Origin of the sequence: Amycolatopsis minnesotensis, from assembly GCF_039529815.1 — a bacterium.
Classification (GTDB): Bacteria; Actinomycetota; Actinomycetes; order Mycobacteriales; family Pseudonocardiaceae; genus Amycolatopsis; species Amycolatopsis minnesotensis.
In genome coordinates this window covers 53,995-110,373 of the sequence record NZ_BAAANN010000031.1, presented here as the reverse complement: position 1 = coordinate 110,373, position 56,379 = coordinate 53,995, and the positions used below count along the sequence as shown (strand labels likewise).

53 protein-coding genes, 4 tRNA genes and 3 pseudogenes (1 of these 60 only partly in view) are annotated in these 56,379 nt (G+C 69.9%); 38 read left to right on the top strand and 22 right to left on the bottom strand.

Annotated elements, in window-relative coordinates; translation table 11 throughout:
* Nucleotides 1-183 precede the first annotated feature (183 nt).
* Nucleotides 184-600, bottom strand: coding sequence for a hypothetical protein (locus ABD256_RS32225; protein ID WP_344427657.1), 417 nt, complete (start codon nt 598-600; stop codon nt 184-186).
* A 489-nt stretch (nt 601-1,089) separates the two neighbouring features.
* Complete coding sequence (locus ABD256_RS32220) at nt 1,090-2,274, bottom strand: alcohol dehydrogenase catalytic domain-containing protein (RefSeq protein ID WP_344427654.1); 1,185 nt, start codon at nt 2,272-2,274, stop codon at nt 1,090-1,092.
* A gap of 286 nt (nt 2,275-2,560) precedes the next feature.
* On the opposite strand from ABD256_RS32220, the gene ABD256_RS32215 reads away from it, so the two are divergent.
* Nucleotides 2,561-2,890, top strand: coding sequence for a DUF2795 domain-containing protein (locus ABD256_RS32215; RefSeq protein WP_344427651.1), 330 nt, complete (start codon nt 2,561-2,563; stop codon nt 2,888-2,890).
* 146 nt (nt 2,891-3,036) lie between these two features.
* A pseudogene (locus tag ABD256_RS32210) lies at nt 3,037-3,362 on the top strand (uracil-DNA glycosylase family protein).
* Nucleotides 3,363-3,385: 23 nt separating this feature from the next.
* Here ABD256_RS32210 and ABD256_RS32205 read toward each other — a convergent pair.
* Nucleotides 3,386-3,699: pseudogene (locus ABD256_RS32205) on the bottom strand (thiamine pyrophosphate-requiring protein); the annotation flags it as partial.
* Nucleotides 3,700-3,702: 3 nt separating this feature from the next.
* Here ABD256_RS32205 and ABD256_RS32200 point away from each other — a divergent pair.
* The gene (locus ABD256_RS32200; protein WP_344427688.1) at nt 3,703-3,855 is read left to right on the top strand and encodes a hypothetical protein; all 153 of its coding nucleotides are present in this window, start codon (nt 3,703-3,705) and stop codon (nt 3,853-3,855) included.
* On the opposite strand, the pseudogene ABD256_RS44525 reads toward ABD256_RS32200, so the two are convergent.
* From ABD256_RS44525 to ABD256_RS32190, 3 genes and pseudogenes are all read right to left on the bottom strand, one after another.
* Nucleotides 3,833-3,931, bottom strand: a pseudogene (locus tag ABD256_RS44525) (thiamine pyrophosphate-binding protein); the annotation flags it as partial. The gene ABD256_RS32200 and the pseudogene ABD256_RS44525 sit on opposite strands and share 23 nt — an antisense overlap.
* Nucleotides 3,932-4,116: 185 nt before the next feature.
* Nucleotides 4,117-5,406: an MFS transporter gene (locus ABD256_RS32195; RefSeq protein WP_344427648.1), complete on the bottom strand. Its 1,290-nt coding sequence runs from the start codon at nt 5,404-5,406 to the stop codon at nt 4,117-4,119.
* Nucleotides 5,403-5,954 (bottom strand): ArsR/SmtB family transcription factor, encoded by a 552-nt coding sequence (locus ABD256_RS32190; RefSeq protein WP_344427646.1) that lies wholly within the window; start codon nt 5,952-5,954, stop codon nt 5,403-5,405. The genes ABD256_RS32195 and ABD256_RS32190 overlap by 4 nt, the downstream gene beginning before the upstream one ends.
* A gap of 605 nt (nt 5,955-6,559) precedes the next feature.
* Here ABD256_RS32190 and ABD256_RS32185 point away from each other — a divergent pair.
* Complete coding sequence (locus ABD256_RS32185) at nt 6,560-6,778, top strand: hypothetical protein (RefSeq protein ID WP_344427644.1); 219 nt, start codon at nt 6,560-6,562, stop codon at nt 6,776-6,778.
* Between the two features lie 190 nt (nt 6,779-6,968).
* On the opposite strand, the gene ABD256_RS32180 is transcribed toward ABD256_RS32185, so the two are convergent.
* Together ABD256_RS32180 and ABD256_RS32175 are read right to left on the bottom strand one after the other, a co-directional pair.
* On the bottom strand, nt 6,969-7,652 hold the full coding sequence (locus ABD256_RS32180; RefSeq protein ID WP_344427642.1) for a hypothetical protein: 684 nt from the start codon (nt 7,650-7,652) through the stop codon (nt 6,969-6,971).
* A 325-nt stretch (nt 7,653-7,977) separates the two neighbouring features.
* Nucleotides 7,978-8,295, bottom strand: coding sequence for a DUF6640 family protein (locus tag ABD256_RS32175; protein ID WP_344427639.1), 318 nt, complete (start codon nt 8,293-8,295; stop codon nt 7,978-7,980).
* Nucleotides 8,296-8,473: 178 nt separating this feature from the next.
* Here ABD256_RS32175 and ABD256_RS32170 point away from each other — a divergent pair, with 178 nt between their 5' ends.
* Nucleotides 8,474-9,100: a hypothetical protein gene (locus ABD256_RS32170; protein WP_344427636.1), complete on the top strand. Its 627-nt coding sequence runs from the start codon at nt 8,474-8,476 to the stop codon at nt 9,098-9,100.
* 460 nt (nt 9,101-9,560) lie between these two features.
* Here ABD256_RS32170 and ABD256_RS32165 read toward each other — a convergent pair.
* The 4 genes from ABD256_RS32165 to ABD256_RS32150 form a co-directional block, all read right to left on the bottom strand.
* A tRNA-Val gene (locus ABD256_RS32165) sits at nt 9,561-9,632 on the bottom strand.
* Nucleotide 9,633: 1 nt separating this feature from the next.
* Nucleotides 9,634-9,704: transfer RNA gene (locus ABD256_RS32160), tRNA-Cys, on the bottom strand.
* 25 nt (nt 9,705-9,729) lie between these two features.
* Nucleotides 9,730-9,802 (bottom strand) — tRNA-Gly (locus tag ABD256_RS32155).
* A gap of 124 nt (nt 9,803-9,926) precedes the next feature.
* Nucleotides 9,927-10,352, bottom strand: coding sequence for an SsgA family sporulation/cell division regulator (locus ABD256_RS32150; RefSeq protein ID WP_020672550.1), 426 nt, complete (start codon nt 10,350-10,352; stop codon nt 9,927-9,929).
* A gap of 414 nt (nt 10,353-10,766) precedes the next feature.
* Between ABD256_RS32150 and ABD256_RS32145 the strand changes: the two genes are divergently transcribed.
* A tRNA-Val gene (locus tag ABD256_RS32145) sits at nt 10,767-10,838 on the top strand.
* Between the two features lie 826 nt (nt 10,839-11,664).
* Nucleotides 11,665-13,182, top strand: coding sequence for an exopolysaccharide biosynthesis polyprenyl glycosylphosphotransferase (locus ABD256_RS32140; protein WP_344427622.1), 1,518 nt, complete (start codon nt 11,665-11,667; stop codon nt 13,180-13,182).
* Nucleotides 13,183-13,299: 117 nt separating this feature from the next.
* On the opposite strand, the gene ABD256_RS32135 is transcribed toward ABD256_RS32140, so the two are convergent.
* Both ABD256_RS32135 and ABD256_RS32130 read right to left on the bottom strand, forming a co-directional pair.
* Entirely contained in the window at nt 13,300-14,448 is a 1,149-nt protein-coding gene (locus ABD256_RS32135; protein WP_344427619.1) for a glycosyltransferase family 4 protein, read from the bottom strand.
* Nucleotides 14,445-15,689 (bottom strand): O-antigen ligase family protein, encoded by a 1,245-nt coding sequence (locus ABD256_RS32130; RefSeq protein WP_344427616.1) that lies wholly within the window; start codon nt 15,687-15,689, stop codon nt 14,445-14,447. The genes ABD256_RS32135 and ABD256_RS32130 overlap by 4 nt, the downstream gene beginning before the upstream one ends.
* Before the next feature lie 222 nt (nt 15,690-15,911).
* Here ABD256_RS32130 and ABD256_RS32125 point away from each other — a divergent pair, with 222 nt between their 5' ends.
* Together ABD256_RS32125 and ABD256_RS32120 are read left to right on the top strand one after the other, a co-directional pair.
* Nucleotides 15,912-17,030: a DUF1972 domain-containing protein gene (locus ABD256_RS32125; RefSeq protein ID WP_344427614.1), complete on the top strand. Its 1,119-nt coding sequence runs from the start codon at nt 15,912-15,914 to the stop codon at nt 17,028-17,030.
* A gap of 78 nt (nt 17,031-17,108) precedes the next feature.
* A complete protein-coding gene (locus tag ABD256_RS32120) occupies nt 17,109-18,785 on the top strand; it encodes a delta-60 repeat domain-containing protein (RefSeq protein ID WP_344427611.1) in 1,677 nt (558 codons plus the stop codon).
* A gap of 44 nt (nt 18,786-18,829) precedes the next feature.
* Here ABD256_RS32120 and ABD256_RS32115 read toward each other — a convergent pair whose 3' ends face one another.
* The 3 genes from ABD256_RS32115 to ABD256_RS32105 are packed head-to-tail and all read right to left on the bottom strand — an operon-like array spanning nt 18,830 to nt 21,755.
* A complete protein-coding gene (locus ABD256_RS32115; protein WP_344427609.1) occupies nt 18,830-20,653 on the bottom strand; it encodes a right-handed parallel beta-helix repeat-containing protein in 1,824 nt (607 codons plus the stop codon).
* Nucleotides 20,654-20,679: 26 nt separating this feature from the next.
* Entirely contained in the window at nt 20,680-21,096 is a 417-nt protein-coding gene (locus ABD256_RS32110; protein WP_344427607.1) for an FAD synthase family protein, read from the bottom strand.
* Nucleotides 21,093-21,755 (bottom strand): CDP-alcohol phosphatidyltransferase family protein, encoded by a 663-nt coding sequence (locus tag ABD256_RS32105; RefSeq protein WP_344427604.1) that lies wholly within the window; start codon nt 21,753-21,755, stop codon nt 21,093-21,095. The genes ABD256_RS32110 and ABD256_RS32105 overlap by 4 nt, the downstream gene beginning before the upstream one ends.
* Before the next feature lie 384 nt (nt 21,756-22,139).
* Here ABD256_RS32105 and ABD256_RS32100 point away from each other — a divergent pair, with 384 nt between their 5' ends.
* The 5 genes from ABD256_RS32100 (at nt 22,140) to ABD256_RS32080 (ending at nt 29,062) form a co-directional block, all read left to right on the top strand.
* On the top strand, nt 22,140-23,792 hold the full coding sequence (locus ABD256_RS32100) for a cell shape-determining protein (protein ID WP_344427601.1): 1,653 nt from the start codon (nt 22,140-22,142) through the stop codon (nt 23,790-23,792).
* Nucleotides 23,793-23,794: 2 nt separating this feature from the next.
* Nucleotides 23,795-25,084, top strand: coding sequence for an MATE family efflux transporter (locus ABD256_RS32095; protein WP_344427599.1), 1,290 nt, complete (start codon nt 23,795-23,797; stop codon nt 25,082-25,084).
* A gap of 95 nt (nt 25,085-25,179) precedes the next feature.
* A complete protein-coding gene (locus tag ABD256_RS32090; protein WP_344427597.1) occupies nt 25,180-25,797 on the top strand; it encodes a malonic semialdehyde reductase in 618 nt (205 codons plus the stop codon).
* A gap of 684 nt (nt 25,798-26,481) precedes the next feature.
* Nucleotides 26,482-28,521: a threonine--tRNA ligase gene (gene thrS, locus ABD256_RS32085; protein ID WP_344427595.1), complete on the top strand. Its 2,040-nt coding sequence runs from the start codon at nt 26,482-26,484 to the stop codon at nt 28,519-28,521.
* On the top strand, nt 28,514-29,062 hold the full coding sequence (locus ABD256_RS32080; RefSeq protein WP_344427594.1) for an HIT family protein: 549 nt from the start codon (nt 28,514-28,516) through the stop codon (nt 29,060-29,062). Before thrS ends, ABD256_RS32080 begins: the two co-directional genes overlap by 8 nt.
* Before the next feature lies 1 nt (nt 29,063).
* Here the strand turns inward: ABD256_RS32080 and ABD256_RS32075 are convergent, their stop codons facing one another.
* Nucleotides 29,064-29,609, bottom strand: coding sequence for a YceI family protein (locus tag ABD256_RS32075; protein ID WP_344427592.1), 546 nt, complete (start codon nt 29,607-29,609; stop codon nt 29,064-29,066).
* A 112-nt stretch (nt 29,610-29,721) separates the two neighbouring features.
* Here ABD256_RS32075 and ABD256_RS32070 point away from each other — a divergent pair, with 112 nt between their 5' ends.
* Genes ABD256_RS32070 through ABD256_RS32045 form a run of 6 tightly spaced genes read left to right on the top strand, consistent with a single transcriptional unit; the run spans nt 29,722 to nt 34,027 of the window.
* Nucleotides 29,722-30,309 (top strand): MarR family winged helix-turn-helix transcriptional regulator, encoded by a 588-nt coding sequence (locus ABD256_RS32070; RefSeq protein ID WP_344427590.1) that lies wholly within the window; start codon nt 29,722-29,724, stop codon nt 30,307-30,309.
* 38 nt (nt 30,310-30,347) lie between these two features.
* On the top strand, nt 30,348-30,983 hold the full coding sequence (pgsA, locus tag ABD256_RS32065) for a phosphatidylinositol phosphate synthase (RefSeq protein WP_344427588.1): 636 nt from the start codon (nt 30,348-30,350) through the stop codon (nt 30,981-30,983).
* Nucleotides 30,980-31,891: a phosphatidylinositol mannoside acyltransferase gene (locus ABD256_RS32060; protein ID WP_344427585.1), complete on the top strand. Its 912-nt coding sequence runs from the start codon at nt 30,980-30,982 to the stop codon at nt 31,889-31,891. Before pgsA ends, ABD256_RS32060 begins: the two co-directional genes overlap by 4 nt.
* On the top strand, nt 31,888-33,036 hold the full coding sequence (locus ABD256_RS32055; protein WP_344427583.1) for a glycosyltransferase family 4 protein: 1,149 nt from the start codon (nt 31,888-31,890) through the stop codon (nt 33,034-33,036). The genes ABD256_RS32060 and ABD256_RS32055 overlap by 4 nt, the downstream gene beginning before the upstream one ends.
* Nucleotides 33,033-33,527, top strand: a complete 495-nt coding sequence (locus ABD256_RS32050; RefSeq protein ID WP_344427580.1) for a LemA family protein — start codon at nt 33,033-33,035, stop codon at nt 33,525-33,527. Before ABD256_RS32055 ends, ABD256_RS32050 begins: the two co-directional genes overlap by 4 nt.
* A gap of 20 nt (nt 33,528-33,547) precedes the next feature.
* Nucleotides 33,548-34,027, top strand: a complete 480-nt coding sequence (locus ABD256_RS32045) for an XdhC family protein (protein WP_344427577.1) — start codon at nt 33,548-33,550, stop codon at nt 34,025-34,027.
* 174 nt (nt 34,028-34,201) lie between these two features.
* Here ABD256_RS32045 and ABD256_RS32040 read toward each other — a convergent pair whose 3' ends face one another.
* Entirely contained in the window at nt 34,202-36,316 is a 2,115-nt protein-coding gene (locus ABD256_RS32040) for an elongation factor G-like protein EF-G2 (RefSeq protein ID WP_344427575.1), read from the bottom strand.
* A gap of 270 nt (nt 36,317-36,586) precedes the next feature.
* Here ABD256_RS32040 and pdxS point away from each other — a divergent pair, with 270 nt between their 5' ends.
* Entirely contained in the window at nt 36,587-37,498 is a 912-nt protein-coding gene (gene pdxS, locus ABD256_RS32035) for a pyridoxal 5'-phosphate synthase lyase subunit PdxS (RefSeq protein WP_344427573.1), read from the top strand.
* 866 nt (nt 37,499-38,364) lie between these two features.
* Here the strand turns inward: pdxS and ABD256_RS32030 are convergent.
* Nucleotides 38,365-38,952 carry a helix-turn-helix domain-containing protein gene (locus tag ABD256_RS32030; protein WP_344427571.1) on the bottom strand — a complete coding sequence of 196 codons (588 nt, stop codon included), beginning with the start codon at nt 38,950-38,952 and terminating at the stop codon, nt 38,365-38,367.
* Nucleotides 38,953-39,034: 82 nt separating this feature from the next.
* Between ABD256_RS32030 and ABD256_RS32025 the strand changes: the two genes are divergently transcribed.
* Both ABD256_RS32025 and ABD256_RS32020 read left to right on the top strand, forming a co-directional pair.
* A complete protein-coding gene (locus ABD256_RS32025) occupies nt 39,035-39,733 on the top strand; it encodes an AzlC family ABC transporter permease (protein WP_344427569.1) in 699 nt (232 codons plus the stop codon).
* Nucleotides 39,733-40,053 carry an AzlD domain-containing protein gene (locus ABD256_RS32020; RefSeq protein ID WP_344427685.1) on the top strand — a complete coding sequence of 107 codons (321 nt, stop codon included), beginning with the start codon at nt 39,733-39,735 and terminating at the stop codon, nt 40,051-40,053. Before ABD256_RS32025 ends, ABD256_RS32020 begins: the two co-directional genes overlap by 1 nt.
* An 11-nt stretch (nt 40,054-40,064) precedes the next feature.
* On the opposite strand, the gene ABD256_RS32015 is transcribed toward ABD256_RS32020, so the two are convergent.
* On the bottom strand, nt 40,065-40,535 hold the full coding sequence (locus ABD256_RS32015; RefSeq protein WP_344427566.1) for an Lrp/AsnC family transcriptional regulator: 471 nt from the start codon (nt 40,533-40,535) through the stop codon (nt 40,065-40,067).
* Nucleotides 40,536-40,631: 96 nt separating this feature from the next.
* On the opposite strand from ABD256_RS32015, the gene ABD256_RS32010 reads away from it, so the two are divergent.
* The 14 genes from ABD256_RS32010 to ABD256_RS31945 all read left to right on the top strand — a co-directional run bounded on the left by ABD256_RS32010 (nt 40,632) and on the right by ABD256_RS31945 (nt 54,641).
* Nucleotides 40,632-41,810, top strand: coding sequence for a trans-sulfuration enzyme family protein (locus tag ABD256_RS32010; protein WP_344427564.1), 1,179 nt, complete (start codon nt 40,632-40,634; stop codon nt 41,808-41,810).
* Between the two features lie 50 nt (nt 41,811-41,860).
* The gene (gene pdxT / locus ABD256_RS32005) at nt 41,861-42,499 is read left to right on the top strand and encodes a pyridoxal 5'-phosphate synthase glutaminase subunit PdxT (RefSeq protein ID WP_344427561.1); all 639 of its coding nucleotides are present in this window, start codon (nt 41,861-41,863) and stop codon (nt 42,497-42,499) included.
* Nucleotides 42,500-42,516: 17 nt separating this feature from the next.
* Entirely contained in the window at nt 42,517-43,266 is a 750-nt protein-coding gene (locus ABD256_RS32000) for a YebC/PmpR family DNA-binding transcriptional regulator (protein WP_344427558.1), read from the top strand.
* A 79-nt stretch (nt 43,267-43,345) separates the two neighbouring features.
* A complete protein-coding gene (locus ABD256_RS31995; RefSeq protein ID WP_344427556.1) occupies nt 43,346-43,867 on the top strand; it encodes a DUF4262 domain-containing protein in 522 nt (173 codons plus the stop codon).
* Between the two features lie 84 nt (nt 43,868-43,951).
* Nucleotides 43,952-44,557: a crossover junction endodeoxyribonuclease RuvC gene (gene ruvC / locus ABD256_RS31990; protein WP_344427553.1), complete on the top strand. Its 606-nt coding sequence runs from the start codon at nt 43,952-43,954 to the stop codon at nt 44,555-44,557.
* Nucleotides 44,554-45,159 carry a Holliday junction branch migration protein RuvA gene (gene ruvA / locus ABD256_RS31985; protein ID WP_344427550.1) on the top strand — a complete coding sequence of 202 codons (606 nt, stop codon included), beginning with the start codon at nt 44,554-44,556 and terminating at the stop codon, nt 45,157-45,159. The genes ruvC and ruvA overlap by 4 nt, the downstream gene beginning before the upstream one ends.
* Nucleotides 45,160-45,183: 24 nt before the next feature.
* A complete protein-coding gene (gene ruvB / locus ABD256_RS31980; protein ID WP_344427547.1) occupies nt 45,184-46,257 on the top strand; it encodes a Holliday junction branch migration DNA helicase RuvB in 1,074 nt (357 codons plus the stop codon).
* Between the two features lie 131 nt (nt 46,258-46,388).
* Nucleotides 46,389-46,844 carry a preprotein translocase subunit YajC gene (gene yajC, locus ABD256_RS31975; protein ID WP_344427544.1) on the top strand — a complete coding sequence of 152 codons (456 nt, stop codon included), beginning with the start codon at nt 46,389-46,391 and terminating at the stop codon, nt 46,842-46,844.
* Nucleotides 46,845-47,067: 223 nt separating this feature from the next.
* The gene (gene secD / locus ABD256_RS31970) at nt 47,068-48,873 is read left to right on the top strand and encodes a protein translocase subunit SecD (RefSeq protein WP_344427542.1); all 1,806 of its coding nucleotides are present in this window, start codon (nt 47,068-47,070) and stop codon (nt 48,871-48,873) included.
* 1 nt (nt 48,874) lies between these two features.
* Entirely contained in the window at nt 48,875-50,131 is a 1,257-nt protein-coding gene (secF, locus tag ABD256_RS31965; protein WP_344427539.1) for a protein translocase subunit SecF, read from the top strand.
* A gap of 3 nt (nt 50,132-50,134) precedes the next feature.
* Nucleotides 50,135-50,662: an adenine phosphoribosyltransferase gene (locus ABD256_RS31960; protein WP_344427537.1), complete on the top strand. Its 528-nt coding sequence runs from the start codon at nt 50,135-50,137 to the stop codon at nt 50,660-50,662.
* 239 nt (nt 50,663-50,901) lie between these two features.
* The gene (locus tag ABD256_RS31955) at nt 50,902-51,369 is read left to right on the top strand and encodes a hypothetical protein (protein WP_344427534.1); all 468 of its coding nucleotides are present in this window, start codon (nt 50,902-50,904) and stop codon (nt 51,367-51,369) included.
* A gap of 138 nt (nt 51,370-51,507) precedes the next feature.
* Nucleotides 51,508-53,832 carry a RelA/SpoT family protein gene (locus tag ABD256_RS31950; RefSeq protein WP_344427531.1) on the top strand — a complete coding sequence of 775 codons (2,325 nt, stop codon included), beginning with the start codon at nt 51,508-51,510 and terminating at the stop codon, nt 53,830-53,832.
* Between the two features lie 29 nt (nt 53,833-53,861).
* Nucleotides 53,862-54,641 carry an enoyl-CoA hydratase/isomerase family protein gene (locus ABD256_RS31945; RefSeq protein ID WP_344427528.1) on the top strand — a complete coding sequence of 260 codons (780 nt, stop codon included), beginning with the start codon at nt 53,862-53,864 and terminating at the stop codon, nt 54,639-54,641.
* Nucleotides 54,642-54,754: 113 nt separating this feature from the next.
* Here the strand turns inward: ABD256_RS31945 and ABD256_RS31940 are convergent, their stop codons facing one another.
* Entirely contained in the window at nt 54,755-55,642 is an 888-nt protein-coding gene (locus ABD256_RS31940; protein WP_344427525.1) for a peptidylprolyl isomerase, read from the bottom strand.
* Between the two features lie 159 nt (nt 55,643-55,801).
* Here ABD256_RS31940 and ABD256_RS31935 point away from each other — a divergent pair, with 159 nt between their 5' ends.
* Nucleotides 55,802-56,379, top strand: the 5' portion of a protein-coding gene (locus tag ABD256_RS31935; RefSeq protein ID WP_344427682.1) for an MBL fold metallo-hydrolase. The gene runs 28 nt beyond the window's last position; 578 of the gene's 606 nt are visible here — the first part of the coding sequence; it begins with the start codon at nt 55,802-55,804; its stop codon lies beyond the right edge, outside the window.

The following is a 56,379-nucleotide window of genomic DNA, read 5'->3' as shown; positions in this document are numbered from 1 at the left end:
GATCCGGCGTCGATTCCCCGTGTCCGTTCGCGGTCCACCTCCGATGGTAACCCGGCGATCGTCTCGTACCCGCGATCGAAACAAGCGTTCGCCGCCACCGTCGCAGAGGCGGTTCGTGCCTACTGACACGGATGTGCCCGGTGGCGTGGGCCAGGAAGGTCGCGCCACGCCACCGGACACGGCTCAGTGAGGCGGCAGAGTCGCCGGCAAGGTGACCGCGCTTCCGTTCTCGTGCTGCGCCGCGGCGGTGGAATCATCGTGGTACCACGACGAAGTCGGGTGGGACCCGCTCTCGCGCGACTGGTCGTAGTGCGCGCGAGAGCCGTGAACCGTGTCGTGCTCCCGGGATTCCCCCGCCCCTCGATGATGGACGTGGGCTCCGCCGAGACCGGCGAAGGTGAACTTGTCTTCGCTCCAGGTCGCGCCGTCACGCGTGCCCGACGAGGTGTGATAGCTACCCGCGCCACCGGCTCCGGCGACCGAGCCGGAGTCGGTGAACGCCGTGTCCGGGCCGGAACTGGCGCTCGCGGTGCCGGCCGCGAACAGGACGACGGGCACACTCGCGATGGTGACGCCGATGGCCCGGCGAATGGTCGACATGGGCCGATCCTCTCTATGGCAGCGTGGCATGTTCGAAACCGAAGTCCGAGGTGAGACTGGGCGCCGGCTGTCGATCACGCTACTCATAGATCGCGCTCGAAATCATCTCCGTCCTCGGTGCGCTCACTCGTTCGGGCATTCTGATCGGTTCTCCTGGCCGTGCTACGCGTGGTCAGGAAGATCAGGAGAAGCAGTTCTACGCCCGAATGTGCGACGAGGGCAGTGAGCTGTCGCCGGGTCGCCGCGGCGAGCGGAACCGCGATGAGCGCCGATCCGGGTGGTGCGCTGGTGTGCCGGGCACCCGGAAGTGCGACGCGGCGTCCCGTGGACGGCGGTTTTACCGACACTACCGTGGGTTCGTATTGGGTAAGAGCAAGCGATCCGGGATAGTTTCAGGACATCGAGGCCACCGCTCGGCAGGATGGCACGATGTCCGTATCGGTGGCCATAGCCTTTTCGGTGCCGATTCCGGAATGGTCACACGGGTGTTCAGGGGCGGAAAAGCACTTTGATCGCGCCGTCTTCCTTCTTCTGGAACATTTCGTAGGCGGCCGGGGCGTCGGTGAGCGGTACGTGGTGGGTGGCGAAGGTGTCGACGCCGAGCGGATCGTCGTCGCTGAGCAGGGGCAGCAGGTCCCGGACCCAGCGGTGCACGTTGGCCTGCCCGGTGTGCAGGCGGATCTGCTTGTCGAAGATCGTCAGCATCGGCAGCGGGTCCGCCATTCCGCCGTACACCCCGGAGAGTGAGATCGTGCCACCGCGTCGGACGATGTCGATCGCCTGGTAGAGCGCGTGCATGCGGTCGACGCCGGCGGTTCGCATGAGTTTTTCCGACAACGCGTCGGGCAGCAGACCGGCGATCTGCTGTGCGATCTTTCCCACGGGCGAGCCGTGCGCCTCCATCCCGACCGCGTCGATCACCGAATCCGGGCCCCTGCCGTCGGTGCGGTCCCGGATCGCGTCGGCGAGATCGTCGTCGTGGTCGGCGAGGTCGATCGTCTCGACGCCCCGGCTGCGCGCGCGGTCGAGCCGTTCGGGTACCCGGTCCACGCCGATGACCTTGCCCGCGCCGCGGTGCAGCGCGATCCGCGCCGCCATGTCCCCGATCGGTCCCAGTCCCAGCACGACCACGCTCCCGCCCCGCGGGACGTCCGCGTACTCGACACCTTGCCAAGCGGTGGGGAGGACGTCGGAGAGGAAGACGTACCGATCGTCCTCCGGGCCATCGGGCACTTTGATGGGCAGCTTGTTCCCGTAGGGCACGCGGAGGTACTCGGCCTGGCCGCCGGGAACCTGGCCGTACAGTTTCGTGTAGCCGAACAGCGAGCCGCCCATGCCCTGGTCGCGCACCTGACTGGTTTCGCATTGCGAATGCAGGCCCAGCCCGCACATGAAGCAGGTGCCGCAGGAGACGTTGAACGGCACCACGACCCGGTCTCCCGGCCGTACCGCGCTCACCCCGGAACCGATTTCCTCGATGACACCCATTGGTTCGTGGCCGAGGATGTCACCGGGCTCGAGGAACGGGCCCAGCACTTCGTAGAGGTGCAGGTCCGAGCCGCACAGGCCGCTCGAGGTGATCCGCACGATCACGTCGTCCGGGTCCCGCAGCACCGGATCCGGTACCTCGTCCACCCGGACATCACGCTTTCCCTGCCAGGTCAACGCCTTCATGGAGTTCCTTTCCGCAATGGCCTTAATGGCCTTAATGGCCTTTCTGTGGACTACCCGGCGTTCCCGCGGGTAAACGGAGTCCTTTGGCTTGAGCCGAAAGCGTGTTCTCCGTGGCCGTGGCGCGGCGGGGCCGACGAAGACCGCTTGGCCGAGCAGACCGCCGAACCGCGGTCCGCCACCGAGAAACACAGCAGCATCGGGAGAGTCTCGGCCCACGGAAAGCACCTGGCCGGATACCGGTCAGCGGACGACGATGGTGTGGTCCCGGTGGGGCACGAGTTCCCTGATGACCGGCGCGCTGGAGATTTCGCCTGCCAGCAACAGCCCGCCGGCGGTTGCGCGGCGACGAGACGATCGGTGTGTGAGGTTCGGCGATGCGGGAACCCTTCACCGTGGCCCGCGACCGCTGGCCGAGGAGGTGCTCATGACGGATTTCGACGAGGAGCAGTTACGAACCGGCCTGGAAGGTCTCAGGTATCCGTGCGACCGGGGGGAACTTCTCCGATACGCCGCGTCCCAAGGTGCGGGCGACGACTTGCTCGGCTGTCTCGGGATGCTTCCGGAACGGGATTACACCGGCCTGACATCGGTGCGTGAAGCACTCGCGGAAACGTGAACAAGCCCGAGGGCGCCGGATCTTACGTGCCCGGCGGCCGGAGCCTGACCAGGCTGGCGTCCGCCGCCGCGAACTGCCGTGGTTGCGCGTTGTACGTGGACGCCACCCAGACGGTGTTCGGTGCGGGGCCGCGCAACGCGGCGGCGATGATGATCGGTGAGCAGCCGGGCGATGCGGAGGACCGCGCGGGGAGACCCTTCGTCGGGCCTGGCTGTTCGCGGAAATCGGTGCCACCAGACCGGAACTGGTGATCTTCCTCGGCGCCACCGCGGCACAGTCGCTGCTCGGCACCTCGTTCAAGATCACGCAGGAACGCGGCCGCCTGCTGGACCTGCCCACCGCTGACACCGGCCACGAGGCCCGTTTCGTAGCGACCATGCACCCATCGGCGGTGCTGCGCGCTCCCGACCGCGAGACCGCTTACCGTGACTTCCTGGCCGATCTGCGGGTCGCGGCGCAAGCCCGGTGCTGAGCGCTCAGCTTCGCCGTAGTGGGCTATCGGCGCGACGGCAGGATGTCCCGCGCCTTGGTCTTGATCCCTTCGGTGAGCAGGTGCCACGCGTTCGGGTCGCCCTTGAGCACCGCCTGGGTCATGGACTTGATCTGGTCGAAGGTCGCGTGCGGCGGGATCGGCGGTACCTCGGGGTCGCCGCGGACGTCGAGCACGGTCGGCACGTCCGCGGCGAGGGCGACACCCCAGGCGTCGCCGAGCTTGTCCGGGTCGTCGACCGCGATCCCGCCGAGACCGATGCTGCGCGCGAAGTCCGCATAGGACACTCCGGCAGTGCCTGCGACTCCTCGAACTTCGGCAGTTGCTCGGCGACGTTGACCTCGACCAGGTACTCGCTCGCGACATCCTTCAGCAGCGCCTGGAGGTCAATCTCCTGCTGGTAGCTGCCGCCCATCGCGCTGCGCGCGGTCTGCCCGACGATGCGACCACCGGCACACCCCGGCATTACCGCTGAACTTGGCGTAGCCGACGGCCGCGAACGCCGCCATCTCCTCGTGTCGCGTTTGGACGAACCGGGGCCGATTGTCCGCCACGGCAGGATGCGGAAATACCCAGTAGGTCGAGGAGCTGGGCTCGGCGCTCAGCCCACGCGACGACCTGATGGGTCAGCAACAGGTCGCAGCCGCCCACCTGGAGCGCGTACGAACCACCATCAAGGTGCTCGACGGCCCCGCCAGCTACGACGAGTTCGCCATCGTCGGTGACCTTTGCCCGCTCACTGACCGTGGTGGGCTTCGCTGGTGGGGAGGTCGCGGTGGCGGCGGATCGGTCCGGTCAACAGGACGAGGGAGGCGAGAACGAGTCCGGCCGCGGTGACCCACAATGTTGGACGAAGCCCGAGGGTCGTACCGAGTACCCCGGAGAGCACGGTGCCCAGCGGGATGGTGCCGTAGTTGAGGAACTGCATCGTGACGAGGACGCGTCCCTGCAGGTGCCGAGGTGTATAGGTTTGGCGGAAGCTGTTCTTGAGGACGTTGCCGATGACGATGCCCGCACCGACTCCGGCGCCGCCCACCAGTACGCACAGCAGTCCCGCGCCTCGGCCCGCCATCGGGGTGAGCAGCGCGAACGGGGCCGCACCGAGTTCGGCGAACAGCAGGGCGCGGGCGGTTCCCAGGCGGCGGGCGAGGAATCCCGCACCGGCTGCCCCGAGCGCACCGCCCACACTGGTGCCGGAGACGAGTAGCCCGACCGTTGCCGGGCCGAGGTTCATTTCGCGGGTGAGGAACACGATCAGGATGGTGGATTGCCCGGTGAGCACGAGATTGCTGGTCGCGCCGAACACGGTGAGCACTCGCAGGTAGGGGTCGGCTGCGACGAAGCGCAGGCCCTCGGAGATCTCGCGGCGCAAAGCGCGGGTGCGGTCGGCGTCACCGCTGGGGCGGTCCTCGGCTCGGTTGAACACCAGGCAGGCGGTGGAGACGAGGAAGCTGGCCGCGTCCGCGACGAGGCCGGTCACGGCGCCGGCGACCTGGGTGAGCAGGCCGGCCAGGCTCGGGCCCGCGATTCGCGTGACCGATTCGCTGCCCTGCAGGGCCGAGTTGGCCGCGGGAAAGTCCGCCGCGTTCACCACCGAGGGCAGGTAAACCTGGTACGCGGTCTGGAAGAACACGGTGGCCGTGCCGGTCAGCACCGTGACCACCAGCAGATGGCCGATGGTCAACGCACCCGCCAAGACCGCGACCGGAACGGTGAGCAGTACCGACGCGGAGACGAGATTGCAGACGATCATCAGGGGACGGCGTGCGAGGCGGTCGACCCACGCGCCGGCGGGCAGGCCGATGACCAGCCAGGGAAGCCAGCCCATCGCGGCCAGCACGCTGACCGTGAACGTGTCGGCCCGCAAGGTTCCGACGGCGATGATCGGCGCGGTGAGCCGGCTGATGTTCGCACCGAGCGAGCTGGTGGTCTCACCGATCCACAGCAACCGGAAGTCGCGGTGGCCGAACACGGTGCCCCGACGACGAGGTGAACGGCGTGCGGCCGTGATGCTGCCGCCGTTCACGGCCGCGCGGGCACGCCATGGGCGAACACGAACACGGGGGAGCGCTGCCGCCCGTCGCCGGGGACACGGCGCCCCGCCCATCGGTCGAGGACGCCGGTGATCTCAGCGGCACACTGCCGGAGTTCATCGGGCGTGAGGTGTAGCCATCGGTCAGTGGAGAAGGCTGAGTCACCCCAGCGCGCACGCTCATCCTCGCCCGCGGCCAGCCAGGTGCGCACGAGGTTCGTGTGCCGATCGAGGTTCAGGGATTGAGCGGCCTCGGCAATGGCGGTGTCCGCCGGATCGCGCGTGAAGTCGTGGCTTGACCATCGCAGGCTGGCCGAGGTCCGCCGCCACCACCGCTGCTTGCGATCGCGGGCCAGCTCAGGGGCCTCTTCGAGCAGGCCGCTGCCGTGCAACACCCGCAGGTGGTGGCTGACGTTCGCCACCGTTTGGCCGGTCCGTTCGGCGATCATGGTCGCCGTCGCCGGGCCGTGCACCGTCAGCACGTCCAGTAGGCGCCGGCGCAACGGATGGGCCATCGCCGCGAGCACCCTCGAGTCCGTCACCTGTCGAACATCGTCTTCTGCCATGCCAACGAGCCTGACATGTGCAACAACTCTTGCGCAATAGATGTTCCGCAAAGCTTGTTGTGAAATCCGGCGTCGGCGAGCACCCCGAGATCGACGCGAGCGCCGCCGCCTAGGAAGCCCCGAGCCGCAGCACATGATCGGCGCCGTCACCGCCACCCTCGCCGCCCAGAACACCCTGCTCTCCCCACCGGCCCCGCGCAGCTACTCGCAACGGCATCCGGCGCTGGCCGCGCAACGGATCTGTCAACGCCCGAGGCCTGATGAATCGGCGGAGCCCGTGGACGTATCGCCGCCAGACGGAATCACCTGCCGCCACCCCGAGTTCGCTTCCGCGCACCCACCTTGTCGCGAAGCCAAACGTGAAGCCGACCCGCACCCGAATGAAAGAGTGTGAACGTGACGGGCTCTGAACTCCCGACTCATCAATGCTCGATCATGCGGTGATCAGCACACAGAGCTCTCACCGTCGCCATGATCCGCGCTCGCCCGAAGGAACGCCGCCGCCGGGCCCGCCGATTCCGCGCTGTGGCGGTCCGACCCGATCAGTGCCACCGAGAACGAAGCTGATGTTGAAGTGGCCCATGCTCATCGTCCTGGACGGCCTTGATGAGGTCTCTTCAGCTGTGGTGCGCGCTGAAGCGATCGTCTACGAGGACGACGATCGCGTCGGCTATGAGCGCCTGGACTTGCTGCCACCGACCGTCGATGACGCGACCCCATACGCGCGCCGACTGCTGACCAAGCGCTTCCAGGACAACCCTTATCGACAAGAACAGACGCTACAGCGAATCGTGGACTAACCGCCAGGGACGTACCCCGTGCACGAAGGCGATGCGGGTGTCGCCGCCGAGCGAACTGCGCCAGGGCGCGTGCCTCGGTGGTGCGGCACCCGCGGGCCGAACGTCGTTGGTCGAAATACCCTCGCAGCACCGGACCTTCTGGGTGGCAGCGGTCGAGGTCGGGCCCTTCAAGCTCACCGACCGGCCTTGTTCACCTGGGGGCCTCATCAGGCGTGGCTGGGCTCGTGGGCGCGAGGCCTTGCTGCGGCTGTGACAGATACAGGGCGGTGTGGTAGCTGCCCTCGGCCTCTTTCCCAGCGGGGTCGGCTCCGGCCGCTGTCACGGCGGCGATGGCGTAACGCTGCTCGTCGGCGTCGGTGAACCGCCGTTGCACGAAGGTGCGCTCCGTGTCGGCACTGGTGGTCAGTCCGTGTTCGGCCAGTGTGGTGGCGATGGGCTGGTAGGAGCCAGTGCGCAGGACGAACGCGGCCACCCACGGCAGTGTGCTGGACGCCCGCAGCAGTTGGTGGAAGGTGCGGGGGCCGAGAAAACTCGCACCCCCGGTCACGGTGATCAGGCTGGCCGTCCTCACGGCCCGCAGGAGGCCCTCGGACGCGGCGCCGGTCTCGAGGTTCTCGGCGAACCCGGCGTCGAGCAGACCGGCGGCCAACGCGTAGTCGATCGCGGGCGCGGCGATGTCCACGCCGATCACAGGCACGGCATCAGCACGGCGCCGGGCGGCGTAGAAGTCCTTGTCGTACTCGACGAGTTCGGCGGTCTCCAGTTCGGTGACCTCCGGTGCGGTGTAGTGAGCGTGGAGATCCTCGAAGGTCAGCCGGTGGTTGAGCAGTGCGGCATTGATGCCATAGGAGCAGCACAGGTCCACGACCGTCACCGGCCCTGACCGCGCTCGTGCCGCCACCAGCCCGCGGAAGACGGGCTGAGCGTGGTGCGGAGTCTGATAACCGAACCGGCCGAGGTCGCTGAAGAACGCTCGCGGATCAGGACGGTCGTATATCTCGTCGAACGGAGTCCTGCCCGTCGTTTTCCGCGTCATACCTCGATCATGAAACCGTCGGCAGCATGGTGACAACCGCGCACCGGGTGACGGCGCCCCACACCGCTGCCCGCCGGCGACACGCTCGGCGCCGAGATCGTGAGCCTGCCCTTTCACCCCGATCGGACCGCCGACGCGCTCCAGCACGCGCTTACCACCAGCCTCACGAACGCCACCGCCGGGCCGCAGGGCAGCCGCCGATGATCGCCGCGCTCTGCAGCGACTCACGTGACCGGCCCGGTTGCCACAGGTGGTAGAGGCGCGCGAGGCCGAGCCCGGCGCCCATGCTCATGGCCTGGGCGTTGTGGAATTGGCGTGGGGCGGCCAGGTCGGGTTGTGGATGTGGGTTTCGTTCCAGTCGAATATATACGGGCCCGATAATGGCGCCCGCCGCGGACAACGAAATGAGTACCCTGCCGAGTGGGAATCGCCTGAGAAAAGTGGTCATGGTGTCGGTGTCGAAGAAACGGACGAAGGACATGATTTACCTTCCGATGATTGGTTTGATGTGCAGTCATGCGGGTCGCGTGGTCACGGGATCGTGATGACGAGCTTGCCTCTGGGGGTGCGGTCGTCTTCCAGTTCTGTGAGGGCCTTGATCGCCTTTTCGAGCGGTTCGGTGCGTGTGACTGGGAAGCGCAGGTTTCCTTCTCCGGCGGGTGCGAGACCGCGTCGAGGTCGGCTGGACCGGCTTGCCCATCAGTGCGCGAAAGGAGTCGAAACGCCCGGCGAGGGGCGTCGCGTCGAATTCGAAGCCGACGATCGGAGTGATCCCGAGTTCGCGTGCCTCGTACGCGGCGACGTCGCGGCTGCTGCCGCTCACCGAGGCGCCCTTTGCCGAGGCGTCGGAGAAGGCGGCCGAGGAGTGGGGCGTCGAGCAGGAAGCGTTGATCCGGCGGAATTTGTGGCTGGACCCGCGAGACGGTGAGACACGGTTCGAGATCTTCGTCGAGGAATCTCTCGATGCGGTCTCGTCTCGGTTGGAGGGGAACATGGTCGCGAAGTATCGGTCCCTTCTGGACAATCATCTGCTGCCGCAGTGGGGCGTGGCCGCTGGTTGGGATCTTCAGCGGTACGTGGGGATTAAGAAATGGGACTCGGAGTTGCATGAGGACTATGCCGAGTCGACGGTGGCGACGATCTCCACCTTCATGACCGCCGCCGTTCGCGCCCGCAAGATCCCCGCCAACCCGTGCCATGGCGTTCGGGTGACCTCCGGCGAGTACGAGTTCGACAAGTTCGTGGCGAGCCCAGTACAGATCCTGGCGGGTTCACGCTGTGCCTGATGAACGCCTACACCGGTTCGCTCAGCGGACGCTCCTCCGGATGTGACGCCGGTCGCACCAACACCGCGGCGAGGCAAGAAAGGGCGTCGCGGTAGAACGAAGACCCCGGCAGGGGCCAGGACGGTGGAGCTGCCGCCGAGCATCGCGGTGTTCTACGAAGAGCTGATGGACAGCCATCGTCACCCCTTCGTGTTCTGCACCCCTGCGGGCGGGCCGTTGCAGCGTAAGAACTTCCGTGCCCAGCGTTGGCGCGTCCAGTCGGGGATGGCATGGCCGTTGACGACTTCACCTTCCACAAAGGAGCGCACACGCACGCGACCTGGCTGGTCGAGGACCACGCCGGGTCGGGAGCCACCGCACCGTGAGGGTCCGGGGGCTCGGCCCCCTCGGGGGCGACAGCACACGAACACGGGAAAGGCCCCCAGCGAAGCTGAGGGCCTGAACACCATGAACCAGAGTGTGCGCGATACTGGGATTGAACCAGTGACCTCTTCCGTGTCAGGGAAGCGCTCTCCCGCTGAGCTAATCGCGCGAGGTGGAGACGGGATTCGAACCCGTGTACACGGCTTTGCAGGCCGTTGCCTCGCCTCTCGGCCACTCCACCGTGCAAGGCCCGAGAAGGCCTCCCGAGCGGACGACGGGACTCGAACCCGCGACCCTCACCTTGGCAAGGTGATGCGCTACCAGCTGCGCTACGTCCGCACTCCGCGATTTCCGGGTTCCGACCTGGTGTTCGTTCCCCGTCGTCGTGGTGTGGCAAAACCATATCGGACGCCGGATCGGGCGGTCACAGGGGGGTGGCTGTTCCGTGTCGCCAGGCCGAACATCAGCTCAAATCGTTCGGGATGAGGTGGGTGAGCGCGTCGTCGACGTCGACCCACAGGTGCTCGTTGCCCGGCAGCACGACGTCGTAGGTCCGGTCGAGGAAGTCGGCGAGCTCCTGGGCTGAGGCTTCGAACATCGCGTGGCCCGATGGCGAGTTCAGTTCGATCAGGACCGACTCCGGGTCCTCGACGGACGGGCGGATCCGGACGTCCCCGTCACCGGCGTCGGCGAGCAGCCCGTCCGCGAGCAGGTCTCGTGCGTATACCCACTCGACCCAGCCCGCGCGGCCGGTGCGGAAGGCCGCGACCACCGCGTACGGGTCGCGGGTGTCGTATCGGAGCTCCACCTTGACCGGAACGGCCGGCGTCCGAGGCGCCAGCAGGTCGAAGACCGCCGTCGAGCGGAGCGTAACGTGATCGTTGCGCATCGTCGTACCCTTCGTCTCCCTTCACGGCCCAGGTTGACCGAGTTCTGCTGGTGAGACGCGCCACGCCGCCGATTCGCTCGCGACTTTGCCGCAGATCACTCTTATGGGCTCACTGCGACCGCCCCAGACCATCATCACCCCTGTCTCGCGAGCCCCCGAGCTCGCCCCTGCTGAGGAGCTCCCGATCTCCATACTGGCGGGTTCGGCTGCCATGCGATAGCACCGTCAGGCGGATGTTGCACGCGTGTCTCCCACACTCGCGCGCGAACGGGCACGCGCGTGTGCGCGCAGAACCTTCGCTAGCTCGTACTTGTTCGCAGCGTGGCGGGCCGTGTGCGGATCGTGCGCGCCGATGAACCACCCGTTTGCCAGGCCCGAAAACGGGTCCGGTAGAGTCCTGACTCGTACCAGCGAGGGCGATTAGCTCAGCGGGAGAGCACTTCGTTCACACCGAAGGGGTCACTGGTTCGATCCCAGTATCGCCCACGCGACAGCAAAGGCGGCTTGTGTCTGCGGAACACGCGGACGCAAGCCGCCTTTGTGCTTCCCGGGGATCCCCCCCGGCCCGTCCTGGCGGGAGCTTCCGGTCGGCCGGGCACATTCAGTGGCGAACTCGCCCGAGTGTGTCGTTCCCGGTTCGATGCTTCGCCCGGGTGTGTTTTTGTGGGTGACGTGAGCATTGCGGTCCAGACCTTTGGTCGGTGTGGGCGAGGTCACGACCGGATTTCCACTTTGGGTGGTGGTCGAACCGGCAGATGGGTGATCAGGTGGGGATATCCACTGTGGACGCCACGGGCCGGGCCCGAGGTCCACAGTGGAGGAAGTGGGGCCGGTTGCGCGGCGGCGGGCGTCCGGCCGGGGCAGCGGATGCCGCCACGCGGCAACGTGACTGAATTACCAGCTACATACGGTAGCTGTTTGCCCGAAGTCAACGCTCACCCTTTGTCACTCGTTTGTTATCTGAATGAGGTGAACAGGACCTGGATGTTCCCGTAGACACGCCATAAAACCGCTCGCAGAGCGTTTGTAACGCTGTCGTCAGAGGGACCGATACCACCGCATGTATCACGCTGTTGACTACTGAACGTATACCGGGGTTGGTTACTCTGCGTTGCCATGCGCGGAGTCGAACCCGGCTACTTCGGCGGCCGTTCCGAACAGCCCGGACGAAACAGTGAACCCACCACCGCCGTTTTCGCGAACGGCACGCACAACCGCAGCACCGCGCCACCCGTCTTACCGCATGACCGCGAACCCGTGCCACGACGCAACTGTCCTGATGCGTCACCGAGCCAAGGATCTGGGAGGTCCGATGGAAGAGTCGGTGCGGCCCCTGACGACGGAGGAACCCGTCGCGCACCTCGACCTCCCACCCGCCCCGGCATCGCCGTCGCCGTCGCCATCGCCACGACGGGCCACTGGATCCGATCGGACGCCGTCCACCGCGTGGGAGGGCCGCTACCGCGCCTGGGTCATCGCGAGCGACCTCGCCGCGACCGTCGTCGTCATACTGGCCAGCGCCGTCATCATCGACGGGCTCGCCTTCGACCACCTGCACGCGCTCGGCACCGCGCTCGCCGTCATGATCGCGCTTCCTGCCAACCGCGCGTGGCACCAGCAGCTCCTCGGTGAGGGCGCGGAGGAGTTCCGCCGCCTCGGCAGGGGACTGGTCGCCGCTGCCGTGCTCGTCGCACTGGGCGGACTCCTCTTCGGCGCGCTCGACGTGCAGCCGTGGGTGTTCGTCGTGGTGCCCGTGATCGCCGCGCTCGCCTTCCCGCAGCGGTACGTCCTGCGCCGCGTGCTGCACCACCGGCGCCGCCGCGGCCGCTGCCTGCTCCCCGTGATGGCGGCGGGCGACCCCGGCACCGTCGGCGACCTGATCGCCCGCACGAAGCTCGAGTCGCACGTGGGCTGGCGGGTGGAGGCCGTGTGCACCGGCGACGGCTCCGCGGGTGCCGCGGGCAACGGCGAGGTCGGCGGCGTCCCGGTGGTCGGGCGGCTCGGCGAGCTCGCCGACCACGTGCGCCGTGGCGGCTACCGCGTCGTCGCCGTGACCGCGGACCAGTACTGGACGCCGAAACGCCTGCAGCAGCTCGCATGGGACCTCGAAGGCACCAAGGCGGAACTCGTCGTCGCACCGGTGCTGATGGAGGTGGCCGGTCCCCGGCTCAACGTCTCCGGCGTGTTCGGGATGCCGCTGCTCCGGGTCACCGCGCCGAAGTTCACCGGCGGCCGCCGGTTCGTCAAGGCCGTCGTGGACAGGGTGGTTTCGGCGGCGCTGCTCCTCGCGCTGTCCCCGCTGCTGCTGCTGATCGCGCTCGCGATCAAGCTCGGCGGCCGCGGCCCCGCGATCTACCGGCAGCGCCGCGTCGGCCGTGACGGCGACACGTTCACCATGCTCAAGTTCCGGACCATGGTGCGCGACGCGGACAAGGTGCGCTCGAAACTGGTGCAGGCCAACGAAGGCGCGGGCCCGCTGTTCAAGATGCGCAAGGATCCGCGCGTGACGAGGGTCGGTTCGGTACTGCGCCGCTACTCGCTCGACGAGCTGCCGCAGCTGTTCAACGTCCTCAGTGGACACATGTCGCTGGTGGGCCCCCGGCCCCCGTTGCCGGAGGAGACCGAGAGCTACGAGCGCGACGCGCGCCGCCGCCTGCTGGTGAAGCCGGGGGTGACCGGGCTGTGGCAGGTCAGCGGGCGCAGTGATCTCAGCTGGGCGGAGAGCATCCGCCTCGACCTCCGCTACGTCGAGGACTGGTCGCTCGCGCTCGACGTGGTGATCCTCTGGAAGACCGTGCGCGCGGTGATCGGCGGCGCGGGCGCCTACTGACGACGGCGGTGCCGTCAATCGGGTACGACGGCGGTGCCGTCAATCGGTACGACGGCGGTGCCGTCAATCGGGTGCGACGGCGGTGCCGTCCAAGCGATACGACGGCGGTGCCGCCGGTCAGGTCCGGCGGCGGGCGGTCGCTTCGACGACGGTGCGGATCTCGCGCCGGTACCGCTCCGGGGAGAACCTTTCGGCCGCGGCCTCGCGGGCCTTGTCCGCGCGGGTCGCGGTGGCGGCCCAGTCGGAGAGCACCTCCTCGATCGCGTCGGCGAGCGCGGCGGCGTCGCCCGCCGCGGTCACCGGGCCCCACCGGCCGTCCTCGACGGTTTCCGGCAGCCCGTGTGCGTCCGAGACCACCACCGGCACGCCGGCGAGCTGTGCTTCGATCGCGGTGTTGCCGAAGGGTTCGATCCGCGAGGGCACCAGCGCGAGATCGGCGTCCGCATAGGACTGCCACACCTCGGCGCGGAACCCGCGCCACCGCACCGCGGTGTCGCATCCGGCGGCCAGCGCCGCTTCGCGCACCTGCCGCTCGAACCATTCCCAGCCGGGGAACACCGATCCGACGAGGTCGAGCGTGACGTCGTGGCCGCGGGCGCGCAGCAGTGCGAGCGCTGCCACCGCGATGTCGGTGCCCTTGCGCGGGGAGATCCGCCCGACGAGGAGGAGCCGCACCGGACCCTGTGGCGCGGCCGCGGGGGCGACCGGTGAGCCGGGCCCGCGCACGCCGTTGTAGACGAGCGTGCTCCGCCCGCTGAGCCGTCGCAGTGAGTTACGCACCACTTCGGCGGTGGCCTTGCTGTTCACCACCACGCGGTCGGCGGCGAGCAGGGGCGCGGCGAGCCCGACGCGCACCGGTTTGGCGACGCCGTCCTCCGCCTCGTGGACGTGCGCCACCACCGGGATCCGGCGCGCGCGGGCCATCGCGAGCCACAGCGGGACCGTCACCGTGTTGACGTAGACGACGTCGGGGTCGATCACGCGGAGCAGGTGCCACATCGGGCCGGAGGACCGCCTCGCGAGCCCGAGCAGACGTGCGAAACCCGACGGCCGCAACGCTTCCTTGCGCAGCACCGGCGCCGGGCACACCGAGACCCGCGCGCCGGCGCGTTCCAGTTCGGCGACGAGCGGGCCCGTGACCGGGACGGTGGCCACCACGTCCCAGCCGTCCTCGGCCAGCGCGGTCACCGATTCGAGGAAGACCCGGTCCGAGCCGTACAGCTCGGCCGAGCCGTGCGCCATCAGCGCCGTGCGCCGCGCGGTCATGCGGTCGTCCTTCCGGCCAGCGAAAGCCAGGCCACCATCACGAAGAGCCAGGTGCACAGGACGTTCGCGGGCGCACCGAGCCCTTCGACGAACACGGAGTTCGCGAGCAGCGCGAACAGCAGCGCGAGCAGGATCGTGCGATCGGCCGACGGCGCGCCGTGGCGCCGCAGGCGGTGCGCGGCCAGCAGCATGCACCCCAGCAGCGCGACCCACCCGAGCGCGCCGAGCAGCCCGGTGTCCACCAGCAGGTTGACGAGCGCGTTGTGCCCGCCGCCGAGCCCGATCTGTTCGAGGAACAGCCCTCGCGACGAGGTGAGGCCGAAACCGTAGAGGGGGTGTTCGGCGAACCGTTCGAACGCGAAGCCCCAGAGATTGGTGCGCGAGTTCAGCGAAGCGAGGCGGGCCGCGGACTCACCGCGCGCGAAGAAGTCCTCGATCGCCGAGGAGGTGGTGAGCGCGACCGCGATCAGCGCGACCGCGCCCACCACGCCGACCTCGACCTTGCGCTGGCCGCGCCACCGGGTCCAGACCAGCACCAGCACGCCGACGATCGCGCCGAGCACCGCGCCGCGCGTCTTGGTCGCGACGAGACCGGCGGCGCACACCGCGAACAGCGCGGCGTACACCGGCAGCCGCCAGCGCGGGCCGGCGCGATCGAGGCCGGTGGTGATCGCGTACCCCGCCATCAGCACCGTCGCGACCGCGAGCATCGCGCCTGCCTGCACCGGGTGCACGTAGAGCCAGGTGAACCGGCCCTTCTGTGTCGGCAGTTGGGGAAAGCGCACGACGAAGCCGAAGCACACCGACGCGGCCATCAGCACCGCGTACGCGTGCGCGATCCGGTGGGGCGCACCCTCGTCGCAGTGCCGTGCGATCGAGCGCGCCAGCGCGAGCACGACGATGACCTGCGCCGCGCGAACGAGCGCGAGCTGGAAGTAGGGGGAGTACAGGGCGGAGCCGGCGAGCACGATCGCGTAGGCGTAGGCGAGCCAGGTGAGCAGATCGCCGCGCCTGGTCCGGACCGCGGGCCGGAACCGCACGAACAGGAAGCACGCCACCACCGCGTACAGCGCGATCTCGAGCAGCACGAACGGGTCGGCGTTGCCGGAGACGGCCTGGTCGTTGGCGCGGAGCCGGAACTTGAAGTCGCTGGCCAGCACCAGGGCGAGTACGCACCACACCGGCCAGGTGGGCTTCGCCTCGGCACGGGTGCCGTCGATGCCGATCGGTGCACGGGCCACGCTGGTCAGTTTCCCGGCTCCTTTCACCGTGCCGTCCGTTCCTCGGCCGGTCAACGGGGGTAACCCTCGTTAGCCGCGGGGGCAATCCCCGCGAACGGAGTAGCGGCGGCCTCAGGTGTGCATAATACGATGCGGTGAATCACACGCAGGGCGCCGACCCCCACGGTGTCCCGGTGCCCGTTTTGACCGCGAGCGACCTGATCGGTGACGATGCGAATTTCGATGATGGGCACGCGTGGGGTTCCCGCGCGGTACGGCGGTTTCGAAACCTGCGTCGAAGAGGTTGGTCAACGACTCGCGAAACGCGGCCACGAAGTGGTTGTCTATTGTCGGCGGGCCGAGGGCGACACCGAGGAGCCGCCGTCGGACCACCTGGGCATGACCTTGATCACCTTGCCCGCGATGCGCCGGAAAACCCTGGAAACGCTGAGTCATACCGCGTTGTCGGTGCGCGACGCCCGCACCAGGAAACCCGATGTCGCCTTCGTGTTCAACGCCGCCAACGCACCGTTGCTGCCGCTGCTGCGGCTGTGGCGAATTCCGGTGGTGACCCACGTCGACGGGCTCGAATGGAAGCGCGCCAAGTGGAATGGAGCCGGCCGCCGCTACTACCGCGCCGCGGAATCACTGGCCGTGCGCTGGTCGGACGCGCTGATCGCGGACGCGCGCGGTATTCAGGACTACTATTCGGAACGCTTTTCGGTGTCGACCGACTACATTCCGTACGGGGCGCCGAAACTGGGTGAAGTCGGGCAGGACCGGATCGCCGAACTGGGACTGGCTCCCGGGGGCTACCACCTCGTGGTCGCCAGGTTCGAGCCGGAGAACCACGTGGACCTCGCGGTCGAGGGGTACCGGGCCAGTGCCGCGAAACTCCCGCTGGTGGTGGTCGGGTCGGCACCGTACGCCGACGCTTACACCCGCAAGATCCGCTCGCTCGCCGGGACCGACGGCGCGGTGCGGCTGCTCGGCGGCGTCTGGGACCAGCTCCAGCTCGACCAGCTCTACGGCAACGCGCTGACCTACGTCCACGGCCATTCGGTCGGGGGCACGAACCCGTCGCTGCTGCGCGCGATGGGGGCCGGCACCGCGACCTCGGCGTTCGACGTGAACTTCAACCGGGAGGTGCTCGGCGAGCACGGCCGGTTCTTCGGATCCGCGGCCGATCTCGCGGCGCTGTGCGAGGCCGCCGAAGCCGATCCGGAAGGCACCCGCGGCCGCGGTCGCGCGCAGCTCGGCACGCTCGACCGGTACGACTGGGAAAGCGTGGCCGACGCGTACGAGGCGCTGGCGACGCGCCTGGTCCGCAGGGCGCCCCGCAACAAGAGCCCCGACGAGTAGCACTCGCCGGTCGGTGGGCCCCGCTCACCGCGTTTTCTCCCTCCCCTCCCCAATCCCCACCGATACGAAGGAACTCCCATGTCTTCTGCGCGAAGGCGGGCGAGCACGACGGTCACCGTGATGGCGGCCGCCTCCCTCGCCGTGTCGCTCTCGTCGACCCCGGCGCTGGCGGCCGTTCCGCTCCCGAGCACCCTCGCCGCCGTCCCGCTGCCCAGCACGGTCACCGCGGGCGCGCTGCCCACCCCGCAGACCGACGGGATCGTGTTCTCGGTCGCGGTCGTCGGCAACACCGTCTACGCGGGCGGCCGCTTCACGAAGGCGCGCCCCGCCGGTGTCGCTCCCGGCGGAGCGGGCGAGGTCGTCCGGCACAACCTGCTGGCCTTCGACCTGACCACCGGTGCGCTGCTGCCGTGGGCGCCGATCGTGTCGGCGAGCACCACGGTGACGAACAACCCCGGCCCGTACTGCACGCAGACCGGGACCTCGGCGTGGATCTGCGACTCGGTGTTCCGCATCAAGGGCTCTCCCGACGGCAAGAGCGTCTACGTGGTCGGCGACTTCGACAAGGTCGACGGGCAGTGGCGCTCGCGCGTCGCGCGGTTCGACACCGCGTCGGGCGCGCTCGACCCGAACTTCAAGCCCACCGTCGCGGGCCGGATCAGGGGCATCTCGGTCACCCCGGACACCGTCTACCTCGGCGGTGGGTTCAACGCCGTGAACGGCACGCCCCGCACCCGGCTCGCCGCGGTCGGCCTCGACGGCGCGCTGAAGCCGTGGGCGCCGGCCGTCGACGCCGAGGTGTTCACCCTGCTGGCCGCGCCCGCGCAGGGCCGCGTGCTCGTCGGCGGCGCGTTCGACACCGTCAACGGCACCCGCCGCCACGGCATCACCGCCGTCGACGCGACGAGCGGCGTGAACGTGGCGTGGGGCCTGAAGACCCCGGGCACCGAGACCGTCACGGACATCGAGACCGACGGCAACGGCGTCGCCTACTTCGGTGCCTACGACTACGCGGGCGGGTCGACCCGGCTCGAAGGCAGGACCGCGGTCGACATCGCGACGGGCCTGCCGAAGTGGTTCGACGGGTGCTACGGCGACACGCAGGCGGTCACGGTCAGCAACGGCGTGGTGTACAGCGCTTCGCACACCCACGACTGCGTCGCGATCAACGGGAACCCGGACAGCAGGCCCGCCTACTACCGGCTGGTGGCCGAATCGGCGGCCGCGACCGGCAAGGCGACGGTGAACAGCAACATGGTCCGCGTTGGCGACCCCGTCCCCGAGATGCTGCCGTGGTTCCCGAACACCAACGGCGGGCCGGACACCAGCGTCTGGAAGGACGGCCCGTGGGCGATCGATTCGAACAGCCAGTACGTGGTCGTCGGCGGTGAGTTCACCACGGTCAGCGGGAAGCCGCAGCAGAGCCTGACCCGGTTCGCCGCGCGCGGGGTGCCCGGCGCGGTGAACAACGGCCCGCAGCAGGCGCTGATGAAGGCGCCGTCGCTGTCCAAGAACAACGGCAACCCGGTGATCAGCTGGGGGAGCACCTGGGACGCGCAGAACTCGGACGTGACCTACCAGGTGTTCCGCACCGGCACCGCGGAGCCGATCTACACCGTGACGCAGCGTTCGCGGCCGTGGGAGCTGCCGAAGCTGAGCTTCACCGACCGCCAGGTGACCGGCGGGACCTACCGGATCAAGGCGACCGACGCCGACGGCACGGTGGCCTCCTCGCCGACCTCGACGATCAACTGACGATCAACTGGCGATCAACTGACGCCGTCGCGCGGGCGCTCCGCTCAGGAGTGCTCGCGCGCGGTGAGCACGCCGATATCGGGGCCGTCGACGGGTTTGACGCCGAGCGCGGCCGCGATGTCGGGCGGCAGCGGCTGCCCCGCGTGGACGCCGGGCACCCCGGGGCGCAGCCGGTAGTCGCCCTTGGCCGGGTCGGCGAACATGGCGGCCGCGGGCGCGGTCTGCAGCGCGTGCGCGTCCTGGCCGGTGGACTTGGTGAACTCGGCGAGCGTGCGGAAGTCCTCTGTCCGGCCCGCGCCGACCGACCAGGTCAGCAGCGTGCCGGTGCCGGGACCGGGGCGCAGGTACGCGTTCCCGTCGCTCCTGGCGACGAAGGCCGCGTTGCCGCTCTGGTCCTCCTTGTAGTCGGCGGACTCCACGAACGGCGTCCCGGAACCGGCCTGCACGAACAGGTTGTTGGCCAGCACGGTGCCGCTGGTCAGCCAGCGCAGCCCCGCCTGCGCGCTGTACGGGTCGACGTCGGGGGAGCGGGGGTCGTTGTAGAGGCCGAGGTCGAGCGCGTTGCGGTCGAAGGTGTTCTGGTGCACGCGAACGCCGTCGGAGCTGGACACCTTGAGGCCGCGCGCCCGGTTCCCCGCCAGCACGTTGCCCGCGATGATCGCGCGCGAGGACACCTCGTAGTACAGGCCGTTGACCGCGTTGGCCCGCGCCACGTTGCGCGCCACGACCGCGTCGGTGCAGCCGAGGTCGCACCACCAGCCGGAGGCGATGTTGTCCTCGAAGACGTTGTCCAGGATCACCGGGCGCTTGGTGTGGGTCACCTTCACCCCGGCCGCGCCGATCGCCTCGCCGGACAGCGCGAACCGCTCCTGGTTGTTGGCGGCGAACCGGCCGCCGGTCACCCGCAGCCCGTCCGCCTTGTTCGCGACGAGCCCGGCGAGCCCGTTGTCCACGAACGACCCGCCGACGACCCGGCCGCCCGGCTGGGAGATCAGCGCGCCGGTGGAAGCAGACCAGGCGAAGGTGGTGTTCTCCAGTGTCACGTCCGGGGCGTTGGCCACGACCATCGCGGCGCGGTTCCCGTAGTCCTGGTTGCTGGCGTACTGCGCGATGCCGACGCCGCGGATGACGCTGCCGCGCGCGCCCTCGCCGTCGAACTGGAGCAGGCGGTCGAACTTCGTGGCCTCGACGGTGCGCCCAGCCGGGTTTTCCCCGAGCACGAGCGCCTTGGCGTCGGTGTCGACGAAGAACGTCCCGGGCCCGGCGTCGTCGGCGTCGTCGACCTGCTTCAGCGGGCGGCCGTCGACGAACACCATGTCGGGCAGCCCGGCCAGCGGGTGCGCGGAGTCGATGATGGCCTTGAGGAAGCACGTGCGGCACAGCTTCGGGTCCCAGCCGTCGTGCCGCCAGCGCCCGCCGTCGGCCTTCCAGCCGCCGACGACCACGGTGCCCTTGAGCCACGCCTTCTCGCCAGGGTAGGGCTGGAGCGTGATCCGCTTCTTCACCATGCCGACCGTCTCGCGGTAGGTGCCGCCGCGGAGCACGATCGTGGAGCCCTGCCGCGCACGGGAGAAGGCAGCGGCGACGGTGCGCAGGGGAGCCGCGACGGTACCCGCCGCGTGATCGTCCCCGCCCGGCGCGACCACGATCGCCCCGTCCGGCACCGGGTAGCCGGTCGCCGTCAGCGGGAGGTCGGTCGCGGTGGCGGTCACCTCGTCGGCGCCGGGGCCGTCGTGGCGCACCCCGGTCAGCAGGGCCGCGACCACCACGCCGGCGACGGCGAGCACCGCGGCGACCAAGCCGAGGGTCCGCCGCGGCGACCGTCTCGGAGGCGGGTCGCCGGACACCGGCGCGTCTTGAGGGGGCACTGGACCTTCCGGGGTGGATCGGCGGGTCAGGAAGGGATCGAGATCAGCTTCCGCAGCGCCGAGCTCGAAGTTTGGATCGTGTAGGGAAAGTAGATCACCTTGGCGCCGACTTCGCCCAGCCGAGCCTCCAGCAGCTTCCCCCGTTCGGTACCGCGCCAGTCGTCACCCTTGAACAGGACGTCGAACCGCAGGTGCTCCCACGCCGCGAACTTGTCCACGTGCGGGTCGGGGACGGCCTCGTCGACGTACCGGACGCTGCGGACGATCTCGATGCGCTCCTCGAACGGCACGATCGGGAGCTTGCCCTTCGCGCGCAGCATCACGTCGTCGCCGACCACCCCCGCGACCAGCCGGTCGCAGTGCTCGCTCGCGCGCCGCAGGATGTTCAGGTGTCCGATGTGGAACATGTCGTAGGCGCCGGGGGCGTATCCGACGATCGTCATGCCGGTCCCTCCTGTCCTGGCCCGTTCTGCCGTGCTAGCCCCCGCGCGTCGCGGTACCACTTCGGCAGCGCGGCGGCGAGGAACGCAGCGTTCGCCGCGAATAGCAGTCCGTACAGCGGTTCGAACACGGCCGGGAAGCCGAGCAGCGCGAAGCCGAGGCACAGCACGCCGTAGTCGGTGGGCACAACGAGCAGGGAGCGGACCGGAGACGGTTTCCCGCCGGGCAGCCGCGCGGCACCGGCCCGGTGCCGGAGCTGTTCGTTCAGGATCAACGCGAAGAACTGCACCGAGGCCACCACGGAGAAGCCGATCGGCACCAGCAGGAACCCCTTCGGCAGATCCGAAAAGCGATATGCCGAGACGAGTACGGACAAATGGAGCGTCGCGATCTTCAGCGCGTCGATCACGTGGTCGAGCCATTCCCCGGCGAGGCTGCCGCCGCCGCGCAGCCGGGCGAGTTGCCCGTCGGCGGCGTCGAAGGCGTACCCGGCGACGAGCGCGAGGCAGACCGCGAACCCGGTGACCGGCACGGGCGGGGCCAGCGCGATGACCGCGATGCCGGTGAAGGTGAACGCCGCGCTGATCGCGCTGACCTGGTTCGGCGTGCGGCCGAGGTGGTAGGCGGCCGCGGCGAGGTACCCGCCTGCCCTCCGGTTCACGAAACGTGAATAAGCGGGCGCGCCTTTCGCGCTCTTCTGGGCGGACGGCAGCCTCTCGAGGGTTTCGGTGAACCGGGTGCCTTTGGCAGGGAAGCTGCTCACCCGGCCCCGCCGGGCCGTCTCACGCTGACGCTGCTGGCGCGCTTGCTCATCGAAGGTTTTCTCACGATTCCTGAAGGTGGGGACACCGTAATCCGGCTGAGGCTATCAGTGCCGGGGCGCCTGGCTCTTCGGCAATTCGGTTACAGTGCCCTCACGAACTGAAAACGGTGTCCTCCAACACTTTCCGCTAACGCCCGGGTGCTCGGCTCGCGGGCGGGCGGTCCACGGGGTGCTGGTATATTCCGCCAGCCACGCTCGGTGAAACGATCGGACACAAGACGTATGGAAGAGCAGCCGTCACCGAAGATCCTCGATGCGCTCTGGCGGTATCGGTGGACTTCACTGGCGATCGTCGCACTGGTCGTGCTGGCCAGTGCGCTGGCCGCGTGGCTGCTGGGGGGTACCAGCAGCGCGGGCGCGCGCATCGTGCTGAAGACGCCGGACAAGGCGGGGATCGTCGGCGTAGACGCGCAGAGCGAAACCGCGTTCGTGCGTTATGTCAACCAGCGCGCGCTCTTCCTCGTCTCGGACCGGGTCCTTTCCGGTGCGAGCGCGAACCTCGCGGGCGCGGTCCCGGTGGACGTCCTCCGCGACGAGGTGGCCGCGAAGGCATCCGACAACGGTGAGTCCATCATGGTCACCGTCAACGCGGGCGACTCCGAGAGTTCGGCTTCGATCGCCGACGCGGTGACGAAGGCGTACCAGGCGGAGTCGAAGGAGGACGTGCGGGCGGCCGAGCAGAAGACGCTCGACACGCTCGCCGCGCGCCGTCGCGACGTGCTCGCCTCCGTCCCCGCCGACAAGGGCGCCGACCCGAACACCCTCGCCGCCGGCCCGACCCTCGGTGATCTGGACAAGCAGGCGACGCAGGCAAGGATCGCCGCCGAGCAGTTCGGCGACGGTGTGTCCTTTGTGGACAAGGCGGTGGCCGACGGGACGAGCGTGCTCGGCACCATCGCCCGCGATCTCGCGATCGGGTTCGTGGTCGGGCTGCTCATCGCGGGCGCCGTGGCATGGGTTCGCGCCGACCGCGACCGCCGCATGCGCGAGGTCGACGACCTGACCGCCGCGACCGGGGAGCCGGTGCTCGCCGAGATCGAGCTGCTCGCCGAGCCGGAAGCCGCCGCGCTGCGCGAAGTCGGCAGCCATCCACTGTGGCCGTACCAGTTCGCCGCGTCGAGCCTGCGGACCTCGGTCGAGCGCGGCGTCGTCGTGGTCACCTCGAGCGCCCCCGGCGACGGCAGCACCACGTCGACCCTGCAGATCGCCACCGCCGCGGCCCGCAGCGGGGCGCGCGTGCTCGTCGTGGACGCCTCGGTCCGCACGCACGGCCTGTCCGACCTGCTCGGCCTGCGCTACGACCCGAAGGGCCTCACCTCGATCGCGGTCGGCGCCTCCCGGATGGACGAGTGCACGCGCGTCGTCGACCTCGGCGACCGCGTCTACCTGTGGGCGATCCCGGCCGGGCAGTACCAGGAGGCCACCCTCGACCACTTCCGCTCCAGCCTGCTGCAGGCCGCGGTCGGAGCTATGCGCTCGGCGTACGACCTGGTGCTCATCGACACCGCGTCACCGTCCAGCGCGCCCGAGGTCACCCCGGTGATCAAGGAGTCCGACGGTGTCGTGGTGGTCGTCCGCCGCGACCGCGAGGCACGGCTGGTGCACCGGCTGCGCGAGCAGATCCGCCTGCTGGGCGGTCAGGTCGCCGGGTACCTGTTCACCTTCGCGCGCCCGCAGCCGGACACCCCGCACCGCGCGGTGTCCGCGCGCTCGCGGCAGCAGCCGATGGCGCAGCAGCCGGGGTCCGGCCCGCAGCAGCGCGGCCAGCAGTCCCCGGCGCAGCAGACGGTGCCCGCCCAGCCCGCTGTGCAAAAGGGACAACAGCCGGTGCAGGCCCAGCCCCTGAAGCAGCAGCAACCCCAAAAGCAACAGTAGCGTTGGCGGGACTCCGGGTACTCCGCGGTTTGCTCGGCAGGCTGGGTGCGCCGGTCCTGTCGCAGGGCATCACGGCCGGCACGAGCCTGCTGCTGCAGGTGCTCGCGGCGCGCGCGCTCGGGCTGGGGGAGTACGGGGCGTTCGCGGTGTACCTGGCCGTGCTCGTCAGCGCCACCGCGCTCTACACCGGCTACGTCGGTGACAGCCTCGCGGTGCTGGACCGCCGTGACCCGCGCATCCGGTCCGCGCTGTCGGCGAGCGCGCTGCTCGGCCTCGCGCTGTGCTTCGCGGTCGGGATCGTCACCTCGCTGATCCTGCGGCACGGCGACTACGTCGCGGCGTTGCTCTACGCCACCATGCTGGTCGGCTGGCTGCTTGAGGAGACCTTCCGCCGGGTGCTGATCGCGCGCCAGGAGTTCTGGAAGCTCGTCTGGAACGACACCGGGTACCTGCTCGGCACCGCCGTCGCGCTCGTGGCCTGGTTCGCCACCGGCGCGCCGGTCACGCTGCCGATGCTGTTCGCCGCGATGGGCGTCGGCACGATCACCGCGATCGTGCTGGGCTTCGCACAGGTGCCGCCGTCGGAGCGCCGCGGCGTCCGGCTGAAGGCGGTGAGGCTCTCGGGGCTCGCCGAGGTCGCGGCGTTCGCGGGCTGGCGGTCTCTGCACGCCACGTTGCGGCCCGCCGCGCAGCTCGCCGCCCGCGTGCTCGTGGCGAATCTGCTGTCGTTCACCGCGGTCGGCATGCTGGAGGCGGGCCGCCTGCTGATCGCGCCGCTTCAGGTCGTCGTCAACGGGGCCGGCGGTTTCCTGCTCGCCGGGTTCGCCGCCGGGGAGCGGAAGGGGCGTGCGGATCACGGCCTCGCCCGCCGCGCCGCGATCCTGCTGACCGGCGCGACCGTGCTCGGCGGCCTGGTGCTGACGGTGTTCGCGCACCCGCTCGGCACGCTGCTGACCGGCCAGCCGGTCGACCCGGTGCTGCTGCTGGGCTGGGTCGCCTACCTCGCGGTCTGGGCGGCCGGACTGCCCTACGTCACCGAGGTGGTGGCGCGCAAGCTCGCGCGCACGGTGTTCACCGTGCGGCTGGCCGACTCCGTCGCGGGGCTCGCGCTGGCGGCGACCGTGCTGGTGCTCGGCGGACCGGTGGCCGCGGTGCCGTGGCTGCTGACCGCGGGCGGGCTGTACTCGGCGTGGCGGCTCGGGCGGATCGCGCTGCGCACGCGCCAGGTTCGTGGTGACGAGAAGACGGTCCGGATCGACCTGGAGGCGACGATGCGGTTCCCGCCCGTGTGACCTGACGCACACGCAGAGGTAGTTGAGAGCGAAATAGTAGAGGGCTCAACTATGTTGGTCATCGGCAGAACGCACGAACCGAAAGGTGCCGATCCATGACCTCGACCACTTCCGTCGACCCTGCTTCGCTCCAGTTGCCCAGCGACGTTCAGGACCTGTTGTTCCGCGAAGCCCGCACCGCCAACACCTTCAGCGACGAGCCGGTGAGCGACGAGCAGGTCAAGGCGATCTACGACCTCGTCAAGTGGGCGCCGACGTCGATGAACACCCAGCCGCTGCGGGCACTGGTCATCCGGTCCGGCGAGGGCAAGGACCGCCTGCTGCCGCACATGGCCGAGGGCAACCGCGCGAAGACCGGCGCCGCCCCGGTCACCGTCGTGCTCGCCGCCGACCCCGACTTCCACGAGAACCTGCCGAAGACCTTCCCGCACAAGCCGGATGCCAAGGACCTCTTCGGCGACGCCGGCGCCCGGCACGAGTTCGCCAGGCTGAACTCGCTGCTGCAGGTCGGCTACTTCATCATCGGCGTCCGGGCCGCCGGGCTCGCCGCGGGCCCGATGACCGGGTTCGACGCCGCGGGCGTCGACGAGGAGTTCTTCGCGGGCAACGGGTGGAAGTCCCTCGTGGTGATCAACGTCGGCAAGCCGGGCGAGAACCCGTGGTTCGACCGCCTGCCCCGCCTCGACTACGACGAGGTCGTCGAAACCGTCTGACCCGTTCGCCGGGGCGCTGTTCATACCTCGAAGGATGTTCCTGCTCCTACTAGAGGTCAAGGCGAGGTTCGCGCCCCGAAGGGGCCCTTGGGGGAATCTGACGCCGCGAAGGCGTCCTTCAGGGCATCAGCAGAGCCATGCCGCTTGCCGCGAGGGGCGAGATTGGGACGTCAGATTCCCTGAAGGCGTCCTTGGGGGCATGGGCTGGTGATTTCGCGGCTCTTTCTCGTTTCCGTGCTGGTGCCCCGAAAGGGGGCCTTCAGAGGCGTGAATGTCGCGGATCTGGCCTTCGCGGGGCCTGCCCTGCTCCGGGCCTCGTGCGCTGAAGGGGCCCTTGAGGGAATCTGACGCCGCGAAGGCGTCCTTCAAGGCATCAGCAGAACCATGCCCCGCCCCGCGAGGGGCGAGATTGAGGCGTCAGATGCCTCGAAGGCCACCATCACGGCATGAACAGCCGCTGGGAATGTGGCGTCAGAGGTCCTGAAGGGCACCTTCAGGGGCGACGCGCACGCTCCCCGGAAAGCCTGCGCCTTCGCCACTGATCACGCCGGAGCCATCGCGACCCGCGCACCCCGGGAATCGGCGCCGGACGGGCGACGGGGGAATGCGGTCGAAGTGCCGGGCTGGTGGCGGCTAGCATTCACCGGGTCAACAGTTCGTGATCTCGTGCTCTAGGAGCCCATCGTGTCCCTCTCGCCCGCATCCGCAGCCGTGCCCGCCCCGCGCGTGGTGGTGCCAGCGGGGACTACGGCGAGTGCCGCGGTACGGGCCGCGGACCTGCCGGGCAAGGGCCCGGACGCGATCGTCGTGGTCCGCGACGCCGAGGGCAACCTGCGCGATCTGGCGTGGAGCCCCGAGGCCGACACCGAGGTCGAGGCCGTCGCCGCGAACACCGAGGACGGGCGCGGTGTGATCCGCCATTCGGCGGCGCACGTGCTGGCCCAGGCCGTCCAGCAGCAGTTCCCCGAGGCGAAGCTCGGGATCGGCCCGCCGGTGCGGGACGGCTTCTACTACGACTTCGCCGTGGACACCCCGTTCACCCCGGAGGACCTGCAGGCGCTGGAAAAGCGCATGAAGCAGATCATCAAGGGCTCGCAGCAGTTCTCGCGGCGGGTGCTCGGATCGGTGGAGGCGGCCAAGGAGGAGCTGGCGGGCGAGCCGTTCAAGCTCGAACTGGTCGACCTCAAGTCCGAATTAGACACTGCGGACACCGCGGAGGTGATGGAGGTCGGCGCTGGCGAGCTCACCAGCTACGACAACCTCGACCCGCGCACCAAGGAGCGCGTGTGGAGCGACCTCTGCCGTGGCCCGCACGTGCCGACCACCAAATACATCCCGGCGTTCAAGCTCACCCGCGTCGCCGCCGCGTACTGGCGCGGCAACGAGAACAACCCGCAGCTGCAGCGGATCTACGGCACCGCGTGGGAGTCGGCCGAGGCGCAGGACGCCTACCTGGAGCGGCTCGCCGAGGCGGAGCGGCGCGATCACCGCAAGCTCGGCGCCGAGCTGGACCTGTTCTCCTTCCCCGAGGAGATCGGCTCCGGGCTGCCGGTGTTCCACCCCAAGGGCGGCATCGTCCGGCGCGAGCTGGAGAACTACTCGCGCCGCCGCCACGAGGACGCGGACTACGAGTTCGTGAACACCCCGCACATCAGCAAGGCGGGGCTGTTCTACACCTCCGGGCACCTGCCGTACTACGCGGACACCATGTTCCCGCCGGTGCGGTTCGAGGAGGAGGACTACTACCTCAAGGCCATGAACTGCCCGATGCACCACCTGATCTTCCGCTCGCGCGGGCGGTCCTACCGCGAGCTGCCGCTGCGGCTGTTCGAGTTCGGCGCGGTGTACCGGTACGAGAAGTCGGGCGTCGTGCACGGTCTCACCCGCGTGCGCGGGCTGACCATGGACGACTCGCACATCTACTGCACCCCGGAGCAGGCGCCGGGTGAGCTGCGGTCGCTGCTGAACTTCGTGCTGGACCTGCTCGCCGACTACGGTCTCTCCGACTTCTACCTCGAACTGTCCACTCGCGACGATTCGCCGAAGTTCATCGGCGAGGACTGGCAGTGGGACGAGGCGACCGAGACGCTGCGCCAGGCCGCGCTCGACTCCGGCCTCGAACTGGTGCCCGACCCCGGCGGCGCCGCCTACTACGGGCCGAAGATCTCGGTGCAGGCCCGGGACGCGATCGGCAGGTCGTGGCAGATGTCGACGATCCAGCTCGACTTCAACCACCCCAAGCGGTTCGAGCTCGCCTACACCGCGCCGGACGGCTCGCGCCAGCAGCCGGTGGTCATCCACCGCGCGCTGTTCGGCTCGATCGAACGGTTCTTCGGCGTGCTGACCGAGCACTACGCCGGCGCTTTCCCGGCGTGGCTGGCGCCGGTGCAGGCGGTCGGCATCCCGATCACCGCGGACCAGGTCGACTACCTGCGTGGCGTGGAGAAGGCGTTGCGGGACAAGGGGATCAGGGTCGAGATCGACGCGAGCGACGACCGCATGCAGAAGAAGATCCGCACCCACACCACGCAGAAGGTGCCGTTCATGCTGCTGGCGGGGGCGAAGGACGCGGACGCGGGCGCGGTGTCATTCCGCTTCCGCGACGGCGGGCAGATCAACGGGGTACCGGTGACCGCCGCCGTGGACGCGATCGCCGGCTGGGTGCAGCGGCGCGAGAACGCGTCACCGACCGCGGCGGCGCTGGAGGCCGTTCTCGGTGAGTGACCAGGAGTTCGTGGCGCAGGACGGGGTCGGGGTCCAGGACGCGTTGCAGCGGCTGTGGACTCCGCACCGCCTCGCCTACGTGCAGGGCGCGGACAAGGCGGACGGGGACGAGCCGCAGGGCTGCCCGTTCTGCCGCCTCGTCGAGCGCGACGACGCCGAAGCGCTCATCCTGGCGCGGGGCAAGCTCGTCTACGCGGTGCTGAACCTGTACCCGTACAACCCGGGCCACCTGATGGCGGTGCCGTACCGGCACGTCGCGGACTACCCCGACCTGACACCGGAGGAGACGGTCGAACTCGCCGAGTTCACCCAGCGGGCGATGACCGTGGTGCGCGCGGTGTCCGGCGCGCACGGGTTCAACATCGGCATGAACCAGGGCGTGATCGCCGGCGCGGGCATCGCCGCCCACCTGCACCAGCACGTGGTGCCGAGATGGGGCGGCGACGCCAACTTCATGCCGGTCGTCGGCCACACCAAGGTGTTGCCGCAGCTGCTCGGCCAGACCCGCGAGCTCCTCGCGGGCGCCTGGCACGAGCGCTGACTCAGGCCTTCGCGGCCTGCAGTTCGATCTCGATCTTGACCTTCTCGCTCAGGAAGGCGTTGCCCTCCGGGCCGACGCCGAAGTCGCGGCGGTTGACCGTGGTCTCCGCCGAGACGCCGAGGGTGTCGGTGTTGTTGTTCGCCGGGTTCGGGTTCACGCCGTTGAACTCGGCGTTGAGCGAAACCGGGACGGTGGCGCCGCGCCAGGTCAGCTCGCCGTCGATGACGTAGTCGCCGTCGTCCTCGCGGATGCCGGTCGAGCGGAAGGTGATGGTCGGGTGGTTCTCGATGTCGAAGAAGTCGGCCGCGCGCAGGTGCTCGTCGCGCTGCGTGTTGCCGCTGGCGACCGAGGCGGCGTCGATCTCGACGGTCACCTTCGAGTCGAGGATGTTCTCGGCGGTGACGACCTCACCGGAGAAGGCGGTGAAGTTGCCGCGGGACTTGGCGATCCCGAGGTGCTTGACGCTGTAGGCGACGTCGGAGTGCACCGGGTCGACGGTCCAGGTCGAGGCGACGTACCCGGGGAGACTGGTGGTGGACGTGCTCATGTGTTCGTGCTCCTGCTTCGATCGGCATGAATCGGGTTACCGGGCGTTCACTTGATTGAGCCCTCAACAAACACTGTAGCGCAGTTTAGTTGAGGGCTCAACCAGGGGTACTATGGGTCGCATGCCGGAATCTCCCCGATGGCTCAGCGACCACGAACAGCGCGTGTGGCGCGACTTCTCGGCCGCCTTCGACATGTTCCGCGCGCATGTCGAAGGCCAGCTCCAGCACGAGTCCGGGATGCCGCACACCTACTACGAAGTGCTCGTCAAGCTCTCGGAAGCGCCGAGCCACACGCTGCGGATGAGCGAGCTCGCCGAGGCTTCGCGCTCGTCGCGGAGCCGCCTTTCACACGCCGTGGCCAGACTCGAAGCCAACGGGTGGGTCCGGCGCGAGTCGTGCCCCACCGACAAGCGCGGCGCATGGGCCACGCTCACCGCCGAGGGGGTCGCGGTGCTCGAAGCGGCCGCGCCTGGGCACGTCGAGGCCGTCCGGCAGGGCCTGTTCGACGCGCTCACCCCCGAGCAGGTCACGGCGCTGGGGGAGATCAGCGCGGCGATCCTCGGCCAGCTCACGCCGCGGTGCGCGGCGGCGAAGGCAGCCGAGGAGGAGGCCTGCGCGAAGGCCGGAGAATGCGAGGTCGACGAAGTCCCCGGCGCGCCGGGGACAGTGCGCAACGGGATGCGGAGTGCCGCCTTATAGGCTTCGGACGCCCCGTCCGCTCATCTTCGCCAGGACCGATGCTCAACATCTTCGCGCGCGCCTCCGTTTCCCGCGTCACCGATCCGATCGGTGCCGCACTGCTGCGCGCTGGGCTCACCCCGAACGCGATGACGGTTCTGGGCACCGCGGGCGCGATCGCGTGCGCGCTGGTGTTCTTCCCCAACGGCTGGCTGCTCACCGGCACCTTCACCGTGTGGGGCTTCGCGATGCTCGACCTGCTCGACGGCGCGATCGCCAGGGCGAGGGGGCACGGCACGCCGTTCGGGGCGGTGCTGGACGCCACCTGTGACCGGCTGGTCGACGGCGCGCTGTTCGCCGCGATCGCCTGGTGGTGCTTCGTGCACGACCAGAACCACCCCGCGGCGGCCGCCGCGCTGATCTGCCTGGTGCTGGCCCAGGTCATCTCGTACGTGAAGGCGCGCGCCGAGGCGTCCGGCCTCGAAGCGGACGGCGGCCTCGTCGAACGCGCGGAACGGCTCATCATCGCGCTCGTCGGCACCGGTCTGCACGGGTTCGGCGTGCCGTACACGGTCGACGTGTCCCTGTGGCTGCTCGCTGCGCTGTCGGTGATCACCTTGCTGCAACGCCTGCTCGCGGTGGCCAAGACGGCGCGGGAACGCACCGAGGGGCGAGGGGAGGGGGGAAGTCCATGAGTGGTCTGTCCGAACGCGCGACCGACCTCGGCTATGCCGCGGGCTGGCGGCTGAGCCGGTTCGTGCCCGCGTCCGCGTTCTCGCTCGGCGCCGACATCGCGGCACGCCGGGGGGGAGCGGGGGTGCAGCAGCTTCGCCGCAACCTCGCGCGGGTCGTCCCGCAGGCGGACGACACCGAACTGGACGACCTCACCCGCCGGTCGCTGCGCTCCTACGCCCGGTACTGGCACGAGGCGTTCCGGCTGCCGTCGATGGACCTGAAGAAGGTCGCCGACAACGTGTGGCAGACCATCAGCGGGGTCGAAAACCTCGACGCGGCGCTCGCCGAGGGCAACGGCGCGGTGCTCGCGCTCGCCCACACCGGCAACTGGGACATCGCGGGCGTCTGGCTCAACTCCCATTCCGGCCGCTTCACCACCGTGGTGGAGCGGTTGAAGCCGGAGTCGCTGTACCGGCGGTTCGTCGCCTACCGCGAATCGCTCGGGTTCGAGATCGTGCCGCTCACCGGGTCCAGCGCGGCGTTCCGCCTGCTGTTGCAGCGGTTGCGGGAGAACAAGGTCGTCTGCCTGCTCAGCGATCGCGACCTCACCCCGGGCGGGCTCGAGGTCAGCTTCTTCGGGGAGCAGACCAAGATGGCGCCCGGCCCGGCCAGGCTCGCGGCCACCACCGGCGCGGCGCTCATCCCGGTCGGCTGCTGGTACACCGAGGACGGCTGGCAGATCCGGCTGCACCCCCGGATCAGGGTCACCCACCGCACCGAGGTTCCCGCGGCCACGCAGGCGTTGGCCGACGTCTTCGCGGGCGACATCGCCGCGCACCCCACCGACTGGCACATGCTGCAGAAGTTCTGGCTCTCGGACTTCGCCGAATCCGAGCACGCCCGCCTCGAAGAGGCGGAAGGCGCATGAAGATCGGGATCGTCTGCCCGTATTCGCTCGACGTCCCCGGTGGTGTGCAGGGCCACGTGATGGACCTGGCGAAGGCGCTGCTCGCGCGCGGGCACGAGGTCTCGGTGCTGGCGCCCGCCGACGAGGGCGCGGACCTCCCGCCGTTCGTGCACCCGGCGGGCAAGGCGCTCGGCATCCCGTACAACGGTTCGGTGGCGCGCCTGCAGTTCGGCCCGGTCTCCTACGCGCGCGTGCGGCGATGGCTGCGCGAGAACGCCTTCGACGTGCTGCATCTGCACGAGCCCACCGCCCCCAGCCTCTCCATGCTCGCCCTCAAGGTCGCCGACGGTCCGATCGTGGCGACCTTTCACACGTCCACGCCGCGTTCGCGGACGCTCTCGGCGTTCCAGCCGGTGCTGCGGCCGCTGCTGGAGAAGATCACCGCCAGGATCGCGGTGTCCGCGCTCGCCCGCCGCGTCCAGGTGGAACACGCCGGCGGCGACGCCGTGGAGGTCCCGAACGGCGTCGACGTCGAGTTCTTCTCCCGCGCCACGCCGCTCGACGGGTACCCGAGGGCGGGCGGCACGATCGGGTTCGTCGGCCGGTTCACCGAGCCGCGCAAGGGCATGGGCGTGCTGCTGGCCGCGTCTCGCCGGATCCTGCCGGACTTCCCGGACCTGCGCCTGCTCGTGGTCGGCCGCGGTGACGGTGACGCACTGAGGCGGGAAGCGGGCCCGGAACTCGCGCCGAGGATCGAACTGCTCGGCCAGGCCGACGACGCGACCAAGGCGCGCGCGCTGCGCAGCGTCGACGTGTACTGCGCGCCGAACACCGGCGGCGAGAGCTTCGGCATGATCCTGACCGAGGCGATGGCCGCGGGCACGCCGGTGCTCGCGAGCGCGCTCGATTCGTTCCGGCGGGTCCTCGACGACGGGCGTGCCGGGATGCTCGCGCCGACCGGGGACCCGGCGGCGCTGGCCGAGGCGCTCGCGGATCTGCTCAGCGACCCCACGAGGCGCGCGTCGCTCGCGGCAGCGGCGGGGGAGCGGGTCGCGATGTTCGACTGGCAGGTCGTGGCGACGCAGGTGCTGCGCGTCTACGAGACCGCGGTGGCGGCCGATCCGCGCCGGGTGAGCGCGGGCGACCAGCCGGAAGCCGCGCGGTGACCGGGTTCGCGCTCGTCGTCGCGCTCGTCGCGCTGCTGGTGGTGCTCGGAGGGCTGTTCCTCGTCGCGACGGCGAACCGGCTCGATCGCCTGCACATCCGCACCGATGCCGGGTGGGCCGCGCTCGATGCCGCGCTGGCCCGTCGCGCCGTGGTCGCCCGCGCGGTCGCCGCGGGCGCGTTGACGGGCGAGGAGGCGTCGACGCTGATCGCGGTCGCCGAAACCGCCGAACACGCCACGCGCGGCGAGCGGGAGGCGGAGGAGAACGAGCTGACCCGCCTGCTCGCGCGCGTCCGGCGCGAAGACCTGCCGAAACCGCTCACCGACGAGCTGACCGACGCCGAGCACCGCGTGGTGATCGCGCGCCGGGTGCACAACGACGCGGTGCGGGACACGCTCGCGTTGCGGCGGCGGCGCAAGGTCCGCTACTTCCGGCTCGCGGGCACCGCGCCGCAGCCGGAGTACTTCGAGATCGCCGAACCCGAGGTCTGAGCTGGTGGCAGACTGCGGGCATGACCGACCCCTGCGCCGTCGCCCACGGTGAATCCGCGCCGCCCGAGGCAGGCCGCGTGCTCGTCGCGGTCTTCGACTCCCCGGTCGCGGAGTACCTGCTCCGCTACGGCGAGGATCTGGGCTACGAAACGATCCTCGTCGACCCGGCGGGCGAAACCACCGCGATCCCCGCGCTCGACGAGCGCGCCGACGTCGTCGTCACGAATCACCACCGCCCGGAGCTGGGCGCCCAGCTCCAGGCCGCGCTGGCGCAGCCCGCGCGCTGGATCGGCGTGCTCGGTAACCCGCGTCATCCGGGGCCGCACGTGGAGGCACTGCGGGCGCTCGGCGTGCCGGACGAGGAGATCGCGCGGGTGCACCGGCCGGTGGGGCTGAACATCGGCTCGCGCACACCGCCCGAGATCGCGATCGCGACGCTGGCGGGGCTGCTCGCGGACCGCAACGACAGGCCGGGCGGCTTCGCATTCCCCGCGCCCTGACGAGCGCGACCGCCGGGAATCGGGCGAACGGATCCCTTCGCGGCTAAGGGGAGCCCTTGATTCAACACTACCGCGAGCCACCGACAGTTTTCGCTTCGCGCTGCGGATCATGTTGCGGCTTGTGTTGCGGCACAGGGGTTTCCGGTGCCACCGCGCCGGAAACCCCTGTGCGGGCTAGAGGCGTACCCCCTCCGGGAGCGGTTCGAAGCGGGCGTGGTGCCGGGTGAAGGTCGCGGTGCCCGAGGTGAGCGAGCGCAGGTCGATCGCGTAGCGCAGCAACTCGGTCGCGGGAACCTCCGCCTTGACGACACTGCGCCCTTCGGCGACGGCCTCGGTGCCGAGAACCCGGCCGCGGCGCGAGGAAAGGTCGCCGAGCACGGTGCCGAGGTGCTCGTCCGGCGCGATGACCACGACCTCGTCCAGCGGTTCGAGCAGGCGGATCCGCCCGTTCGACGCGGCGTCCTTCAGCGCCATCGAGCCCGCGGTCTGGAACGCCGCGTCCGACGAGTCGACGCTGTGCGCCTTGCCGTCCACGAGCGTGACCCGCACGTCCACCACCGGGTGCCCGTCGGCGAGCCCGCGCGCGAGCTGGGCGCGCACGCCCTTCTCCACGCTCGGGATGAACTGGTGCGGCACCGCGCCGCCGACCACCTTGTCCACGAACTCGAAACCGGCGCCGCGTTCGAGGGGGGCGACCTCGATGTCGCACACCGCGTACTGGCCGTGGCCGCCGGACTGCTTGACATGCCGCCCGTGCCCCTTCGCCGGACCGGCGAAGGTTTCCCGCAGCGAGATCCGCACCGGCTCGGTGTCGATGTCCGCGCCGCCCGCTCGCAGCCGGGACAGCACGACGTCGGCGTGCGCTTCGCCCATGCACCACAGCACGAGCTGGCTGGTTTCGGCGTTGCGCTCAAGCCGCAGCGTCGGATCGCCCGCGACGAGCCGGGCCAGGTTGCGCGCGAGCGTGTCCTCGTCACTGCGCGACTTCGCGATGACGGCGACCGGGAGCAACGGCTCCGGCATCGTCCACGGGCGCATCAGGATCGGATCCTCCGGTGAGGACACCGTGTCGCCGGTCTCCGCCGAGCTGATCTTCGTCAGCGCGCACAGATCGCCTGCCACGCAATGGGAAACCTCGCGGAGGTTCGCGCCGAGCGGCGAGTAGAGGTGTGCCACGCGCTCGTCGGCGTCGTGGTCCTCGTGGCCGCGTTCGGCCAGGCCGTGCCCCGAAACGTGCACGGGGCGTTCCGGCCGCAGCGTGCCGGAGAAGACCCGCACCAGCGAAACCCTGCCGACGTAGGAATCCGCCGCGGTGCGGACGACCTCCGCGACGAGCGGCCCGTCCGGATCGGCCTTCACCGGGGCGTGCGCCGAGCCGTCGGGGGCGGTGACCTCGGGCAGCGGATGTTCCAGCGGGGACGGGAAAGCGCGCGCCATGCCGTCGAGCACTTCGGTGAGCCCGACGCCGGTGGTCGCGCACACCGGGAGCACCGGGTGGAAGCTGCCGCGGGCGACGGCGGTTTCGAGATCCGAGATGAGCGTGGCCTCGGAAATGTCCTCGCCCGCGAGGTACCGGTCCATCAGGGTCTCGTCCTCGCTCTCGGCGATGATCCCTTCGATCAACTCGTCGCGCGCGGTGGCGATCCGGTCGAGATCGGCGGCGTCGGGTTCGGTGACGGTGGCGGGCAGCCCGTTCGAATAGTCGTAGTAGCGACGGGTGATCAGGCCGATGAGCCCCACCTTCCCGCCGCCCGCGGGCAGGTAGAGCGGGAGCACGCCCGCGCCGAAAGCCTCTTGGCAGGCGGCGATTTCCGCCTCGGCGTCGGCGCGCGCGTGATCGAGCCTGGCGATCACCACCGCCCGCGGCATGCCCACCGCGGCGCATTCGGCCCACACCGCGGTCGTGGCGGCGTCCACGCCCTCGGCGGCGCACACCACGAACAGCGCCGCGTCCGCCGCGCGCAGCCCGGCGCGCAGTTCGCCGACGAAGTCCGCGTACCCGGGGGTGTCGATGAGGTTGATCTTGACGTCACCGTGCAGCAGCGGTGCCACCGAAAGCCCGACGGAGCGCTGCTGGCGCACCGCCGCGGGGTCGTGGTCGCACACGGTCGTGCCCTCGACGACCGAGCCCGCCCTCGTCACCGTCCCGGACGCGGCGAGCAGCGCCTCGGTCAGCGTGGTCTTGCCCGAGCCCGACGGCCCGACCAGTACCACGTTGCGGACCTTGCCAGGGTCGTCGACAGCGACCGCGGCCCCGGACTCGGTGCTCCTCGCCTGTTTGTCGGCCATGAAGGCTCCTCGGCTCGGCGGGGGTGACCCCGCGAGTTCGCGCGCGTCCGTGGCTTGTTCGATGGCGCGTCCACCGTCGACGAGCGCCTTGTGTCCCCGATCACACACCCGTCACCCGGTGCGGGCAAGACCGGGCACGCGGTCGCACCCCCTCGGACGAGAACTGACGAGAAGTGGACTGCCGAGATCGGCTCGTACTGGCCTGCGTCACCGGTCCAAAGCCGACGTAGCATCGAATTGTCCGCAGTTCTTCCCAGAAAGGCCCTTGCCGTGTCTGACGCCCAGCCCACCGCAACCCCCGCCGCGACCGGCACCGCCCGCGTCAAGCGCGGGATGGCCGAGATGCTCAAGGGCGGGGTGATCATGGACGTGGTCACCGCCGAACAGGCGAAGATCGCCGAAGACGCCGGAGCCGTCGCGGTGATGGCGCTCGAGCGCGTACCGGCCGACATCAGGGCGCAGGGCGGCGTCGCCAGGATGAGCGACCCCGACCTGATCGACGGCATCATCGAGACCGTCTCCATCCCCGTGATGGCGAAGGCGCGCATCGGGCACTTCGTCGAGGCGCAGGTGCTCCAGTCGCTCGGGGTGGACTACGTCGACGAGTCCGAGGTGCTCACCCCGGCCGACTACGCCAACCACATCGACAAGTGGGCGTTCACCGTGCCGTTCGTGTGCGGCGCGACGAACCTCGGCGAAGCGCTCCGCCGCATCAACGAGGGCGCCGCGATGATCCGGTCGAAGGGCGAGGCCGGCACCGGCGACGTCTCGAACGCGACCACGCACATGCGGCAGATCCGGGCCGAGATCCGGCGCCTCACGTCCCTGCCCGAAGACGAGCTTTTCGTTGCGGCAAAAGAACTTCAGGCGCCCTACGACCTCGTCAAGGAGGTTGCGGAGAAGGGCAAGCTCCCGGTCGTGCTGTTCACCGCGGGCGGGATCGCGACCCCGGCCGACGCCGCGATGATGATGCAGCTCGGCGCCGAAGGCGTGTTCGTCGGCTCCGGCATCTTCAAGTCCGGCAACCCCGCGGAGCGCGCCGCGGCGATCGTCAAGGCGACCACTTTCCACGACGACCCCGATGTGCTCGCGAAGGTCTCGCGCGGGCTGGGCGAGGCCATGGTCGGCATCAACGTCGACGACGTCCCCGAGCCGCACCGCCTCGCCGAACGCGGCTGGTGATTTCCGCTCCGCCGCCCCGGCCCCGAAGGATGCTCCTGTAGCGGTCAAGGCGAGGTCCGCCGCGCATGCCCCGAAGGTGCCCTTCGGGGCATGCGATGCCGTGAGGGTCACCTTCAGGGCAAGCGGCAGGAAGCGCTGAGCCGGAGCGGGCGATCGGGGTCGCGCGAGGTGAGCGATGCGGCGGAGCGGGCGATCGGGCGGAGCAGCGCGACTCCGCCGAGTCCCCGAAGGGGCCCTTCAGGGAATCCAACGCCGCGAACTCGTCCCTCACGGCAAGCTGCATTGCCAGCCCATGCCCCGAAGGTGCCCCTCACGGCGAGTCGACATCGCCACGCACACGCCCGAGGGGGGCCTTGGGGGAATCTGGCGCCGCGAAGGCTGCCTTCGGGGCATGGGTGTCGCGGTGGCGGATGCCGCGAGGGGCGGGATTGTGGCGTCAGATGCCCCGAAGGCGTCCTTCAGTCATCTGTGTCCCCTGGCGGGGACGTCCCTGCCAGAGGTGAAAATGGGGGCGCGCGCCTCCGCTGGAGGGGCCATCTTGCTGCGCCCCGGCGAATCTGCTTATTTACGAGCCAGGGCATGTGCGTGGCCGTGTCGTAGGCCGCCGAGGCGTCCTTCAGGGAACGTACCGGGCTTCCCAAGCTCACCCCTCTTCCCTGCTGCCACGCACACGCCCCGAAGGGGGCCTTGGGGGAATCTGGCGCCGCGAAGGCCGCCTTCGGGGCATGGGCGTCGCGGCGCCGGATGCTGCGAGGGGTGAGATTGTGGCGTCAGGTTCCCCGAAGGCGTCCTTCAGGGACCGCGCGACGCGAAGTGAGCGCCTCGTGCGGCGGGGTGCAAACGCGGGGGTTTCCCCGAGCACGGCATCAGGGGTGTTCGGAGATCTCGACGGCGCGCGTGTCGGGTTCGAGCGCTTCGAAGAGGTGCGGCACGTCGCCCGGGTAGCAGATGTAGTCGCCGGGGAACAGTTCGGTGGGGTCGTCCGTCGGCCCGACGAGCGCGCGCCCGGTGCACAGCGTGATGTGCTCGACGACGCCGTGCATGTGGGGATCCGATCGGCGGGGCGCGCCCGGCTGCGCGACCACCTGGTAGAGGTCGCGCTGCATGTTGGGCGGGCACGAGGCGAGCAGTGTGCAGGCGTAGTTCGCGCGCTCGGCGAGCACCCGCGGCCCTTCGCCGGACCTGATCACCCGTACCTGGGGGTGCTGCGGTTCGACGAGCCGGGAGAACTGCACGTCCAGTGCGACGCCGAGTGCCCACAGGGTTTCCACGCTCGGATTGCCGGTCGCGGATTCGAGCTGGGACAGCGTGGACTTCGCGATCCCGGCTCGGCGCGCCAGCTCGGTGAGGGAAAGCCCGGCGCGCGCCCGTTCCCGCCGCAGCGAGGCCGCGATGGTTTCCAGCGGTGCGCCGCGCTGTTCCCCGCCCGGCGATGGATGCCCCTGATCGATCATGGCGTGCTCCGTGAGGTTGTTCGGTAGACCGGCCGTTCGTTCTCCTTGACGAACGGCGGCGACTTGTTCATCATACGATGCTATGCGTTCGATTTGGCGAACCCTCGGTCCCGAACTGGGCAGGGACATTGGCCTGGTGTGCCTCGCCGACTGCCTCGTCGGCGCCTCCTACGGCGTGCTGGCGGTCAGTTCCGGTTTCGAGATCTGGGTGCCCATGATGTTGTCCCTGCTGGTCTTCGCCGGCGCGGCGCAGTTCCTGTTCATCGGGATGATCGCCGCGGGCGGCAACCCGATCGCGGCCGTCGTCGCGGGCCTGCTGGTGAACACGCGCCACGTCCCGTTCGGCTTCGCGGTCGCCGAGGTGCTCGGTGACGGCGTCCTCCGGCGGATGGCGGGCAGCCATCTGATGATCGACGAGAACGTGGCGTTCTCGCTCGCCCAGAAGGATGCCGAGCGCCGCCGGGTCGCCTACTGGGCCTGCGGGGTCGGGCTGTTCGTGTGCTGGAACCTCGGGGTCGTCGCCGGCGCGTTCGCGGGAACCGCGATCACCGACACCGACGCGTTCGGGCTCGATGCCGCCTTCCCCGCCGTGCTGTGCGCGCTCGTGCTGCCGTCGCTGAAGGACCGCGAGACCCGGCTCGCCGTGCTCATCGGGGTCGTCGTCGCGCTCGCGACGACCTTCTTCCTGCCGGCCGGGCTGCCCGTGCTGTGCGCCGTCGTCGGCGTACTCGTGGTGCTGCGCAAGGCGAAGGCCACGGAGACTTCGGAGGTGGCCGCGTGATCACCCCGCTGACGCTGATCCTGTGCACCGTCGTGCTCGCCGCCGGGACGTTCGCGTTCCGGTTCGCCGGGCCCGCGTTGCGTTCGCGCGTAACGCTTTCCCCTCGCTCGGAGAAGATCATGGCGACCGCCGCGGTCGTCCTGCTCGCCGCCGTCGTGGCGACGACGGCGCTCACCGAGGACCAGTCGTTCGCCGGGATCGCCCGCCCCGCGGGCGTGCTCGTCGGCGGCGTGCTCGCGTGGCGGAAGGCGCCCTTCCCGCTCGTCGTGATCGCCGCCGCCGCGACGGCCGCGCTGCTGCGGTTGATCGGCGTTCCTTGACGCGGAGCCCTTCAGCGCAGGGCGTCCGGGGTAGGCGGCACGTCCGCCTTGCGCCGGTGCTCGAACAGCAGGTTCGTGTGCACCTCGGCCACTTCGCGGCGGGTCGTGTAGGAGTCGAGCAGCAGCCGTTGCAGGTGCGCGGCGTCGGCCACCGCCACGTGCACGAGGAAGTCCTCCGGGCCAGCCACGTGCGACACCGAGACGGTTTCCGGCAGGCCGAGCACGAACTCCATGAACACCTGCACCACGGCCCTGGTGTGCGGGCGAATCCGCACCGCGACCACCGCCTGCAGCGGCCTGCCGAGCGCGCCGAGCGACACCTCCGCCCGGTAGCCGCTGATCACCCCGGACTCCCGCAGCGCCCGATGCCGGACGAGGCAGGTCGACGGTGCCACGTTGACCAGTGCCGCCAGGTCCTTGTTCGGCAGCCGCGCGTCGTTCTGCAGGGCCGCCAGAATCGCGACGTCGATCGCATCCAGCACGAAACTTCCTCCAAGTCGCCGAAGATGCTTTCGAAGATGCCCTAGATCGCCGCTTTCCGTCCAGCATTGGCGCGTCCGATGTGAATCGAGGAGGTAGTGGTGACGGGTGTCAGGACGCGCGCGGTGCACGGCGGCAAGGAGGATCTGGGCGGGCTCGGGCTGCACGTCCCGCCGATCGACCTGTCCACCACGTACCCGGTGCCGGACCAGGCGGCGGGCGGGGCGGCGCTGGCCGACTGGGCGGACGGGCTCGCCGACGCGGCGTCTCCGGTTTACGCACGGCTGCACAACCCGACGGTCGCGCGCTTCGAACGAGCGCTCGCCGATCTCGAAGGCGTGGACTCCGCCGTGTCGTTCGCCAGCGGCATGGCGGCGATGACCGCCGTCCTCCAGGCGGCCTGCCTGATGCGCGGGCGCCCGCACGTGGTCGCCGTCCGCCCGCTCTACGGCGGCACGGACCACCTGCTGGCCACGGGCCTGCTCGGCACCGAGACCACCTACGCGCGCGCCGGGGACATCGCCTCGGCGATCCGGCCGGACACCGGGCTCGTCGTGCTGGAGACCCCGGCGAACCCGAACCTCGACCTCACCGACATCGCGGCCGTGGTGCGCGCGGCGGGGGAGGTGCCGGTGCTCGTCGACAACACCTTCGCCACCCCCGTGCTGCAGAACCCGGCCGCGCACGGCGCCGCCTACGTCCTGCACTCGGGCACCAAGTACCTCGGCGGGCACGGTGACGTGCTGGGCGGCGTGGTCGCCTGCGCCGAGCCGCTCGCCGGCCCGCTGCGCCAGCTCCGGATCCTCACCGGCGCCGTACTGCACCCGCTCGGCGGATACCTGCTGCACCGCGGGCTCGCGACGCTGCCGCTGCGCGTCGAAGCCGCCACGCGCACGGCATCGGAGCTGGCGTCGAGGCTCGCCGAGCACTCAGCCGTCGAAAGCGTGCGGTATCCGGGGCTCACCGGCGGCCCGCTGCTCGGCACGCAGTTGCGGGAGCCGGGCGCGATGCTCGCGTTCGAGCCCGTCGGCGACCCGTACGCCGTGGTCGGCAAGCTCGGCCTGATCACCCCTGCGGTCAGCCTCGGCTCGGTCGACACGCTCATCGAGCACCCCGGCGCGCTGACCCACCGGCTCGTCGGCGAGTCCGACCGCGAGGCCTGCGGCGTTTCGTCGAGCCTGCTGCGGGTTTCGGCGGGTCTCGAAGACGTCGACGACCTCTGGGACGACCTCGACCAGGCACTGCGCGTCGCGGCGGCGGATCGCCCCCGGGGGTGAGCCGCGCTGACCTGCGCATTAGGCTTGTGCGGTTGCCTTAGCTGACGGAGGTGCCGGTGGACAGGCCAGTGGTGGGCGTGCTCGCCCTGCAGGGGGACGTGCGCGAGCACCTCGCCATGCTGACCGGCGCGGGCGCCACCGCGCTGCCCGTCCGCCGCCCGGCCGAACTGTCCGAAGTGGACGGTCTGGTGCTGCCGGGCGGCGAGTCCACCACGATGTCGCGCCTGCTCGAAACGTTCGAGCTGCTCGAACCGCTCCGCGAGCGCATCGCGGCCGGCCTGCCCGCGTTCGGGTCGTGCGCCGGCATGATCCTGCTCGCGCGCGAGGTGCTCGACGGCAGGCCGGACCAGCGCCAGCTCGGCGGCCTCGACGTCGTCGTGCGCCGCAACGCCTTCGGCCGGCAGGTCGACTCCTTCGAGTCCGACCTGGACTTCACCGGTCTCGGCGCGCCGGGGGAGACGCCGTTGCACGCTGTCTTCATCCGCGCGCCGTGGGTCGAGCGGGTCGGCGACGGCGTCGAAGTGCTCGCACGGGTACCGGACACCCCTGCCGCCGGGGACGCTGCCGCTAGGATCGTCGCGGTCAGGCAGGGATCGGTGCTCGCCACCGCGTTCCACCCGGAGCTCACGGGGGACGAGCGCGTGCATCGGCTGTTCGTCGGCATGGTACGAGACCGCGTTCCCGCGTAGAAGCAGTTGGAGGAGAGATGAGCGGCCACTCCAAGTGGGCCACCACCAAGCACAAGAAGGCCAACCTCGACGCGAAGCGCGGCAAGCTCTTCGCGAGGTTGATCAAGAACATCGAGGTGGCGGCGCGCACCGGCGGCGGTGACCCCGACGGGAACCCGACTCTCTACGACGCCATCGCGAAGGCCAAGCGGAACTCGGTTCCCGCGGACAACATCGAGCGCGCGCGCAAGCGCGGCGGCGGTGAGGAAGCGGGCGGCGCGGACTGGCAGACGATCACCTACGAGGGGTACGGCCCCAACGGTGTCGCGGTGCTGATCGAGTGCCTCACCGACAACAAGAACCGTGCCGCGATGGAGGTGCGCACCGCGCTGACGCGCAACAACGGTTCGCTCGCCGACCCCGGCTCGGTCGCCTACCTGTTCAACCGCAAGGGCGTCGTGCTCATGCCGAAGAACGAGCTGAGCGAGGACGACGTGCTGATGGCCGTTCTCGACGCCGGTGCCGAAGAGGTCAACGATCTCGGCGAGAGCTTCGAGATCATCTCCGAGGCGACGGATCTGGTCGCGGTGCGGAAAGCCTTGCAGGAAGCCGAATACGACTACGAGTCGGCGGACATGAGCTTCCTGCCGTCGATGACCGTGGCGCTCGAGGCCGATGGCGCGAAGAAGGTGTTCAACCTGATCGACGCGCTCGAAGACTGCGACGACGTCCAGAACGTGTACGCGAACTTCGACGTGTCGGACGAGGTGCTGGCTGAAGTCGGCTGACCGTTCGCCCCGGAAACGTGACCGGTAAGCGAAATGCGGGCGGCCGGTACCTTTCCCGTCGAGGGCCGGATACGGCACAATGGCGCCCGTGACCGCCGAAACCCTTGCCCCCGAAGAAGAAGCGCTGCTCGAGTGGATTGTCCAGCAGGGGCAGCAACGGGGGAACGCCGTCATCGCGGTGCCCGATGACGACGAGGGCGCGGGCTACGCCTTCACCGCTTGCGCGTGGGCGTTGCACGGAGTGCCCGAAGCGGTCGTGGTCGGCCTGCCGGCCGAGATCGGCCCGGTTCTGCTCGACGCCTATGTGGACCGTGCGGCGGCGGGGGAGCAGTTCGAGTACGGCAAGCTGTACACGGACTTCTTCGAAGGCGTGCCGGTCACCTTCGAGAAGGTCGCCAAGGGGCACTACCTCGAGTACTTCGGCAGCGCGTTCCTGGTGTACCCGGACGGCGACTTTCCCGCCGTGCAGCTGATCGTGCCCACTCCGGACGGTTCGTGGCCGTGGCAGGAGAGCGCGCCGGACGGCTTCGCCGACTGGCAGCTCGTGCTCACCGAGAGCGGTGAGCCGGAGAGCTGGACACCGGGCGTCGACGGTCCGTGACACCCGCACGGCGCGTCCTCGCCGCGGCGGCGAGGCGAGGCCGGTAACCTCACCTCGAACTGGTGTTCGGCGAGAGGTGAACAGGTGCGCGTGCTCGGTGTGGACCCCGGGCTGACCCGGTGCGGGATCGGCGTCGTGGACGGCGGCACCGGCCGGTCGGTCAGCTGCGTCGCGGTCGACGTCGTGCGCACCCCCGTCGACGCCACGCTCGCGAACCGGCTGATGGCGGTAGCCGACGCGGTGGAGGACTGGCTGGACCGGTACCGGCCGGAGGCGGTCGCCATCGAGCGGGTGTTCAGCCAGCACAACGTGCGCACGGCGATGGGCACCGCACAGGCGGGCGGTGTGGTCGCGCTCGCCGCGGCGCGCCGCGGCCTCCCCGTCGCGTTCCACACGCCGAGCGAGATGAAGGCCGCCGTCACCGGGTCGGGCCGGGCGGACAAGGCGCAGGTCACCGCCATGGTGACCCGGTTGCTCAAGCTCGAGAACGCGCCGAAGCCCGCGGACGCGGCCGACGCGCTCGGGCTGGCGATCTGCCATCTGTGGCGCGAGCCGATGCGGCTGCGGCTCGCCGAGGCGGAGGCGCGGGCGAAGGAACTGGCGACGGCGCACAAGGCCCGTCTCGCCAAGGCGGCCAAGGCAGCCAAGGCAGCGAAGAGCGCGGACAGGAACACGGGAGTGCGGCGATGATCTCTTCGGTACGCGGAGAAGTCCTGGAGGTCGGGCTCGACCACGTGGTCGTCGAGATGGGCGGGTTCGGCGTCGCGGTGCAGGCGACGCCGACGACGCTCGCGACGCTGCGCCGCGGCGAGCAGACCCGGCTGCACACGACGCTGGTCGTGCGCGAGGACTCCTTGACCCTGTTCGGTTTCGCCGACGCCGAGGCGCGGGAGCTGTTCGGGCTGTTGCAGACGGTGTCCGGGATCGGGCCGCGCATCGCGCTCGCGGCGCTGGCCGTGCTCGACCCCGACAAGCTGAAGGCCGCGTTGTCCGAAGGCAACATCACCGTGCTGACGCAGGTGCCCGGCATCGGCCGCAAGGGGGCCGAGCGCCTCAGCCTCGAACTGCGCGACAAGGTGGTCGCCACCGCGCCCGGCGCACCGGAGACCGCGGGGGGTCCCGCCGCGGGTTCGGCGGTGCGCGCCGAGGTCGTGGAAGCGCTGGCAGGGCTCGGGTTTCCGGCGAAGCAGGCCGAGCAGGCCGTCGACAAGGTCCTCGCCGACGACGAAGCGCAGCACACCACGTCCACGGTCCTGCGCGCGGCGCTCGCCGCCCTCGGCCGCAAGCGGTAGGCCACGGGCGTGGACCATGGGCACATGACGGACTCCGAGACGGACGAGACCCTCTCCGCCCTCCCGCAGACCGGGGAGCGCGAGGTCGAGACCACTCTGCGTCCGCGAAAGCTCGACGAGTTCGTCGGCCAGCCGCGGGTTCGCGAGCAGCTGCAACTGGTGCTGGAGAGCGCGCGCCGCCGCGGTGTCCCGCCCGACCACGTGCTGCTGTCCGGCCCGCCGGGGCTCGGGAAGACGAGCCTCGCGATGATCGTCGCGGCCGAGCTCGACGCGACGATCCGGATCACCTCCGGTCCCGCGCTGGAACGCGCGGGTGACCTGGCGGCGATGCTGTCGAACCTCGCCGAGGGCGACGTGCTGTTCATCGACGAGATCCACCGGATCGCCCGCCCCGCCGAGGAGATGCTGTACCTCGCGATGGAGGACTTCCGGGTGGACGTGGTGGTCGGCAAGGGCCCCGGCGCCACCAGCATCCCGCTCGAGATCGCGCCGTTCACCCTTGTCGGCGCCACCACGAGGTCAGGGGCGCTGACCGGCCCGCTGCGCGACCGGTTCGGCTTCACCGGGCAGATGGAGTTCTACTCCGACGACGAACTCGACCTGGTGGTGCGCAGGGCGGCGGCCATCCTCGGCATCGAGATCGACGCCGAGGGCTGTGTCGAGATCGCGGGCCGCTCGCGGGGCACGCCCCGGATCGCGAACCGCCTGCTGCGCCGCGTGCGCGACTACGCCGAGGTCAGGGCGGACGGCACGGTGGACAGGGAGATCGCCCGCGCGGCACTGGCCGTCTACGACGTCGACGAGCTGGGCCTCGACCGCCTCGACCGCGCGGTGCTGACCGCGCTGTGCCGCTCGTTCGGCGGGGGACCGGTCGGGGTGACGACACTGGCGGTAGCGGTCGGGGAGGAACCAGGTACCGTCGAAGAGGTGTGTGAGCCCTACCTGGTTCGCGCCGGCATGCTCGCCCGCACCCCGCGTGGCCGGGTGGCGACACCGTCGGCGTGGGAACACCTCGGGCTCACCGCGCCTGCCGGGTACGGCAGTGGAATGGGCCAGCCGGGCCCTACGCTGTTCGACCAGCAGGCGTTCGACCAGTGAGCGCGGCGCCCCCGGCGGGAACGGCAACACCGGTGCTGGCGTTTTCAGTGGTACCTGGCACACTCTGAAGAGCACATCTATACAAAACCGGACGTAACACCCCTGAGCATGCGTCCGTCGAATGGAGAATCATGGAACAGTTATTGCTGCCGGTGCTCCTCATGCTCGTCGTGGCGGTCCCGCTGGTGATGGGAACCCGCAAGCAGAAGCGAGCGGCGGCACAGCAGCAGGAGCTGCAGAACAGCCTGAGCGAAGGCGACCGCGTGATGACGACGTCCGGTCTTTACGGCACCGTCGCCAACACCGATGACGACACCACGATCGACATCGAGGTCGCGCCGGGCGTGGTGACCACCTGGCTGCGCCAGGCGGTTCGCGAGCGCGTCGAGCCGGTCGTCGAAGACGACTCCGCCGACGAGGACGCTCCTGGTTCCCACGAGGCGATTCCCGCCGAAGAGGCGTCGGCCTCGTCGGTGACCACGACCTCGGCGTCTTCGGCGTCGTCGGCGTCTTCGGCGACCGAGGACAAGAAGACCGAGGAGTCGGGCGCCCAGATCGCCCCGCCGCTGGAGCACGGCAAGAAGTAGCTCCGCTGCCGCCCGCGGAAACCCGACGAAAGTGGGTACGGGGGCAACGCCGGGTTCACGCAGCACCGAGTAGTGTCTCGGTGCTGCGTGCGTGTCCGGCGTCATAGTGTGCTGTCGTGACTGTTGTGTTCGTGCGCGGTGGCTGCCCCGCGTGCGAACACCTCCGTTCGCGCGCGCCGCAGCGCCGAGTCCGGGAACTTCCACTTCGAGGAGAACGACCACCGTGGCACCACCGGCCGGGCAGATCCGCCCGGGACGTTATCTCGCCTTCTTCGGCATCATCGTGGTCGCGCTCTACGCGCTGGTGTTCCTCACCGGCGACGGGAAGCCGACCCCGAAGCTCGGGATCGACCTCCAGGGCGGCACGCGGGTCACGCTGACCGCGCGCACACCGGAGGGCGGGGCCCCCTCGAAGGAGTCGCTCGACCAGGCGCGCCAGATCATCGAAACCCGCGTGAACGGGATCGGTGTCGGTGGTACCGAGGTGGTGCTCGACGGCGACAACGTCGTCATCACCGTCCCCGGTGACCAGGGCGACCAGGCGAAGAACCTCGGCAAGACGGCCAAGCTCGGCTTCCGCGAGGTGATCCAGGCCGAGCGGGCCGGGGCGCCGCAGCCGCAACCGGGGCAGCCGCAACCGGGGCAGCCGCAACCGGGGCAGCCAGGTCAGCCCCAGACCGGTCAGCCGGGCCAGTCCTCGGCCCCGGCGCCGAACCCGTCGGCACCACCGGCCTCGGCACCCGCGGGCAAGCCGTCGAACGCGCCCGCCCCCGGTGGTGGCGGTGGCGCTCCCGGTGCGGCCCAGCAGCCGCCGACCCCTGCGCCCGGTGACGATTCGATCGACCAGAAGACCAAGCAGGAGATCGCGGCCGCGAAGGCGGCGCGGCAGAATCCCGGTCTGGTCGCGAAGGACCCGAACAACCAGCAGCAGGCGGCCGCCGCGCAGCAGTTGCAGCAGCAGGCGCTCGCCGCGATGACCTGCACCCCCGGCAAGAACGACCCGCTGGCCGGTAACGACGACCCGGACAAGCCGCTGGTCACCTGCCTGCAGGACGGTAGCGAAAAGTACGTGCTCGGCCCGGTGTTCCTGCAGGGCACCGAGATCGCCGACGCGCAGGCCGCGCCGCCCGCCCCGCAGAAGCCGGGCTGGACGGTCAACCTGCAGTTCAAGGCCGACGGCGGCAAGACCTGGGGCGATTTCACCTCGTCCCACGTCAACAAGCGCGCGGCGTTCGTGCTGGACACGCAGGTGGTCTCGGCGCCGAACATCAACGGCCCGATCCTCGGCGGCAACACCGAGATCAGCGGTTCGTTCACCCAGACGGAGGCGAAGAACCTCTCAGACATCCTCAAGTACGGCTCGCTGCCGCTGTCGTTCGTTTCGTCGGACGCCACGACGGTGTCCGCGACCCTGGGGCTCGCCTCGCTCGAAGCGGGCCTGATCGCGGGTGCGGTCGGGCTCGCGATCGTGTTCGTCTACTGCCTGTTCTACTACCGGTTCCTCGGCGTGCTGACGATCCTGTCGCTGGCGTTCTCCGGCGTGCTCGTCTACTCCGTGCTGGTGCTGCTCGGCAGGTGGATCGGCTACACGCTCGACCTCGCCGGCGTCGCGGGTCTGATCATCGCGATCGGGATCACGGCCGACTCGTTCGTCATCTACTTCGAACGGCTCAAGGACGAGATGCGCGAGGGCAGAAGCTTCCGCTCCGCGGTGCCCCGTGGCTGGGTGCGGGCACGGCGCACGATCCTGGTGTCGGACGCGGTGAGCTTCCTCGCCGCCGCGGTGCTCTACATCATCGCCGTCGGCGACGTGCGGGGCTTCGCGTTCACGCTCGGCATGTCGACCGTGCTCGACCTCGTGGTGGTGTACCTGGTGACGCACCCGCTGGTCGCGATGATCTCCAAGAGCAAGTCGAAGACGTTGACCAACCCGAACTTCCTCGGGCTCGGCGCGGTGCAGAAGCTGGGCGCGCTGAAGTCGGCCGCGAACAAGTCCGTCCGCCGTGGCGCGACCGCGAAGGAGGCCTGACGTGGCCGTCGAAGAACACGGGAACGCCGCGGGCGAAACCGCCGGGAAGACCCCGGACACCGGCAAGCGGGAGAGCTTCTTCCACCGGCTCTACGTCGGCACCGGCGCGTTCGACATCGTCGGCAAGCGCAAGCGCTGGTACCTCTTCTTCGGTGCGCTGGTGCTGGTGTGCGTCGCGTCGATGGGGATCAAGGGCTTCAACGCCGGTATCGACTTCGAGGGCGGCACTCAGCTGCAGATGCCCGCGAAGAGCGTTTCGGGCGTCGAGATCACCGAGCAGCAGGCGAAGGACGTCTTCTCCGAGTCGCTCGGCAAGGCGGCCTCGGAGGCCCAGGTCGTCGGCAAGGGCGCCAGCGCGGCGATCCAGCTCCGGTCGGACACGCTCAACAACGCCGAGGTCGAGAAGCTCAAGCAGGACCTGTTCACCAAGCTGAAGCCGGTGGACAACGCGGGCAGGTCCACCCCGCAGATCATCAGCGACAGCGCCGTCAGCGCCTCGTGGGGCGACGAAATCTCGCAGAAGGCCCTCATCGCGCTGGCCGTCTTCCTGGTGCTGGTGACGATCTTCCTCGCGATCTACTTCGAGCGCTGGATGGCGATCTCGGCGCTGATCTCGCTGATCCACGACATCGTGGTGACCGCGGGCGTCTATTCGCTGGTCGGCTTCGAGGTCACGCCCGCGACGGTGATCGGCCTGCTGACCATTCTCGGGTTCTCGCTGTACGACACGGTGGTGGTGTTCGACAAGGTCAAGGAGAACACCCGCGGCCTGCTCGGGCTGACCAGGCGCGACTACGCCGAGGCGGCGAACCTCGCGCTCAACCAGACCCTGATGCGGTCGATCAACACTGCGGTCATCGCGATGCTGCCGATCCTCGGCCTGCTCGTGATCGGCTACATCCTGCTGGGCTCCGGCACGCTGCAGGACCTGGCGCTGGTGCAGCTGACCGGCACGATCGTGGGCGTGCTGTCCTCGGTCGCGCTCGCGACACCGCTGCTGGTGGACTTCAAGATGCGGGACCCGAAGTACCGCCAGCAGGCGGCGAGGGTCAAGGCGCGCAAGGAAAACCTCGCGAGGAAGGCGGCGGAGCGCGGCGGTTCGTCCACAGAGGACGATCTGGACGTGACCGACGACGACGCGCTGGAAGCCGAGCTGCGCAAGGAAAAGGCCTACGCCGCCGCGGCGAGCGTGCCCGCGCGCAACCAGAAGCAGACGCCGAGGCGGACCAGCCGTCCGTCCGGGAAGCGCAGGCGTTAGTTCGTGGCCTTGGACAAGGTGGACGCCGCGCTCGGCCTGATCACCGAGATCGACGGCTTCCCGGAGCCGGGTGTGCGGTTCAGGGACCTGTCGCCGCTGTTCGCGGACGCCGCGGGGTTCTCGACCGTGGTGGACGCGCTGGCGAGCACGATCGAACCCGAGGTCGGGCTGCTGGCCGCGGTGGAGGCGCGCGGGTTCGTGCTGGCCGCCGCGGTCGGCTACGCGGCGGGTCTCGGTGTCGTGCTCGTGCGCAAGCCGGGCAAGCTGCCCGCGGTGGCGGGCAGGGTCGACTACGAGCTGGAATACGGCACGGCGTCGCTCGAACTGCCTGCCGGGGTCGTCGCGCCTGGCCAGCGGATCCAGGTCGTGGACGACGTGCTCGCGACGGGCGGGACCGTGAAGGCGGCGTGCGCGCTGCTGGAAAAGGCGGGGGCCGCGGTCGCCGGTGTCTCGGTCGTGCTCGAACTGGCCGGCTTGGGCGGACGTGCCACGCTGGGTGACCGCGTGGTGCGCGCGTTGTCGACCGTCTGAACGAAGTACCAGGTCAAGGGCCCGGTCCGCAGCGGCGGACCGGGCCCTTTTCGTGACCCCCGGCGAACTTGATCTTGCGACCCGCCGCTCCCGGTGCTAGCGTCCGAACTGTTGGAAAACAACGAACATGAGAATCATTTAGATATTTCATTTCAAAATGTCTCGTGTGCACTGGGGAGCTTTCGATTTCCGCCACGTCCGTCGCGGCGCGCTCTCCCTGAGCGGAAATGAGGTCCGAAATGTCTCGTACGAAGCGCTTGACCAGCGCGTTCGCCGTCGCCGGAGTGGCGGCGTCCATCCTGACGTTCGCCGGCGCGCCAGCGTCGGCGGCACCGGCCGCGCCGTCCGGCGCCCCGTGTGACGGCCAATGGCACCAGACCAAGGACTTCATCGGGTCCTGGGTGTCCGGCTGGATCCCTTCGACGCCGGGCGTCGACTTCACCAGGGACATCCAGTACCGGGCGCTGAGCGGGGTCACCGCCGTGCACGGCAGCCCCGGCACGCCGCCGGCGTGCACCTACGTGACGAAGAACTTCGCCACGGCCGCCCAGTACCGGTACAAGATCTGCCGCAGCACGATCGCGTGCGAGGAGACCGAGTTCCAGAACTACCAGGGCAACACGCCGAGTCCGGGCTGGCGGTTCCCCGGCAAGGTGGTCGGCTACGACATCAACGCCAACCAGTGGCGGCCGTACGCGGACGTGTGATTCGCCCTTCGGAGCGGGAAAGGGTCACCGCGGGTCTACTCACGGTGGCCTTTTCCCTATTCGGCGGGTGCACCGGTGGTGTCGGCCACGGCGGGTTAGGCTGGACGTCCGAGACCGCGCGAGCAACTGGAGGTGCGGGTGAGCCAGGAGCTCGATGCTGGAGTGCCCGCGCAGGACGGCGGGCAGCCGTCCGGGCGCACCGGCGCGACACGGGCACCGTCGGCCACCAGGAGGGTGCGCGCCCGCCTCGCCAGGCGCATCACGGCGCAGCGCGCCGCCTCGGTCAAGCAGGTGCTCGAACCGCTGGCCGCGGTGCACCGCGAACTGCACCCGAACGCCGATCTCGCGCTGTTGCAGCGCGCCTACGACGTCGCCGAGGAACTGCACCGGGACCAGCGCCGCAAGTCCGGCGACCCGTACATCACGCATCCGCTGGCCGTCGCGACCATCCTCGCCGACCTCGGCATGGACACCATCACCCTCGTCGCCGCGCTGCTGCACGACACGGTGGAGGACACCGGCTACTCGCTGGACAACCTCAGCGCCGACTTCGGGGACAAGGTCGCCCAGCTCGTCGACGGCGTCACCAAGCTGGACAAGGTGAAGCTCGGCAGCGCGGCCGAGGCCGAGACCATCCGCAAGATGGTGATCGCGATGGCGCGCGATCCCCGCGTCCTGGTGATCAAGCTCGCCGACCGGCTGCACAACATGCGCACCATGCGGTTCCTGCCGCCCGAGAAGCAGGCTCGCAAGGCGAAGGAAACGCTGGAGGTGCTCGCCCCGCTCGCGCACCGCCTCGGCATGGCCACCGTCAAATGGGAGCTCGAGGACCTCGCGTTCGCGATCCTGCAGCCGAAGAAGTACGACGAGATCGTGCGGCTGGTGGCGGACAGGGCGCCGTCGCGGGACACCTACCTGCGCACCGTGATCGGGGAGCTGTCCACCCAGCTCGCCGGGTCACGGGTGGTCGCGAAGGTCGAGGGCAGGCCGAAGCACTACTACTCGATCCACCAGAAGATGATCGTGCGCGGCCGCGATCTCGACGACATCCACGACCTCGTCGGCGTGCGCATCCTGGTCGAGGACGTCCGTGACTGCTACGCCGCGATGGGCGTGGTGCACGCGCTGTGGCAGCCGATGCCCGGCCGGTTCAAGGACTACATCGCGCAGCCGCGGTTCGGCGTCTACCAGTCGCTGCACACCACCGTGATCGGCCCGGACGGCAAACCCCTCGAAGTCCAGATCCGGACCTACGAGATGCACCGCACCGCCGAGTACGGCATCGCCGCGCATTGGCGGTACAAGGAGACCAGGGGCACCCACCGCGGCAACGCCGTCGACGTCGACGAGATGGCGTGGATGCGCCAGCTGCTCGACTGGCAGCGGGAAGCGGCCGACCCCGGCGAGTTCCTCGATTCACTGCGCTATGAGCTGGCCACACGCGAGATCTTCGTGTTCACGCCGAAGGGCGACGTGGTCACCCTGCCGGTCGGGTCCACGCCGGTCGACTTCGCCTACGCGGTGCACACCGAGGTCGGGCACCGGTGCATCGGCGCGCGCGTGAACGGCAGGCTCGTCGCGCTCGAACGGAAGCTCGAAAACGGCGAAGTCGTCGAGATCTTTACCTCGAAGGCGGAGGGCGCGGGCCCGAGCCGCGACTGGCTGCAGTTCGCCGGCTCGCCGAAGGCGCGTGCCAAGATCCGCCAGTGGTTCGCCAAGGAACGCCGCGACGAGGCGATCGAGGCGGGCAAGGAGGCGATCACCAAGGAGGTCCGCAAGGTCGGGCTGCCGATGCAGCGGCTCGTCTCCGCGGAGTCCATGGGCGCGCTCGCCGCCGAGCTGCGGCACTCCGACATCAGCTCGCTGTACGCGGCGGTGGGGGAGGGGCACACCAGCGCGAAGCACGTGGTGCAGCGGCTCGTCGCGCTGATCGGCGGCGTCGAGGAGGCCGAAGAGGAACTCGCGGAGCGCTCCACGCCGTCCACGGTGACGCGCCGCCGCGGCTCGAACGACGTCGGGGTCATCGTGAGGGGCGCGGGCGACGTGTGGGCCAAGCTCGCGCGCTGCTGCACTCCGGTGCCCGGCGACGAGATACTCGGCTTCGTCACCAGGGGTGGCGGCGTCAGCGTGCACCGCACCGACTGCACCAACGCCGACGACCTGCGCGCCCAGCCGGAGCGGCTGGTCGAGGTCGAGTGGGCGCCGTCGGAGACCTCGGTGTTCCTGGTCGCCATCCAGGTGGAGGCGCTCGACCGGCATCGCCTGCTCTCCGACGTCACGAAGGTGCTCGCCGACGAGAAGGTCAACATCCTGTCCGCCTCGGTGACCACCTCGCGCGACCGGGTGGCGGTGAGCCGCTTTTCCTTCGAGATGGGCGACCCCAAGCACCTGGGGCACGTGCTCAAGGTCGTCCGCGGCGTCGAAGGCGTGTACGACGTGTACCGGGTCACGTCGGCGTCGTAACCGCGGACGGCCGGTTTACCATCCTCGCCATGATCGAAGGCTTCGAATTCGACCGTGACGGAGACATCGCGCGCCTGACCTTTGCCAGGCCCGCCAAGAAGAACGCGGTCACGCACGCGATGTGGTCCGCGATCCCCGGCGTGGTGGACGAGGTCGAAGCCGACCCCGCGGTGAAGGTCCTGGTGCTCACCGGCGCGGGTGCCGACTTCTCGGCTGGCGCGGACATCAGCGAGTTCGGGGACCTCCGCTCGTCGGCCGAGGGCGCGATGGCCTACGACAAGGTCGTCGACGGGGCGGTGCGGGCGCTGTCCGGGATGCGGAAGCCGAGCATCGCGATGATCAGGGGGAACTGCATCGGCGGCGGCTGCCAGATTTCGGTGGCGTGCGACTTCCGGTTCGCCGAGCCCTCGGCGCGCTTCGGGATCACCCCGGCGAAGCTCGGGATCGTCTACGACTTCCGGTCGACGCACCAGCTGGTGTCGCTGGTCGGCCCCGCGCACGCGCGGTACTTCCTGCTGTCCGGTCAGCTGATCGACGCCGCCAGGGCACGGGAAATCGGTCTGCTCAACGACATCTTCGACCCCGGCGCGCTCGAAGACGGCGTGCGCGAGTTCGCGAACGTCCTTTGTGCACGGTCGCAGGCGTCGATCAGGGGGATGAACGCGATCATCGGGAAGATCCAGGCAGGCCAGGACGCCGACGACGCGGAGATCGCCGCGATCCGGTCGGCCGCGATCCGGGGCGAGGACTACGCGGAAGGCGTCGCGGCCTTCCTGGAACGCCGCACCCCGGACTTCCGCTACCGCTGAGCAGAACTCAGGTGTTCATGCCCTGAGGAATGCTCCTAGCGAGGTCAAGGCGGCGCCCTGATGCCCTGAAGGTCTCACCTTCAGGGCATCAGGGGCAGCCCGGGAAAAGAGTGTCAGCCGACGGTGATGCCGGTGAACTTGACCTCGGTCTTCGGCTTTCCGGTGCTGCCGTCCTGGCCGACGCCGCCGGGGGCGATGCCGTCCTTGGCGACCTTGTCGAGCACCTGCAGCCCGGCGTCGGAGATCTCGCCGAACACCGTGTAGTCCGGTTGCAGCTGGGCCGCGCCGAAGACCATGAAGAACTGGCTGCCACCGCTGTTGGGCGCGCTGGTCTTCGCCATCGCGAGCTGGCCGCGGCCGTACTTGCCCTGCAGCTCGGGGAAGTTCTCGTCCTTGACGGTGTAGCCGGGGCCGCCGGAGCCGTCGCCGTTCGGGTCACCGCACTGCAGCATCTGCAGGCCCTCGGAGACGCCGAGGCGATGGCACGAGGTGTCGGTGTAGAAGCCCTGCTGCGCGAGGCTGACGAAGCTGTTGACGGTGCACGGCGCGAGCGCGCGGTCCAGCGTCACCGGGATGTCGCCCGCGGTGGTCTTCATGACCGCGTTCACCTTGCCGGTCGCCGGGGCGGGGCCCGCCTGCGGTGCTTTCGCCGTCTTCGCCGACTTCTCGCCCTGGCTGGCGGGGTAGTCGCACGTCGACGGGTTCGGCAGCGGCTGCGGGCGCTTGACCTCGGCGGCGCGCTGCGTCGGGATGGCCGCCGGCGGCGGAGGCGGGGGCGGCGTCTCGGACGACGGCGAGGCCTGGTCGGGATTGGCGGCGTTCGCGTTGTCGTCGCTGTTCCTCGTCGCGAAGAACACCACCAGCCCGGCAACCACCACTACGGCGCCGACGGTCACGCCGACACCGATGATCTTGCGCCGCTTCGCTCGCTCGGCCCTGCGCGCAAGCTGTCGTTCGAGCTTGCGCTTCGCGGCCTCGCGGCGTTGCTGGTTGGTCGCCACCTGCCCTCCAGGTTTCCACTCGAAGTCACACACCGATCGGGTGGCCCGCAGTCTATGGGCACAGCCTGTGAGAACCCTGTACAGGGGCCGCTAGGGTGGGTGGACGGGCGCGCCGAGACAGGCCGGGCGACCGCACTGGTGCAGGTGGAGGGGGTTTTCGTGCTCGTCGCCGGGTTCGCGGCCGGTGCGCTCGGCGCCAACTGCTACCTACTCGCCGCCGGGCGCGGCGAGGCCTGCGTGGTGGTGGATCCGGGGCAGGACGCGCTCGAACCGCTCGAGGCGGCGCTCGCCGAACACGACCTCACGCCCGGTGCCGTGCTCGCCACGCACGGGCACTTCGACCACGTCGCGTCGGCCGCGGAGATCGCCCGCCGCCACCTCGTCCCGGTGATGCTGCACCCGGCCGACCACCCGATGGTGCCGGGCGGCGCCGCGCTGACACCGCTCACCACGGGCATGATCGAACTGGCAGGCCTCGCGCTCGACGTCGACCACGCGCCGGGGCACACCGAAGGATCGGTACTGGTGCGGGTGCGCACCGAGGAGGGCGGCAGGCTGCTCATCTCCGGCGACACCCTGTTCGCGGGCTCGGTGGGCCGGACCGACCGCGAGGGCGGTGATCGCGGCAGGCTCCACGGCTCATTGCGCGAACTCGTGCTCCCGCTGCCAGACGAGACGGTGGTGCTGCCGGGGCACGGGCCCGCGAGCACGATCGGCAGGGAGCGCACCACCAACCC

Bases quoted from the DNA above. Each gene is read 5' to 3' on its own strand.
- ABD256_RS32225 (WP_344427657.1), bottom strand. From the start codon at position 600: ATGTCGACCATTCGCCGGGCCATCGGCGTCACCATCGCGAGTGTGCCC.
- ABD256_RS32215 (WP_344427651.1), top strand. From the start codon at position 2,561: ATGACCGGCGCGCTGGAGATTTCGCCTGCCAGCAACAGCCCGCCGGCG.
- ABD256_RS32090 (WP_344427597.1), top strand. From the start codon at position 25,180: ATGACCTCGACCACTTCCGTCGACCCTGCTTCGCTCCAGTTGCCCAGC.
- ABD256_RS32150 (WP_020672550.1), bottom strand. From the start codon at position 10,352: ATGCGCAACGATCACGTTACGCTCCGCTCGACGGCGGTCTTCGACCTG.
- ABD256_RS31955 (WP_344427534.1), top strand. From the start codon at position 50,902: ATGTCTCGTACGAAGCGCTTGACCAGCGCGTTCGCCGTCGCCGGAGTG.
- ABD256_RS32140 (WP_344427622.1), top strand. From the start codon at position 11,665: ATGGAAGAGTCGGTGCGGCCCCTGACGACGGAGGAACCCGTCGCGCAC.
- ABD256_RS32175 (WP_344427639.1), bottom strand. From the start codon at position 8,295: ATGTCCTTCGTCCGTTTCTTCGACACCGACACCATGACCACTTTTCTC.
- ABD256_RS32110 (WP_344427607.1), bottom strand. From the start codon at position 21,096: ATGACGATCGTCGGATACGCCCCCGGCGCCTACGACATGTTCCACATC.
- ABD256_RS32040 (WP_344427575.1), bottom strand. From the start codon at position 36,316: ATGGCCGACAAACAGGCGAGGAGCACCGAGTCCGGGGCCGCGGTCGCT.
- ABD256_RS32125 (WP_344427614.1), top strand. From the start codon at position 15,912: ATGATGGGCACGCGTGGGGTTCCCGCGCGGTACGGCGGTTTCGAAACC.
- ABD256_RS32135 (WP_344427619.1), bottom strand. From the start codon at position 14,448: ATGACCGCGCGGCGCACGGCGCTGATGGCGCACGGCTCGGCCGAGCTG.
- ABD256_RS32075 (WP_344427592.1), bottom strand. From the start codon at position 29,609: ATGAGCACGTCCACCACCAGTCTCCCCGGGTACGTCGCCTCGACCTGG.
- ABD256_RS32055 (WP_344427583.1), top strand. From the start codon at position 31,888: ATGAAGATCGGGATCGTCTGCCCGTATTCGCTCGACGTCCCCGGTGGT.
- pgsA (WP_344427588.1), top strand. From the start codon at position 30,348: ATGCTCAACATCTTCGCGCGCGCCTCCGTTTCCCGCGTCACCGATCCG.
- ruvB (WP_344427547.1), top strand. From the start codon at position 45,184: ATGACGGACTCCGAGACGGACGAGACCCTCTCCGCCCTCCCGCAGACC.
- ABD256_RS32185 (WP_344427644.1), top strand. From the start codon at position 6,560: ATGCTCATCGTCCTGGACGGCCTTGATGAGGTCTCTTCAGCTGTGGTG.
- ABD256_RS32060 (WP_344427585.1), top strand. From the start codon at position 30,980: ATGAGTGGTCTGTCCGAACGCGCGACCGACCTCGGCTATGCCGCGGGC.
- ruvA (WP_344427550.1), top strand. From the start codon at position 44,554: ATGATCTCTTCGGTACGCGGAGAAGTCCTGGAGGTCGGGCTCGACCAC.
- yajC (WP_344427544.1), top strand. From the start codon at position 46,389: ATGGAACAGTTATTGCTGCCGGTGCTCCTCATGCTCGTCGTGGCGGTC.
- ABD256_RS32000 (WP_344427558.1), top strand. From the start codon at position 42,517: ATGAGCGGCCACTCCAAGTGGGCCACCACCAAGCACAAGAAGGCCAAC.
- ABD256_RS32045 (WP_344427577.1), top strand. From the start codon at position 33,548: ATGACCGACCCCTGCGCCGTCGCCCACGGTGAATCCGCGCCGCCCGAG.
- ABD256_RS32025 (WP_344427569.1), top strand. From the start codon at position 39,035: ATGCGTTCGATTTGGCGAACCCTCGGTCCCGAACTGGGCAGGGACATT.
- ABD256_RS32100 (WP_344427601.1), top strand. From the start codon at position 22,140: ATGGAAGAGCAGCCGTCACCGAAGATCCTCGATGCGCTCTGGCGGTAT.
- ABD256_RS31995 (WP_344427556.1), top strand. From the start codon at position 43,346: ATGGCGCCCGTGACCGCCGAAACCCTTGCCCCCGAAGAAGAAGCGCTG.
- ABD256_RS31945 (WP_344427528.1), top strand. From the start codon at position 53,862: ATGATCGAAGGCTTCGAATTCGACCGTGACGGAGACATCGCGCGCCTG.
- ABD256_RS32030 (WP_344427571.1), bottom strand. From the start codon at position 38,952: ATGATCGATCAGGGGCATCCATCGCCGGGCGGGGAACAGCGCGGCGCA.
- ABD256_RS32070 (WP_344427590.1), top strand. From the start codon at position 29,722: ATGGGTCGCATGCCGGAATCTCCCCGATGGCTCAGCGACCACGAACAG.
- ABD256_RS32120 (WP_344427611.1), top strand. From the start codon at position 17,109: ATGTCTTCTGCGCGAAGGCGGGCGAGCACGACGGTCACCGTGATGGCG.
- ABD256_RS32220 (WP_344427654.1), bottom strand. From the start codon at position 2,274: ATGAAGGCGTTGACCTGGCAGGGAAAGCGTGATGTCCGGGTGGACGAG.